Here is a 48766-nt window from a genome sequence, read left to right as displayed (position 1 = left end):
AATCATGAACTGACTTTCGGCTGAATTACACCGGCCGCTATTCACTCTCTACGTTCTTGAGCGTCAATGGCAAAAAGTTTGCAACAGATCCGCTTCCAATATTGAGCGGGATCGGCAGTAGTAAACACCCCGGAGTTGTAGAACAACCTGTACCGATTGTCTTATGCAGAGTTTAGCAGAATTGAGGCTAATCGCTCCACCTAGCAACCGCTCTGCAGAGTTTAGTGTGAAAAATGAAGCTGGTGAAGGCAAGAAGCCTAGCTATTCATTCGACCTGGCTTTCCTAACGGTACTTCCGGGAATGAGCCGAAATCCGACGTCCTTTGTGGACTTTGTCGGTTCACTGCTGATCTGTGCCAAAACCATCTCGGCGGCGATCTGGCCAATTCTGAGGTGAGGGACCGCGATTGATGTCAGCCGATAGGGTTGTATCGCCGAAATTGGTAGGTCGCCCCATCCTGCGATGCCGATGTCGCTGGGGACGCTCAGGCCGATTTTCTGAGCGTATTGCAGCCCGCCGATTGCCATATTGTCATTTTGATAAAATACGACTTCGACATCGCGATGGGCCGCGAGCAATTGTTCGGTGCCGTAAAACCCGGTGTAAAAACCTGGCGTGTCTTTAAGAAGAAGCTGTTTTTCAAGTCGCCCGTTTGCGTCTTCAATTGCTTTCGAGAATCCATTGAGTCGCGCGGTTGCTGCATTTGCCACATCATGAGATGTGCCGACATAGCCGAACTTTTGATACTCCATCCCGGCCAGATAACGGCCCATGCTGTAACCACTGTCAAAATGGTTCAGCCCAACGCACATATCCAAAGGGCTTGAGTTGAAGTCCCAGATTTCGACCAGGGGAATTCCAGCGCCGCGCAGCATCTGAATGGCTTTCTGGCTGTGGGAGCGGCCCGTGATGATCAGCCCAGCAGGCTGCCAGGACAGGACAGTTTCTATCCATTTTTCTTCGTGGTCGATTTCATGCTCGGTCAGTCCCAGCACGGTTTGATGGCCGAACGCACCAAGCTTGCGGTCGATGCCTTCCAGTACCTGGGCGAAGATTTCATTACCAAGTTCGGGAATGCTGACACCGACAAAAGTGGACTTCTTGTCGCCCGCAAAAACGGTCGCCAAGCGATTCGGCAGGTAGCCCAACCTATCCACTTCGGCCATAACCTTGGCACGCGTATTTTCCGAAAACCCGCCTTCATCGCGCAAGACTCGACTTGCGGTCATCTTGGAAACGCCCGCAGCCTTTGCCACTTCCGCGAGGCTCACCTTATTGTTTTTACTTAATTTATCGGGGTTACTGCTCATTTACGTTACGGGTAACTCTTTTTTGTTGACAATAGGCTGACCTGTGCGAATGCTAGCGTAACGTTACGGGTAACTCAATACGGTGTTGAGGAGCATTGGGGTTTCCTAGGTCAGGGAGGAGGCAGCTGTGCCTAGCACTGCGCAAAACAATTTATTCTTCGACGGGATAAAGAAGCATTTTGGAGGCACTTATGCGTTGCGCGACGTGTCGCTGAATGTCGAACGCGGTGAGATTGTCGCCCTGCTGGGTGAAAACGGGGCAGGCAAATCAACCCTCATCAAAATCCTTGGCGGCATACACAAGGCTGACGAAGGTCGGGTTCTGATCAATGGCGAACCCTACGAGCATCGCCCGGGCGGATTCGGCGAGCGCCAGTCAGTTGCCTTTATCCACCAGGACTTGGGCATGATCGAATGGATGACGGTGGCCGAAAACATCGCGCTGGCACTTGGCTATTCCCGGAAAAGCGGGCTGATCAACTGGAAGTCCGTCGACAGCTTTGCGCAGGAAGCCTTGGATAAGGTGGGATGTGAATTCGATCCGACCACGCGGGTGCAGGACTTATCACGCACCGAAAAATCTCTGGTCGCAATTGCGCGCGCGTTGGCTGTGGATTGCGACTATCTGGTTCTGGATGAGCCAACGGCGTCGCTGCCCGCAGATGAGGTTGAGAGATTGTTTGAGGCGCTGCGTCCTTTGAAGGAACAGGGCGTCGGCATGATCTATGTGTCTCACCGGCTGGATGAGATTTTTCAGATTGCCGACCGGGTGGCTGTTCTGCGAGACGGCGAGATGGTGGGTCTACGCAGCATTGACCATACGACGCCGGAAGAGCTGGTTTATATGATTGTCGGTCGCAAGACACGGCAGGTGATGAAGCCGGACGTCCCGCCGGGCGATACGCTGCTTGGGGTGTCCGGATTGAATATGGAAGCGGCGCATAATGTCAGCTTTCAACTGAAAACCAATGAGATCGTCGGTCTTGTAGGGCTACGCGGCGCTGGGCACGAGAACGTATCGCGTGCGCTGTTCGGGTCGGAAGGGTTTAGCGGCCGGATAACCCTACATGGTGAAACGCCTGATCTGAGCTCTCCGCAAACTGCTATGGCGTCCGGGATCGGTTTGGTGGCGCGTGACAGAACCGAAGAATCTGTCGCTATGTCCCTGACGATCCGTGAGAATACATTCCTCAATCCCGCGGCTATAGGGCGGTCGTTGCTGTCCTTCATGAGCCATCGGGTTGAAACGGAAAGTGCGGCGCGTATTGGTGCGGATGTGGCTCTGTCTCCAAACGATCAGAGCATGGCGATCGAAAGCCTTTCGGGTGGGAATCAGCAAAAGGTTGTCATCGGGCGTTGGCTTGAAACCAAACGCAAGCTTTTGATTTGTGAAGACCCGACAGCCGGAGTGGATGTTGGTGCCAAGGCAGAAATCTACGCCCTGCTGAACCGTGCCATGGAGGACGGAGTTGGCATCATTGTCGTCTCGACAGACTTTGAGGAAGTCGCGGCCATCTGTCATCGCGCCATTGTCTTCAGTCAGGGGCAGATCGTACGCGAGCTGACCGGCACTGAACTGACTACTGAAAACCTGATACAGGCTGCCTCGGCGTCGAACGCCGTGGCGAGTTAAGGAATACGACTATGCAATCGCTTGAATCCAACGCTCTGGAACCCACCAAGGCCGAGTTGAAAGGTGCATCGGTCAAAACACGAATCCTGCGGTTTCTGCCGGTTTATGGTCTGGTCCTGCTGACGGGCTTTCTGATCATCCTGTTTTCAATCCTTCTGCCTAACACGTTTCCAACGCTTCTGAACCTGCGGGCGATTATCTCGGACAAGGCTATCATAGCTTTGCTGTCATTGGGGGCGATGATCCCAATGGCCGCGGGTCGTATCGACCTGACGGTCGGGTACGGGATCGTGCTGTGGCATATTCTGGCGATCTCATTGCAGACAATCTATGGCATCCCGTGGCCTATCGCGGTGGCTATCGTCCTGTCGCTGGGTCTGCTGACGGGTTTCCTGAACGGATTGCTGGTCGAGGTTGCCAAGATCGACAGCTTCATCGCCACCTTGGGGACGGGTACGGTGCTATATGCGCTGGCGCTGTGGCACACAGGTGGGCGTCAGATGGTCGGGGCATTGCCTGACAGCTTTTATGCGATCAACGGCACCTTTGTCTTCGGCCTGCCAATCACCGGGTTCTATGTGCTGGCTATCACTGTCGTGATGTGGCTGATCCTGGAGTACACGCCGATTGGCCGGTATCTCTATGCGATAGGTGCAAACCAGCGCGCCGCGCAGCTGAACGGTATTCCGACGCGAAAATTCGTCATTGGTTCGTTCATGTCATCAGGACTGATCACCGCCTTTGCGGGCGTGTTGCTGGCGTCGAAACTGCGGATCGGGCAAGCCTCGGTCGGTCTTGAATTCCTGTTACCTGCTTTGGTCGGAGCCTTCCTTGGGTCCACGACCATCAAGCCGGGACGCGTGAATGTTTGGGGAACAGTCGTGGGTGTCGCGATCCTGGCTGTTGGTATCTCGGGCATTCAGCAATTCGGTGGATCCTTTTGGGTCGAGCCGATGTTCAACGGTGTCACGCTGCTGATCGCAATCGGTATTGCCGGTTACGCCCAGCGTCGCAAAGGCGCCAATAAGTAAACGGCATAAGGGAGGAGATTATGCTGAAACGGACTTTCATGGCAGTATCCGCTGCCGCGCTGCTCACCGGTTTGGGTGTGCCTGTCACTGCCGAGACGGCGTTCGACGGACCCACCAGTGGCCCTAAGGCTGCCGAAGGCAAATCCATCGTCGTCGTTGCCGGGGACCTTAAAAATGGCGGTATTCTCGGGGTGACCAATGGGGTCGAAGAGGCTGTTGGGACAATTGGCTGGTACGTGCGCGTGTTGGACGGTGCCGGTTCCATTCAGGGTCGGACCGGGGCGATTGGTCAAGCGCTGGCATTGCAGCCGGATGGGATCATCATCAACGGCTTTGACGCTGTTGAACAACAGGCTGCTCTGGAAGGTGTTGTCAGCGCAGGTATTCCGATGGTTGCGTGGCACTCGGGTCCCAAGATCGGCTGCGACGCACCGGGCGGTATCTTTGCAAATGTCTCAACTGACGCCATGACGGTATCCGAAGTGGCAGCCGAATGGGCGATGGAAGACGGTGGAGACGGCGTAGGCGCAATCATCTTCACCGACTCGACCTATCAGATCGCCATCGACAAGGCAGACCGGATCAAGGAAACCATCGAAGCTGCAGGCGGCACTGTGCTGGAATATGTCGACACCCCAATCGCCGATACTTCGGCGCGCATGGGGCCGCTGACCACCAGCCTGCTGCAGAAATATGGTGACCAGTGGACACATGCTCTGGCGATCAACGATCTGTATTTCGACTTCATGGGCCCGGCACTGGCAGCAGCGGGTATCTCATCCGAAGACGGCCCGCAGGCGGGGTCCGCCGGTGACGGGTCCGAGGCCGCGTTCCAGCGGATCCGCAGCGGGAACTATCAGACCATCACCGTAGCCGAGCCGCTGAATCTGCAGGGCTGGCAGTTGGTCGATGAGCTGAACCGCGCCATGCAGGGGGAGGCCTGTTCGGGCTATATCACATCGCCCGCGTTGGTGACCGAGGAAGGTCTGGCCATGCTGGGAGACACCAACCAGTTCGACCCGGACAGCCCGTATCGCGAAGCCTACGCGAAGCTCTGGGGCAAGTAACCAATTAGGCGGCCTTTGCCGGGTTCGGCCGGGGTCGCCACCTAAGACAGATGATACGGCAATAAGCGAGCTGAACGGTCCTTTGACCGCCATGGCGGAGCTTTGCGCAAAGGAGGAAACCATGAGCGATCAGCCATTGGTTCAAATGCAAGGAATAACCAAACGCTTTGGCGGGGTGACCGCGCTGCAGGATGTAGACCTGACAGCCTATGCGGGTGAGGTGCTCGCCATCGTTGGGGATAACGGGGCCGGCAAGTCCACCCTGATCAAAATCCTGACCGGGGTGTATCAACCGACTGAAGGTCATATCCTGATGGATGGAAAGCCGCTGGAAATGGCCAGTCACTCGGATGCGATCGCAAATGGGATCGACGCTGTATACCAGACGCTGGCCCTTGCCGATCATCTGTCACCAGCCGCCAACATGTTTCTGGGCAATGAGCTGACCAAAAATGTGCTTGGCATTCCGTTTCTGGATAACAAGCGCATGAAATCCGAGGCCGCGCGGGTTCTGGAGGAACGCCTCGGTGTCCGGCTGCGGTCAATGGATGTGATGACCGAGAGCCTCTCGGGCGGTCAGCGGCAGGCCGTTGCGATTTCCCGCGCGGTCTATCACGAAGACCTGCGCCTGCTGGTGATGGACGAACCGACGGCCGCTTTGGGCCCGCAGGAAACGGCGCGGACGCTGAAACTGATCAAGTCCCTGCGTGAGCAGGGGCTGGCGGTGATCCTGATTTCACACTCGTTGGATGACGTGTTCGAAGTGGCTGACCGGGTGCATGTGCAACGCCGGGGTCGCGCCGTTGGCGTCGTCAAAACTGCGGAAAGTTCCGTACAAGATGTCCTGGGCCTGATCGTCGGCGCCCAGGATGCGGCTGCGTGAAGGAGAACGACATGTCCGCAACCACCACAAATCCGGATCAGAGAACTATCATGGACCGGCTCGAGCCTTATCTGGCGTTCATTGGCCCCATGGTGATGATCCTGGCCATCCTTATCTTTATGGGCATCGCCGAACCGGCGCGATATTTCCGCCTTACCAACCTGAACCTGATCCTTTTGGATGCCGCGCTTTATATGCCGATGGCGATGGCGATGACTTTCGTCATTACGCAGCGCGGAATTGACCTGTCGATTGGCTCGATAGCGGCCCTGTCCGCGATCTTGATGGCCTTTCTGGTTAAGCAATATGGTTTCCCGGCTTGGGTGGCCGTACCTTTGGCCATTGTTCTTGGCGCGCTTATGGGGCTGATCAACGGCTTGGTTATCACCCGGTTCAAGGTGCCGGACCTGATTGGCACATTGGCTATGGACCTTGTTTATCGCGGTTTGGCGCTGGTGATAGCCAAAGGGCTGGTCTTGGCCCGTTTCCCCGAGCTGATCACCGAAATTGGCCGTGGCCAGATCCCCGGTTTCATTCCGGTTCCGGTCGTGCTGGGCCTGATCACCATGGCCATTGGTTATGTCGTGCTGACCCGCACCTATTTCGGGCGCTACACGATTGCCATCGGCTCGAACCCCGAAGCCAGTGAAATGACCGGAGTGGCCGTCGACCGCCACAAAATCTATGCCTATGTGCTGATGGGTGCCGCAGCGGCAATGGCGGGTGTCATGCTGACCGGTAAGCTGAACGCCATTCAGGCGACTTCGGCCCCGTATTTCAACCTGCATGTTATTGCGGCTGTTGTTGTCGGCGGGACCTCACTGTTTGGCGGGCGCGCTTCGATGCTGGGCTCTCTGGCCGGCGTGTTGCTGCTGTCGATGATGATCAACGCACTGGTGACCCTGCGCATTGAGTTTTTCTGGCAATCCGTCGCCTCCGGCGTGGTGATCGTCAGCTCGGTCGCGCTCTACACTTGGATGCAAAAGAAAGACCGTGACGGAGCCCGCAGCCTGCTGGATGGGCTGCGCACTAAAGAAGCGCAGAAACTGATCCGTTTCTCCGCCGCGCTGATCGGCGCAATGATCCTGTTGCTGGCCCTCGGGGCGGGACTGGCAACCGAGCCTGCGCCAAGCGGCTAAGGCAAAAAAATGGTGCGCCGGGAGGTAGGAGTCCCGACGCACCTGCAAGACCCCACAATGTTCGCGAAAGGGAGGACTTACCGTGAAACAATTGAACAAAGCACTTCTGACGACAAGCGTGTTTTGCTTATGTGCCGCCGCAGCCGTTGCGGATGGGCACGGAAAGCTGCCGCTAAAGGAACTGCCGGGTATCGAGGATCGGGACTATTGGGTTCCGGGAGAAGTCAACGCCGATGGCAAGTTGGAAGCCTTGCAAGCCACCACGGGGGCTGAGGCTGTCAAATATGCGGGCACGCAGGAAGCGCCGTTGCAGATCGCGCTGATCTATCCCTCTGCTGATACCTCGGACTTCTGGGCGCGCAACTACCTTGCGATGACCAAACGTTTGGACGAGCTGGGCATCGACTATGAGACAACAGAGTTCGCAAGCCGCCAAATCGAACACAGCTTACAATCGACCTATGCAAACCAGGTTGTGCAGGATTCCGACCTGTACGATTTTGTCATCTTCGGACCGTCAGAGCTTGCCATTCAGGCCGACAATATCGACAAAATGGCCGGCAATGACGGGTTCGCCACATTTGTCTGGGCGTTCCATACTCCGCCCAAGGATCTCAAAAACCAGCCGGACGCGTGGTTCGATTTCAGCTCGGCCGCCGGGGCGCTGACCATGTGCGACTATATGCTGGAACGTCTGGGCAGCGATGTGACCATGGCGATGAACCGCGGAATTCCGGGGATCACCGACGACCAACGCTCGGGCGATTTCAAAGCCTGCGTTGAAGAAAAGGGGAACTGGAACACCGTGTACGAGCACTATGGTGAGTACCAGCGCGAAGGCGGTTTCGAGGGCACCAGCCTGATCCTGCAAGCCTATCCCGAAGCAACGATCATCCACAACGCCAACACGGCGATGGCCATGGGATCGGTCGAGGCGCAGGTTGCTGTTGGCAAGGAAAAGGATGTCTTCTCAACCGGTTGGGGCGGCACGGGCCTCGAGCTGGATGCAATCCGTCGGGGTGAGCTGGATGCAACCCCAATGCGCATGGGTGATGACGTAGGCGCGGCTACCGCCGAAGCAATCAAGGCACATATGGAAGGCCGTCAGGACGAGCTGCCCTTTGTCTTCCTTGGCCGGATTACGGTCGCCCATGACCAGATGAGCCCCGAAGAACTGGATGCGCTGGAACAAGAAGCGTTCCGGTTCTCGGGCGTTGGCGCGCTGGAGCGTTGAACGGGCTGGGCGGGGCAATCCCGCCCGAACCCAACCGGTTCAAACTGAATTGGGGATTGACGATTGCCAGTGCGGTTAATAGTGATGTGACCGGTCACATAAGACAAAAAAATGATGTGGAAAGGGATCCAAGATGGCGCAATCCATGATGCTGATCGAAAAATGCAGCCATTGCGTAAGCTGGTACGATATTGAAACAGGGGCCCGACAGGGCCGCTTGGATCTGCCGGATTTTCCCCATGAATTCGTGGTCGATGACGACTTTCACTATGCCTATGTCGGTCACTACGGTGTTCAGAATTCAGGCATCGACGGCACCGATGGCCGCTCGGTCATAGTGATTGATATCCGCAAGCAGGAAATCGTTCACACCTATGATCTGGGCGAGCACGCCCGCCCGCATGGGATCGGTCTAGACGGACAGGGCCGGCTTTATGTGCTTTCGGAATGGACCGGACATTTGCTGGTCAAGGAAAACCCGCGCGCCTTCGATCAGGGCTGGGATCACATCACCCCCACCGGCGGTACCAAATGCCATCTGTTTGCCCTGACCAAAGACGGGCATACGGCCTATTCGATGAACCTGACCTCGGGCGATGTGACGGTGTTCAACCCCTATGATGTATCCGTTGTTCCGATTTCGATAAAAACCGGGCAAAAGCCCGAAGGGCGTTGCCTGCGCGAAGAGGCGAACACGCTTTACACGTCTCAGCGCATTTCCAACACGGTGGCTGTAATCAACACGGGCACTTTAGAAATCGAGCGCAGCTTTCCGACGCCGGATGACCCATGCCGCATCTACTATGATGCGAAACGAAACCGCCTGGTCACGATGAACCACTTCGGCGGCTCTTTCTCTGTCTTTGACGAGGCAACAGGGGAAATGCTGCACGAACAGAAAACACCTGCGAACCCGCTGGCGCTGTGTATCGATGACGAGGCCGCATTCGCCTATATCGCCATTGATTGCGAACAGGTGCAGCAGTTCAACCTCGACACGTTCGAGGTGGTGCAGACCTTTGATACAGGCAAGGAACCGGATGTGATGGTGATCCTGCCCGACGGATTTTCGAAATATTGGGAGAACGCGGCATGACCAAGCCTCGTATCGCTATCGTGCCCGGCGACCCGTCGGGGATTGGGCCGGAACTGATTGCCAAACTGCTGAATCAGGAGGGCGTGCATGAGGCCGCAGATATTGTTCTGGTGGGTGACAGTCACCTCTGGCAGCGCGGCGCGGAACAGGCCGAACTGGATGTGCCGCTAAACACAGTGGATGCGGTGGCAGATCAACCGGGTCTGTCGCATCTTGAACTCGATACGATCGCATCCGAAGACGTGAAGATCGCAGAGGTCACCGTTGAGGGCGGAACCGCATCCCTTCGCTGTCTCGACCAAGCAATGGATCTGGCGATGGCCGGGCAGGTCGACGGCATCCTGTTTGGACCGTTCAACAAGGCCGCGATGACAGCGGCAGGCCTGAACGCCGAGGATGAACACCGTTATATGGCGCGCTATATGGGCCATGATGGATACCACTCGGAACTCAATGTTCTGGACGAGTTGATGACAACACGTGTCACCTCTCACATCGGTCTCAAAGATGTCGCTGCCAATATCACCGAAGACGGAATATTGAAGGCGGTCAATCTGGCCAATGACACGCTGCGAAAGGCCGGGAAAGCCCGCCCCAACATAGCCGTGGCGGCGCTGAACCCCCATGCAGGAGACAATGGCAAGTTTGGCCGGGAAGAGATCGACATCCTGGAGCCCGCCGTGCGCAAAGCACAACAGAAACAGTTGAACGTGACAGGGCCATGGCCCTCGGACACGGTGTTTCTGAAGGCACGGCGGGGCGAGGTCGATGCGGTTGTGACCATGTATCACGACCAGGGCCAGATCGCGATCAAGCTGATGGGGTTTGAGCGCGGCGTGACTGTTGCAGGTGGGCTGCCGATACCGGTGGCAACCCCGGCCCATGGCACCGCTTTTGATATCGCCGGACAGAACAAAGCCAATCCGGGCGCAACACGGCAGGCGTTCGACCTGTTGGTGCGCATGGCCAAGACACATCGCGCAGAACGCAGCGCGGACTGAGGAGACCAAGATGACCAAAATCAAATCCGTGCGCACCCGCGTCTGGAACTGGACCGGGCCGACTGTGCCGCCCACCGGCAATTTCTGCACCAACGCCTCGGATGTCCTTTGGGACAAGGGCGATGCAATGTCATCGTTCCGTTTCCACCAGTGGCTGACATGCGAGATCGAGACCGAAGACGGCACCATCGGTATCGGCAACGCCGCCCTTGCGCCCACGGTGGTCAAGAAGGCGATTGATGACTGGTTTGCACCCATGGTCATCGGCGAGGACCCGTTCGACTATGCCTATCTGTGGGAAAAGATGTATCGCCGCAGTCACGCCTGGGGCCGCAAGGGTATTGGCATGACGGCGATCTCGGCCGTGGATCTGGCGATCTGGGATTTGATGGGCAAGCTGGCGGGTAAACCCGTCTTCAAGCTGCTGGGCGGTCGCACCAAGGAAAAGATTCCGGTCTATTACTCCAAGCTCTATTCAAGCCCGATCGAGGCGATGCAGGCCGAGGCGGAAGAGGCCAAGAAAAACAACTATCCCGGATACAAGATGCGCTTTGGCTGGGGGCCAAAGGACGGCATGGCGGGCATGCGTGAAAACCTCAAACGCGTCGAGGCGGTGCGTGAGGTGATCGGCTACGATGTGGACCTTATGCTGGAATGCTACCAGGGCTGGAACCTCGACTACACCAAGCGGATGCTACCAAAGCTGGTCCAGTATGAACCGCGTTGGTTGGAGGAACCGGTCATTGCTGATGACGTTGAAGGGTACCGCGAACTCAACGCGATGAACATCGTGCCGATCTCGGGGGGTGAGCACGAGTTTTCGGTCATCGGCTGCAAGGACCTGATCGAGAAAAAAGCCGTCAGTGTCCTTCAATATGACACCAATCGCGTCGGAGGCATCACGGCGGCGCAAAAGATCAACGCCATTGCTGAGGCTTTTCAGGTGCCGGTCATCCCGCATGCGGGCCAGATGCATAACTACCATCTGACCATGGCCAACGCGAACTGTATGATCAGCGAATACTTCCCTGTCTTCGATGTCGAGGTTGGAAATGAGCTGTTCTACTACATCTTCGAAGGCGATCCGGATGCCGTAGACGGAATGCTGGACCTGGATGACAACAAGCCCGGTCTGGGAATCGAGATCACCGACAAGCACCTGAAACATTTCGAGATAACGGAGTAAACCATGACTTACACCGGTATCTGGCCCGTCGCGCCGACGCCATTCAATAATGACGGCTCGCTCGATCTTGAGGGGATGAAGCGCGTTCTGGATTGTCTGATCGATCAGGGCGCGGACGGGATTTGCGTTCTGGCCAACTTCTCGGAACAATTCCTTATTTCAGACCAAGAACGTGCAATCCTGACGCGGCTTAGCCTTGAGCATGTCGCCGGTCGCGTGCCGATGATCGTGACGATCAGCCATTTCGCAACACAGATCGCGGTGGAGCGGGCGAAATTCGCCAAGGATCTGGGCGCAGACATCGTGATGATGATGCCGCCCTATCATGGGGCGCTTCTGAAAGGGAACGCTCAGCAGACATTCGAACAGTTTGCAGCCGTGGGAGAGGTTGGCATTCCGATCATGGTGCAGGACGCTCCACTTTCGGGGGTCGATCTGCCGGTGCCGCTGCTGGTGCGCATGGCGCAAGAGATTGACATGGTGAAACTGTTCAAAATCGAATGCCCGCGCGCCGCAAACAAGTTGCGCGCGCTGATTGCGGAAGGCGGCGATGCCATCGAAGCACCCTTTGATGGTGAGGAAGGCATCACTCTGTTGGCTGATCTGGATGCAGGGGCCACGGGGTCGATGACATCGGGCATGATCGTTGACCAGATCAAGCCAGTGATCACGCATCACCGTGCGGGTCGCATTGACGAGGCAACGGCTGCCTACGGGCGTGTGGCGATGGTGATCAACCATGAAAACCGCCAATGCGGCTGGCAATCCTGCAAAGCCGCGATGGTCGAAGGCGGAGTCATCCGGTCTGAATTCTGCCGCCACCCGATTGACACGCTGCAACCGGCTATTCGAGACCGTTTGATAGACCTTTTGAAACCGTTGGACCCAATGGTCCTGAAATGGGGAAAATAAGATGATCCTTGGGCAAAACCTGATCGACGGCAAATGGGTCGCATCAAACAATTTGCGCGCATCAGACGATCTAGACGGACAAAGCTTTGCACAGGCAACAGCCGTTCAGGTGGACGAGGCCTGCCGCGCTGCGCGCCGCGATTTTCGTACCTATTCGGGTAAATCCAGAGCTGAGCGTGCCGCGTTCCTACGTACGATTGCGAACCAAATGGACGTGTTGGGGGGTGAAATCACCCAGACCGGTATGGCCGAAACCGGCCTACCCGAAGCGCGCCTTGTAGGTGAGCGTGGGCGCACAACCGGACAACTACGCATGTTCGCCGAACTGATTGAAGAAACCGGCTATCTTGATATCCGCAAAGACGGCGCATTACCTGACAGGGCGCCACTCCCCCGTCCTGATTTGCGCCTGACGCACAAAGCCATCGGCCCTGTGGCCGTCTTTGGTGCGTCAAACTTCCCGCTCGCCTTCTCAACGGCGGGCGGGGATACGGCCTCGGCCTTGGCTGCAGGCTGTCCAGTCATCGTCAAAGGGCACAGCGCTCACGCCGGTACCGCCGAGTTGGTGGCACAGGCTATCGCAAAAGCGATAGAGATCTGCGCTATGCCCCCAGGTACGTTTCAAATTGTACAAGGTTCCGGCCGGGAGGTCGGCTCGGCCCTTGTTCAGCATCCTGAGATTCGGGCGGTTGGTTTCACTGGGTCTCTGGCCGGTGGACGTGCCCTTTATAATCTATGCCATGCGCGCCCGCAGCCCATCCCATTCTATGGTGAGCTGGGTTCGGTCAATCCAATGTTCTGCCTGCCTGCCGCGATGGCTGCGCGCGCTGCTGAGATCGGGGCAGGGTGGGCCGCGTCCCTGACAATGGGCGCGGGTCAATTCTGCACCAACCCCGGTGTCGCTGTCATGCTGGCCGGGCCTGAGTCTGATACGCTGGAATCGGCCTGTGTGGCCGCGCTGAATGATACGGCTGAACAGAAGATGCTGACAGACGGTATCCACGAGGCTTTCGAACAAGGCGTTCGCGAGTTCCGCGACCTGATGGTCGAGGTTACGTCTTGTGGGGCGGCAACCGGAAAACGAGCGGCCGTTCCGGCGCTGTTCAAGGTCAGCGCCAAGGAATGGATGGCAAATCCAAAGCTGCAGCACGAAGTCTTTGGGGCGGCGGGTATACTCGTTCGCTGTGACGACATTGACGAGTTGCGGGTGGTTGCTGAGTGCATTGAGGGTCAGCTGACCTTGACCTTGCACCTAGATGATGCAGACGCAGAACTTGCCAGCAACCTGATGCCGGTGCTGGAAGAAAAGGCAGGCCGTTTGCTTGCTAATGGTTTCCCCACGGGGGTCGAGGTGTGTTCCGCGATGATGCATGGCGGGCCTTATCCGGCAAGCACAGATGTTCGCGCCACGTCGGTTGGTACCCTGGGGATCGTTCGCTGGCTGCGGCCTGTAAGCTATCAGAATATGCCTGTGGTGCTTCTGCCCAGCGAATTGCAGGGCTGACGTTCTGAGATTGTGACCGGGAACAAGGTGGTCTAACTTCTGCCCAAAGGCGGTAGTTGCATGACGAACAAGATTCCTGGTCGCACACATGTCACCATGCGAGATGTCGCCAAAGCGGCAGGCGTTTCGCGGATGACGGTCAGTCGGGCACTGAAGAAAAACAGCCCTATTTCCAAAGAAACCCGAGACCATATCCTGCAAGTTGTTAAGCAGATGAATTATGTGCCTGACCAGATGGCGGGTTCTCTGACGACAAAGAAATCCGGCTTTGTGGCGGTGCTTTTGCCCTCTTTGAACAACTTGCACTTCGCGTTGACGGTTCAAAGCCTGACGGAAGAGCTGGAAAAGGTGGGTCTTCAACTGCTGCTGGGGCACACGGACTATTCGGCGGAGCGCGAAGAGCAGTTGGTTGAAACCATGTTGCGCCGCCGCCCTGAGGCGATCGTGTTATCTTATGATGGCCATACACAGCGCACGCTTGATTTGCTGGCCGACGTATCGGTGCCCATCGTGGAAATCTGGGAAAAACCGAAACATCCCATTGCGCACACGGTGGGTTTTTCGAACTCCAAAGCCGCTTATGACATGACGACGGCGCTGATTGAGCGCGGCTTCAAGAATATCGTTTTTCTTGGCGAGGGGCAGGATGACTGGACCCGAGGCGCGGCCCGCCGGGATGGTTTCGAGCAGGCCATGCGCAGTGCCGGTTTGAACGCCGACGCTCAGATCATGTTGGGTACACCGCCGCTTACTATCGAAAATGGTGCTGCGGCCGTTGACGTTATTCTCGAGCAATATCCACAGGTGGAATGCGTATTTTGCGTATCTGACATGGCGGCCTTTGGTGTTCAGAGCCGCCTTTTGCAAATTGGTAAATCCGTGCCAGAGGATATCTCTGTCGTTGGGTTCGGAAATTTTGAGGTCTCGCGGTTCAGTTCCCCTTCAATTTCCACCGTTGTTGTTGATCCGACCGAGATCGGGCGGCAAACCGGCAAGCTTATTTCGCGCCTTTTGGGCGACGAAGAAAGCCCAACAGATTCGCCTTGTCACTTAACGCTGACACCGCGCGTCGAGTTTCGCGAAAGCTGCAAGCCTATTTAGTTTTCTAAACCTTTGATAAGGATAAGTATAATTTACTATGTGACCGGTCACATAACTGATATTGTGACCGGTAACAAAGAGTGGAGGAACAATGCCCCGGATACGGTTGGAAGGCCTCGTGAAGCGGTACGGGGACTTTGAGGTTCTGCATGGAATTGACCTCGAGATGGAGGAGAATGAGTTCACGGTCTTTGTCGGGCCGTCCGGCTGCGGTAAGTCCACGACACTTCGCATGATCGCCGGGCTTGAGACGGTCTCGGACGGTGAGATTTTCATTGATGAAAAACCAGTCAGCCACCTTGAGCCCAAGGCTCGTGATCTGGCAATGGTGTTTCAGGACTATGCGCTCTATCCGCATCTCGACGCAGCGCGGAACATGTCCTTCGCATTGCGGCTGCAGAAAGTTCCAAAGGCCGAGATTGACAGGAAGGTGGGCGAGGTCGCTAAGATGCTGGGCCTCACCGACTACCTGCATCGCAAGCCGGGCGAGTTGTCAGGGGGACAACGCCAGCGAGTTGCGATGGGGCGCGCCCTGACGCGCGACAGCAGCACCTTTCTGTTCGACGAGCCGCTGTCCAATCTGGACGCCAAACTGCGCGGGCAGATGCGGGCTGAACTGGCGCTAATGCGTCAACAGGTACAGAAAAACATGATCTACGTCACCCACGATCAGATTGAGGCGATGACTCTCGCCGACAGGATCGTGGTGATGCATGGCGGGTACATTCAGCAGCAAGGCACACCGGAAGAACTGTATAAGCGCCCAGCCAACAAGTTTGTCGCCGGGTTCCTCGGATCGCCCCCAATGAACTTTCTGGATGCAACGGCCGAAAATCGAAGTGGCCAGTTATTTGTAACCGGGGCAGGCTTCGCCATCGGTCTCAGTCAGGAACGTCAGAAAACCCTGTCGAGCGCTGACCTGAGCGACGTCATCCTTGGTGTCCGACCTTCTGACCTTAGCTACAACCAGGATGCCCCGGAAGCCGCCAGTTTGGACCTGAAGGTTGTCGTGTCGGAATACATCGGCGCGCAGTCGGTTCTGATCTGCGACTGCGCAGGTCAGAAAGTCGAGGTCGAACTCAAATCAGACACGCCCATCGCTATGGGTGAAACTCTTCGGTTCGAAGTCAACGCAGGCGCAATTCATCTCTTTGATCGCGAGACGGAGGTCGCCCTGTAACAGCGGCCCAAGACCAGCATGGGAGGAGCAAATGCTGAACTTACTCAAACAAACCGGTGCGGGCGTCGCGGCCCTGACACTTACAGCCGGGTTGGCCATCGCCAATCCCTACGAACCCTACGAAGGCACAACTTTGGTTGTTAACTTCCCAGCCCATCCGCATTTTGATGCGGTCATGCAGGTGCTACCGAAATTCACGGAAGAAACCGGAATTCGCGTGGAAGTCGACCAGCTTCAATACCTGAAAATGCGCGAGAAGCAGACACTGGAACTGACCAAAAACAAAGGTGATTATGACCTGATCGCCTATGTGGTGTTTTCCAAGGCTGACTATGTCTATGCCGACCAGTTGGAAAACCTTGCGAAGTACTTCATGAATCCCGCGCTCGCAGATCCGGCCTATGACGCGGATGATCTGATTGATGGCTATGTCGGCAATATTGGTGTCGCGGGCGGCAGCAAAGGATATCTGCCGGGACCTACTGGGTCGCTGTTCGGCATCCCGTTCGGATCAGAGACATCAATCCTTGGGTACCGTAAAGACATCTTCGAAAAGCATGGGCTTGAGGTTCCTGAAACCTACGACGAGTTGCTGGAACTGGCGTGCAAAATACCCGAGCTGGAACCCGGCATGGGTGGCTTGGCATCGCGCGCGGCTTCGGGGCATCACGCATCGCACGCCTACCTGTTGCACTTGGCTCCGTTGGGCGGTCGCATCTTCGACGAGAACTGGAACCCGATTATGAACAACGCTGAAGGGGTCAAAGCCGCCGAAGCGTTGAAGACAATTGTCGATTGTGGTGCAGAGGGGGCCGAGACATTCGGCTTTGCCGAAGCAGGCGCATCTTTCCTGCAGGGCAACTCAGCGATGTTCCTCGACTCCACCGTCTTTGCCGGTCAGGTGAACAACCCCGAGAAATCAAAGGTTGTGGGCCAAATCGGCTGGGCTCCGCATCCTGAAGGCGCGCGCCGTGGCAGCCAGACCGGTGGGTTTGGCATTGGTATCCCGACAAACGCCCAGAACAAGGATGCTGCTTTTCTGCTGATGCAGTGGCTGACTTCGAAAGAGGCGGACAAGGCCATCGCGATTGCCGGAGGCAACCCGTCCCGGTTCTCGACGCACTCCGATCCGGATGTATTGGCCGAGCAGCCGCATCTTGAGGTGTTTGGCGAGGCGCTGAAACATGCTGATCCCGACTGGCGTCCGATCATCCCGGTGTGGGGTAAGATCAATGCTGATCTGGGGACAACGCTCAGCCAGGTTTTGACCGAAGATCTGGATATTCAAACAGCGCTGGATGGTGTGGCTGAACGCAGCAAAGCGATCATGGATGACGCTGGCTACTACACCTGGCAGCAATAGGTTCTCCCCCGGAGGTGGTGCCTGTGGTTTTGCTCGGGCGCTGCCTCCCAAGACGATACTCCAACAAGTCAAAGGGCCGCAGTCATGAGCGCTGTCGCACGGGCCAACCGGCTCACCCCATATCTATTTCTTGCGCCTGCAGCGATCGTGCTGGTCTTCGCGTTGCTTTATCCGATCGGGTACATGATCTACGCCAGTTTCCTCGACTGGAGCCCCAGCCAGCGCATTGGTCAGGCCGAGTTTGTTGGACTAAAGAACTACATAAATCTTCTACATGACAGTGCGTTCCACGAAAGCTTCTGGGTCACGATCAAGTTTGCCTTCATCGTGGTGACGCTGGAAATGGCTCTGGGCGTTGGTCTGGCTTTGTTGCTGGACCGGAACATTCGTGGGATGTCCATGCTGCGGACTGTTTTCATTCTTCCTATGATGATCGCCCCCACCGTGGTCGGCCTGATGTGGCGCTATATGTATCACCCGACGGTCGGCATCTTTAACCGCACGATTAAAAACCTGGGGTTTGACGAGGGTATTCCCTGGCTGTCGGACAGCACGTGGTCATTTATTGCTGTTGTAATTGCCGATGTCTGGCAGTGGACACCCTTTATTTTCATTCTCGCTCTGGCGGCCATGCAGTCACTGCCGCGGTCCGCATTGGAAGCTGCCGAGATCGACGGCGCAAGCGAGTGGCAGAAGATCACCATGATCAAGATACCGCTGATGATGCCGGTTTTGATCGTGACCCTGCTATTGCGGCTGATCGATGCGTTCAAAGTGCTCGAGGTCATTCTGGTTCTGACCAATGGCGGCCCCGGCCTGTCCACCGAGATCATCGCTTTGCGCATCTTCCGCACCGCTCAGGAGTTTCAGGAACTGGGTGAGGCTGCAGCGATGTCGAATGTCCTGTTGCTGATGCTGATGGGGCTGACCGTGGGGATGTTCATGTACACCAAGGTTCAAGAGGCGCGGGCCGCCAGAATGCGTGCCGCTGCCGAACAAACGGAAAGCTGAAGATCATGGCTATTCAGACCGAAAAACAAAACCCGGCTTTCTATGCTTTGCTGGCAGCGCTGGTTGTCATGTCAGCAGGGCCGATCCTTTTGATGCTGGCGACGTCCTTCAAAATGAATGTCGACATATATGATGAAAGCGTGTCGGCCTTTTTCTTCACACCAACGATCAGGAACTATGAAACGGTCTTGTGCGACGTGCTGTGGTACAACCCGGATCACGTGCAATACTGCGATCCAACCTTCGGGCGCGCTCTGCGCAATTCTCTGATCGTGGCGACAATCTCCACAGGTATTACCCTTCTGATTGGTTGTATGGCGGCATATGCGCTGGTCCGGTTTCGCTTTATGGGCCGTGGTACGGTTTCGGTGACAACACTGATGATGCGGATGGTTCCGCCAGCTGTGTTGCTGGTGCCGGTGTTTGGCATCTGGACGTTTCAGTACCACCTCGATCAATCCTATGCCGGGATCATTCTGGTCTACACAGCGATGAACCTGCCCTTTGTGATCTGGATATTACAGAGCTTCATCGTACAGGTTCCCATACAGTTGGAAGAAGCCGCGCGCATGGATGGTGCCAACCCGTTTCAGGTATTCTATCTGGTTGTTCTGCCAATCATCAAACCCGGCCTTGCGGCGGCGGCGATCTTCACCTTCCGCATCGCCTGGAACGAGTTCCTTTTGGCCAATGCTCTGCTTGGCAGATCGACACGGACCGTACCTGTCACCATCGTGAACTCGATCACTGAATATGACATTGACTGGGGTGTGATCATGGCCACGGGCATGTTGCTGGCCGTACCGCCTATCATTTTCACATTTGTGGCTTCGCGGCAGATCATCACCGGTATGACAGCGGGTGCGGTGAAGGGCTGATGATCGAGTGGCTGTTTTCACCTATCGATCCAACGCGAGGACATGAAGTCAATGTTCTCGTGTCCTGGCACGCGCGATCTATGGTGATCGCTTGGGGTGTGATCTGCCCAGCGGCGGTATTGGCTGCACGTTATTTCAAAATCATGCCGGGTCAGAACTGGCCGCACGAGCTCGACAATCGGTTCTGGTGGCTATGCCATTGGAAAGGGCAGACCTTTGCCTTTCTGTTGTCGCTCGTCGGTTTGGGGCTCATCCTCGCTAACACCGGAGAGCGCCCAGATGCTTGGCTGCATAGGGCATTGAGCTATACGGTTCTTGGGCTTGGAACAGCGCAGATTGTTTTGGGTGTTTTCCGAGGCAGCAAAGGGGGCCCCACGGCACCCGCAAGCGATGGCAGCTTATCCGGTGATCACTATGACATGACAGAGTGGCGGGTCGCGTTTGAGAACATTCACCGCGTGTTGGGATATCTTGCGCTGCTTCTGGCGGCACTCGCGATCCTCAGCGGCCTTTGGTCGTCAAACGCACCGCGCTGGATGTGGATTGTGATCAACGGATATTGGCTTGCTTTGATTGCAGTCGCCTTTTTCTTGCAACGCTCTGGCCGGGCCCATGATACATATCAGGCGATCTGGGGGCCGGACCCATCATTGCCAGGTAATAGAAGACCAAAAATGGGATGGGGTACTGTCCGGCCCGGCGACCAATTGGAATACCCCTCACGCGAAGGAGCAGAATAGTGTTTGGCGTTTTGGAAGGCACCGGGTTTGAGGTCATCGAAAAAGAGTTTGAAAGCTGTTTCATCGGGCATGCCCGCGTTGAAAGGCTTTGGACAGGTGCGCGCTGGACGGAAGGACCTGCCTGGTTTGCTGCTGGCCGCTATCTTGTGTGGTCTGATATTCCCAACAATCGGATGATGCGTTGGGATGATACGGATGATTCGGTGTCTGTGTTCCGTGAGCCAGCGAACAACTCAAATGGCCATACGGTTGATTGGCAGGGGCGTTTGGTTTCGTGCGAGCATTTGACCCGTCGGGTGACCCGCACAGAACATGATGGATCGATCACCGTTCTAGCAGATGCATGGGAAGGCAAGCGGCTCAATTCTCCGAATGACGTCGTTGTTAGATCAGATGGCTCAATCTGGTTCACCGATCCGTCTTACGGGATCATGATGGACTATGAAGGAGAGCGTGCCGAAAGCGAGATTGGTGCTTGTCATGTTTTTCGTGTCGATCCCGACACAAGAAAGGTGACAGCGGTCGCGACGGATTTTGTGAAACCAAACGGTCTGGCCTTTTCAAGTGACGGCGAGACGCTTTTTGTGGCCGATACCGGTGGTACGCATACACCGGGTGGTCCTGCGCATATCCGAAAGTTCTCGGTTAGCGATGATGGGAAAGCCCTCTCCGGAGGCAATGTTATTGCCGAATGTACAAACGGGTTTTTTGACGGGTTCCGGCTGGACCGCGATGGCCGCATTTGGAGCTCAGCCGCTGACGGCGTGCACTGCATAAATTCGCAAGGTGCCTTGATCGGGAAAGTGCATATTCCTGAGATTGTCTCGAATGTCTGCTTTGGTGGCGCGAAGCTCAATCGGCTCTTTGTAACGGCGACCAGCTCGCTCTATTCGGTTTTCCTGAATGTGAATGGAGGAAGGTAAACTCCGGCAAAGCAATGCTACGGTATTTGGTAGCCAAGTTTACGGTTCGAATGCTGAATTGCAATGGAAGTCTATTGAGTCGCAAATGGCAAATCTTGTGCGCTAATGAATAGTTGAGTGATTTAAAATCAAAGTCTTATCTGTCCTCGAATGGCAAAACTATGTGTCGCCCAACACCCTGTATGTGGCGACAAATAGTTTTGCCTTTTGCGACAGAACTTTTCCTTTGCGCCGCATAGCTTTGCCTTCTGCCAAATGGTTGTGTTGAGCATGTTTCCTCATAAAAACTGGTTTTGAGCGAAGCCCTTCAGGGCGCTCGTCTCCAAAACCTGCTCCCGGCGAGGGTTGGGGGGTTAGCAAGTGCAATACAATTCGACAGGGTGGTGCGGCCCACAGGAGTTCGCCGAGGACACGGCCCTATCTAATTGGATTGCGGGCGTGGGGGGGCGACGTCCCCTAGCTATGATGTTCTGCGGGTCGGGCGAAACCGGTCATTCGCTGCGAGAGCAAACAGGTCTTTACAAGTAATAGAAAGCTGCCATTCAAGTCAGAGTTCTACGCAGTCAATTAGCTGCGAGGGCGTGACAGTAAAATCCCTTGTTTCACTAACGGATCAGTTCCCATTTTACATTCAATGAAATGTTCATTTTTTGACAAAACTGTAGCAATTTCATCATCTCTAACCACAGACAGTTTGAACGTCGACAATACGATAGTAAGATCAGGACCGTTCTCTCCAGAAAGCGCTCAATGTGTCTCGGCTCAAACTCGAACATCTACAGACGTTTCTTGCTGTTGTACGCTTCGGCAGCGTCAGCAAGGCGGCGGAAGTGCTTAACCTGACGCAGCCTGCCGTGACTACGCGCATCAAGTCGCTGGAAGACGCCTTGGGGACGTCGTTGTTCGAACGTGAAAGCGCCGGGATGCGCCTGACCAAACGTGGGGATATGCTGGTCCACTATGCCGAGCAATTTCAGCACCTTTCCGATCTGGTCGAAGAGCACGTTGTGGACACGAGTGCCGTTGACAGGTTGATCCGCCTTGGCGTGTCCGAAACCATCGCACAAAGCTGGTTGCCCGAATTCGTCGGCGCGTTGCGCGCAAATTACCCCTCTCTCAAGATCGAGATCAGCGTCGACATTTCATTGAACCTACGGGATCAGTTGCTGGGGCGCGAAATTGACCTGGGTATCCTGCTCGGGCCGGTCTCAGATTACACGGTCGACAACGTTGTGTTGCCGGATGTGCCGCTGGCATGGTTTCAGGCTGCGGGTAAACCTGTTGGTCAAAACGTCGATCTGGCTGACATTCCTATCGCGACTTATGGCAAGAACACTCGGCCGTACCGGGAATTGAGGGCCGCTCTGTTCGAACGATTCGGTTCCGGAATCTCCCTGTTCCCGTCCTCCTCATTGTCATCTTGTTTTCGGATGGTTGAGGCTGGGCTATGCGTAGGCGCCCTACCGATCTCGTTGGCAAAAAAGCTGGTGCAAGAGGGAAAACTGGTCGAATTCAACCCGGGATGGGTTCCCGAACCCCTTCAATTTTCTGCGTCTTATCTGGGTGATCCACGCAACCATCTGCTTGAAGCTGCAGCGGGTATCGCCAAGGAAATAGCGCTTCAACAATCATAAAAATTTTTTATGTAGAAGCCAAAAATAATACAATTTGATTTTATGTCTCGGTCACACGAACGTATTCCAAATGAGGGAGGCGTCGTGATGAACGATCTGTTTGAGCCACTAAAATCTGCGCCAACAGAGGCTGTGCGCGCGCAGATCAGGTCACAGGCCTATCGCGGGCACACTGCCGGTTTGGGCGGAAATACCCTGCAGGCCAACCTGGCGATTTTGCCCGAACCTTACGCGTTGGATTTCATGCGCTACTGCCAGCGAAATCCAAAACCCTGTCCGATTGTTGGTGTTTCCGACACAGGTAATCCGAACATGGATACCTTGGGTAGTGATATCGATATCCGCACCGATACTCCGGCCTATTACATTTACCGCGATGGCATTCACACCGACACGGTTCATGATCTTGAGAACCTGTGGCGTGATGATTTTGTGGCTTTCGCATTGGGGTGCTCGTTTACCTTCGAACATGCATTGCAACAGGCCAAAGTACCGCTCTGGCACATCGAAAACGACCACACTGTGCCAATGTTCGCGACCAGCATCCAGACGATAAAATCCGGTCCGTTCGAGGGACCCATGGTCGTCAGTATGCGGGCGATCCCTAATGCAAGGGTCGACGAGGTTGTCGAAATCTCGCGCAAGTTTCCTTTGGCGCACGGCGGTCCGGTGCATTGGGGCGATCCTGCGATCATTGGGATCGCCAACATTAGCAGCCCCGATTGGGGTGATCCGGCTCCGGTCCCGGACGGAACCACGCCAATGTTCTGGGCTTGTGGCGTCACACCTCAGGCTGCGATCAAGAATGCCAAACCTTCAATCGCGATCACACACAAGCCGGGTCACATGCTGATCACCGACATCGCTGATGACGCCGAAACACCAATCTACCAATCAAGATGATGCAACAGGAGAGAAACCAGATGAAGAAACTCGCAACAACACTCGGCGTGCTCGCTGTTTCAGCAACCGCTGCAATCGCCGACGGTCCCGTGGTTCTGAATGCAGTTGGAACTTGGTCCAGCCTCACGAATTACCAGAAACACGAAGAGCCTTTCTTTAACCAGAGGCTCAACGAGGCATCAGGTGGAGAAATAGTCGGAAAGATCCAATCGCAATCCGGTTTGGGGCTAAAAGGCTTCGAGATCATGCGCATGGTCAAGAACGGCGTCTTTGACTTTGCATTCGGGTTGCCTGGCTACGTCGCAGCTGAAAATGCGATCTTCGAAGGTGCAGATTTGTCTACCCTGACACAGGATATCGACACTCAACGAAAGGTGGCCGATGCCTATTTCGACACACTGTCCGCGGCGTTCGAAGAAATCTACAATGCCAAGCTGTTGATGCTGTACCCGTTCCCAAGCCAAACCTTGTGGTGCAACGCCGAAGTGAACGGGATTGCCGATCTGGAAGGCAAGAAAATCCGTGTCTATTCGACGACCTTGGGTGATTTTGTAGAGGGCGTCGGGGGCACATCCGTGACCGTCGCCTTTTCCGAGGTTATCCCGGCACTGGAGAAAGGTGTCGTCGACTGTGCGATTACGGGGACGATGTCAGCCTATACAGCCAAGTGGAACCAGGTCGCCACCCACGCTTATACCTTGCGTGTCGGCTGGGGCCTGGCATTTGGGGCCATGAACCTGGACAAATGGAACAGCCTGCCGCCCGAACAACAGGCTCTTTTGGAAACCGAACTCGCAGTGCTGACGGACTCCATGTGGGCAGAGACTGCAACCGAAGATGATATTGCAATATCCTGCATCACTGGCGGCACATGTGAAATCGGAGAAGCCGGATCAATGACGCTCGTCGAACCCACGGCAGACGATCTCTCCGCGCGGGACAAGATCGCGACCGATGTCGTGCTGGCCCGTTGGGCGGAACGTTGCGGCACTGATTGCGCCGCAAATTGGAATGAAACCGTTGGCCCGATCCTTGGCCTGAAAGCCGAAGCCAAGTAGTCCGGCCTATCCAGTGGGGCGGTCAGACCCCCGCCGCCCCGCTACAAAACATCAGGTAATCAAAATGTTAGACAAGTTCTTAGGCGGCGCGCAAAGGCTGAGCCTTTGGATGACTTGGCTGGGTGGTACACTTATCGTGTTTTCGGCCTTCCTCATCACTCTCGAAGTTTTTCTGCGTAAAGTTTTCAACATCTCTCTTGGAGGAGCGGACGAAATCTCGGGCTATGCCTTCGGTGTGGCAACCGCGTTGGCGCTGTCTTTTGCGCTGTTTGAACGCGCACATATCCGAGTTGACGCCCTGCTTGGAGCAATTCCCAAAGCGCTGCACCCATTTATCAACCTGTTTGGCCTGGTGCTTTTGACAGGGTTTGCCTTGGTCATCGTTGTGATGGTGTGCGGAATGTTGGCCGATACGCTGGCTAACGGTTCCCGATCAATTACGCCGATGCGCGTTCCGCTGGCCATTCCCCAGATACCTTGGCTCTTGGGTTGGATGTTCTTTGTCGGCTCAGGCGTTCTGATCGCTCTGGCCGCGATCAGACAGTACTTCCGAGGCGATCTGGCCGCAGTACAGGACTTGATCGGCGTGAAATCCCTGGACGAACAAATAGAAGACGAGACGGTATAGACCGATGCTGATCAAGACACTTCTAATCCTTCTTGCCCTCATCGGTCTGGCAGTTCCTATCGCCGCTTCGTTGGGTTGGCTGGGCCTGATCCTGCAATGGACTGACAGCCCGATGCCGCTGCACCGCGCGATATCGGACATGGCATGGCAGACCAGCACGGACTTTCTGCTGGTGGCAATCCCGATGTTCGTAATGATGGGAGAAATCCTTTTGCGCGCTGGCATCACCGAACGGATGTACGACGGTATCGTGAAATGGCTTGGTTGGTTGCCAGGTGGGTTGATGCACTCCAACATCGGATCCTCGGCTCTGTTTGCGGCCACGTCTGGGTCATCCGTGGCCACTGCCGCCACCATCGGAACGGTGGCTGTGCCACAGATCAAAAAACGGGGTTACAACGAACGGCTGTTTCTTGGCACGGTGGCTGCAGGTGGAACGCTAGGCATTCTGATCCCGCCATCGATCAACCTGATCTTGTATGGGTTGTTGACCAATACATCGGTGCCAGAACTGTATCTGGCTGGCTTCCTGCCCGGATTTCTGCTGGCACTGCTGTTCATGGCAACCGTCGTTGTGGCATGCATGATCAGGCCGGAATGGGGCGGTGACCAGTTACGCCACAGCTGGGCAGAGCGGCTTGCCGCACTTCCCGCACTGATCCCCCCTCTTGGCATCTTCATGGTGGTCGTCGGCTCCATTTATGCGGGTCTGGCTACGCCAACCGAAGCCGCAGCTCTGGGGGTTGTTGCCTCGATGGCGCTTGCGGCGTTCAACGGCAAGATGTCGATGGAAACCATGCGTCACGCAATCGAAGGTACGATGCGCACGACCGCCATGATCATGCTGATCATCATCGCCGCTGTGTTCCTGAACTTTGTCCTTTCGATCATCGGCCTAACCCAGGCTCTGACCGATTTCGTCACGGGGCTGGGCTGGAGCCCCATGCAAACCATGTTGATGATCGTCGCGGTGCTGATCCTGATCGGCTGTTTCATGGAGACGCTGTCCATGCTGTTGACCATGGCGCCGCTGGTTACCCCGATCGTTGTGGCGCTGGGTTTTGATCCGGTGTGGTTTGGCATCTTGTTGATGGTACTTCTGGAAACCGCTCTGATCACGCCGCCCATTGGGATCAACCTTTATGTGGTGCAAGGGATCAGGAAAGCAGGACCGATGATGGATGTGATCCGCGGCGCATTGCCATTTGTTGTCACCATGTTCGTCATGCTCGGGCTTCTGCTGGTCTTCCCGAAGCTCGCAACCTGGTTGCCTTCACTAGTGTACTAAACCGTCAAGGCACCTTCCCCCTTCATGAAATTCAATGCCGGTTTGGCCGGCAAACAGAGGAGTTATGTCCATGTGGCAGTTTTGGGTTGATCGCGGTGGCACATTCACCGACATCGTTGCGCGCAAGCCGGACGGGAGTTTGCAGACACATAAATTGCTGTCCGAAAATCCCGAACGCTATGCTGACGCCGCCGTGCAAGGTGTGCGTGAAACGCTGGGTCTGAAAAGCGATCAGGATATCCCGAAAGGGTCAATTCGTGCGGTAAAGATGGGAACCACGGTTGCGACCAACGCGCTGCTGGAACGCAAAGGCGACCGAACTATACTGTTCATAACCAAGGGGCTGCGTGATCTTCTGCGGATCGGATACCAGAACCGACCGCGCCTGTTTGATCTGAATATTCAGTTGCCCGAACTTTTGTACGAAGACGTTGCCGAAGTCGAAGAACGCGTCGCGGCGGACGGCGAGGTCGTAACACCGCTGAATGTCGACAATACAAAAGCCGCACTAGAAAAGGCCTATTCGGAAGGCTACCGATCAGTCGCTGTAGCACTGATGCACAGCTTCCAGCATCCCAATCATGAAAAACAAATCGGTGAGCTGGCAAGTGCCGTTGGGTTCCCGCAAATCTCGCTCAGCCACGAAGTCAGCCCGCTGATCAAACTGGTGGGCCGCGGAGATACGGCGGTTGTAGACGCCTACCTGTCTCCCATTCTTCGTCGATATGTAGAGCAGGTAGCGACAGCCCTAGGTGCAGATGAGGGCGGCTGCGATCAACTGATGTTCATGCAATCCAACGGAGGATTGACCGATGCGGAACTGTTCCAAGGTCGTGATGCAATCTTGTCCGGCCCGGCGGGCGGTGTCGTTGGAATGGTACGCACCGCTGCCGATCATGGCTTTGACAAACTGATCGGTTTCGACATGGGCGGTACGTCTACGGACGTGTGTCACTATGCCGGTGAATATGAACGATCCTTTGAAACCGAGGTTGCCGGCGTCAGGATGCGCGCGCCGATGATGTCGATCCATACGGTTGCTGCAGGCGGCGGATCTATCCTGTCCTTTCGCGATGGCAGGATGCAGGTCGGGCCGGAAAGTGCCGGCGCCAACCCCGGACCTGCTGCGTATAGACGCGGCGGCCCGCTGACCGTCACCGACTGCAATGTTTTGCTTGGCAAACTGCAGCCCGAGCATTTCCCTTCGGTTTTCGGCCATGAAGGCAACAAACCGTTGGACAAGGAAATTGTGCGCAGAAAATTTGAAGCTCTGGCGGCGGAAATGGGCACGGATAAATCAGTTGAGGAACTTGCCCAGGGCTTCTTGCGGATCGCTGTTGAGAACATGGCGAACGCGATCAAAAAAATCAGTGTGCAACGCGGTTACGACGTTACCAAATATACCATGAATTGCTTTGGCGGTGCCGGGGGACAGCACGCCTGCCTGGTCGCCGACGCGTTGGGGATGGAACGGATTTTCATTCACCCTTATGCAGGCGTTTTGTCAGCTTTTGGTATGGGTTTGGCGGACATTACAGCGATCCGGGAACACCAGTTCCAGTCCTCTGTTCTGGATCCAGAGGCACAGAATATCTGCGATGCTCTGGCGAAGTCCGCCAGGGCTGAGGTTGCGGCTCAGGGCGTGGCAGAGGTAGATATCTCGATCTCAGCAACTGCCCATATCCGCCCCGCGGATGCGCAGCAAAGTCTGTCGGTGCCATTTTCGGACCCGGTTTCGATGCGCGACGCATTTGTCGTTGCGCACAAGCAGCGCTTTGGATTCGCGCCGGATACCAGCGATCTGATCATCGAAATGCTGGTGACAGAGGCTATTGGAAAGACGGGTGAGCAGGTCACCTTGCCCGATTGTGACGCAACCAATGCCGTTCGGATTCCGGTGACGCTTTATTGCAGCGGCCACCACCAACAGGTTCCCCTCATCGATCGGACGCAGCTTGGCATTGGTCAATCGATCAAAGGCCCGGCGATCTTGACCGAACCCACCGGAACAAATGTCGTCGAAGACGGCTGGACCGCTACCTGCCTGACCGGTGGCAACCTTGTCCTGACGCGTGAAACACCGCTGCAACGGATTGAGGCGGTTGGCACAAATGTCGATCCGGTCATGCTGGAAGTGTTTAACAACCTGTTCATGTCTATCGCCGAACAGATGGGGGCAACGCTCGCGAATACGGCGTATTCTGTGAATATCAAAGAACGGTACGACTTTTCCTGCGCGATATTTGACCAAAACGGTGATCTGGTCGCCAACGCACCGCATGTGCCCGTGCACTTGGGCTCGATGTCGGAAAGTGTTCGTACGATCCTACGTCAAAACAAGGGCAAAATCCGTCCTGGCGATGTGTTCATGATGAACAACCCCTATAATGGCGGCACCCACCTTCCCGACGTTACCGTCATAACCCCGGTTTTTGACGAAGCAGGTGGTAATATTGTGTTCACCGTCGCCTCGCGCGGCCATCACGCTGATATCGGAGGTAAAACTCCTGGGTCGGCTCCACCCGATAGTCGCCACATAGAAGAAGAAGGCGTGTTGATCGACAATTTCTTGCTGGTCGATCAGGGTGAGTTGCAAGACGATGTGGCGCGCGATCTGTTGGCGTCGGGGCGTTACCCATGTCGCAATGTCGATCAGAACATGGCGGATCTTGCTGCACAGATTGCGGCGAATGAAACCGGAGCAGCCGAACTGCGCAAAATATCGGAACAGTTTGGTCTGCCGACGGTCCACGCTTACATGAGGCATGTGCAGGACAACGCTGAGGAAAGCGTGCGACAGGTTCTCGACGTCTTGCGAGATTGCAGCTTTTCCTACCCATTGGACGGAGGCGCAAACATCGAAGTTGCAATTTCGGTAGACAGGGCGTCTCGATCCGCCACCATCGATTTTTCGGGCACATCCGACCAATCGCCGCTCAACTACAATGCGCCACTGGCGATTTGCCGTGCCGTTATCTTGTACGTGTTCCGAACGTTGGTCGGCAGCGATATCCCGATGAACGAAGGTTGTATGAAACCTCTGAATCTGATTGTTCCCGCGGGAACGATGATCAATCCCAACGCGCCCGCGGCTGTCATTTCCGGCAATACGGAAGTCGCGCAAGCCATTGCGGACACCCTTTATGGCGCACTTGGGGTTGTTGCAGGCAGCCAGGGCACGATGAACAACTTTGTCTACGGCAATGCCACCTATCAAAATTACGAAACCATCTGCGGAGGGACCGGAGCTGGCAAGGGCTTTGACGGTACGAGCGCAGTACACAGCCACATGACAAACACCCGTATGACGGACCCGGAGGTACTGGAAAGCCGGTTCCCGGTGCGGTTGGAGGAGTTTTCGATCCGCTCTGGTTCGGGCGGGAACGGTGAGTTTCAAGGTGGCGATGGTATCCGCAGGCGGTTGCGGTTCTTGGAAGAAACAACCGTGACCGTCCTTTCGTCCCACCGGGATACCCATCCACACGGTGCCTCTGGCGGCGCCCCGGGCGCGACGGGACAGAACGCAATTGTCCGTTGCAGTGGGTTGATCCAAGAGCTTAGCGGTAACGACCAGTCAGTACTGTTTCCGGGAGATGTTTTCGTAATGGAGACGCCAGGCGGAGGTGGCTTCGGCCAACCAGACAAAATGGTATGATTTGGAGATACATGATGAAATAGGGATTGTTGTGGCAAAAGGGTGCTCTTGACTTGCTCGGGATGTGGCGAAAACGCTTTTTTTGACAGGAAAAACAGTTGAGGTCAGCTTCATCCAGAGACGCTGGCCCTCTGCCAATCGGCTATTGCTAGTGTTATGAACGACTGCTTGATGGATTCGGTTTTGAAGCGTCGAATTGGTGTTTGAAATGCCGCTCTGGGCCACCCTCGTAGACGGCCCGAATTTACGATATTTCGATGGCCTCGGTGATTGCCAGCGCGTCCTCAAGTTCGACGCCCAGGTATCGGTCTGTGCCGTCCATCTTGGTGTGTCCAAGCAGTAGCTTAACCGCGCGCAAGTTGCCGGTCTTTTTTGCAGATATGGGTCATCTTTGTTCGTCTCATCGAATGCGTGCCATATGCGCTCGCCTCCAGACCGATCAATGTCACGCAATCTCGCACGATCCGCGCATACTGGCGTGTCGAGATGTGAAGACGCTCATGGAAGCGGCTCGGCCAAAGGTACTCAGAGCCGACCATGAGTTCATCCTCCATCCACTTCTCGACCGAGGCTCTGGTACCTTCGGATGCTTCAAAGCGCCCCGGTTTTTGCGTTTTGCTTTGCAACACGGAAGCCCGTTCTTTGATCTGGCCAGATGCCATAATGTCTGCGACTTTCATCTTCACCAAGTCACAGCCGCCCAGCTTGCTGTCGATCGCCATGTTGAACAGTGCGAGGTCGCGATGGTTTTCTGACAATTCAAGTCGGACACGGATTGCCCAGACTTGCTTTGGGTTCAGCGGCCGTATTTGCCCGGCGTTGCGGCCCTTGTTCCATGCAGGACGAAGTGCGCGAATGGCTGGTAGGTTTGGTGTTTCCATGACTGATCCTCCGATCTGCCATGCCCTCCAAAGCGACAACCCGACGATGACGAGGTACCATATCACGCGATTGCTGCACTGCCTTCGAGGTCTGCAATGAGCCCAATCTGACAAATGCTGCGTCGCGCACGAGTGACGTCGATGCTCTGATTGCTGCCATTGGCCTGCACACGGCGGCCCATGGCTGACCTTCATCTACAGGTGGCGATGCTGCGTTGCAGCAGGTCGGAACGACCATTGGCTGCTTTCAATTCGTTCTCGGTCAATCGATGTCGAGCAACACAGGCACCCGCATTAAAGCCGTTGATAGCGGTACATTGAATCCAGACTCATTGAAAACCAGCAGTACTGTAACGCCGAATCTGCGAGCAGCTTGCTAGCAATACCCGTGAGGCCGTCTCTCCAACCCACGCCGGCCTCAATATTCGGTCTATCAATTCCCCTGGTTCCGAGCTTCAAGCCGTTCCAGATTTACAACCGTCGAAAGCATCAGACGATCATGGCTCCAATCCTGAGTTTGACGCACCGAGGCTGACCCAATGGCAAGCACAACAACCAGAGAAAGCGTCAATCCAATGAAAATCGCCGACAATTGTGTGGTCGCCACGGGCGCATCGGTCAGGGCAATCACACGCTGACGCAATACATGTTTTGCTTTCTGTCCGTTCACCAAAGCCACATGAAGAATACGAGGGCTCTTCAGCTTCACCGAACGTGTGCAGTATTCTAGCAAGCAGGCGGTATAGTCGGTCGCGTCAATGCCTTTGCGCGAGACGACGGACTGATCGCAGGCTAGCTCGCGAAGCCGGTCGAACTGATGCTTCATGGCCAAATAGGCCGGGTTCCAGAACAGCAGCGGGCGCAAAAGCTCGAAGCCCAATTCCCATTCCACGTCCAATGCGCGGATATGCTGGAATTCATGTGCCAGAGCAAAGCGAAGATCGCGCGGCGAGTTCAGCAGATGGCTGGGCAAAACGACGTGGCGGCGACGAAGGCCGCGCACTGCAAATGGCACGGTGACGCGGTCCGAGATACGGATATCCACCTTAGAGGATTGCCGCCACAGAAAGCTGGATCTTACGGCGTTGCGAATTGCAAGCGCGTTGCGGACAACCCGAATTGCCAGAACAGCCGATAGAAAAACCAGCGCAATCAACGCGCAAGTCACGAAGACAGAGCCGCCAGACAAGACATAGTCGAGCCAGCGTTCGCGCGTATTCAAAAGGGTTTCGAACTGCGCAGCCGGCATGGCGATTTCGCCGCGCAGATAGGCCGCCACCGCAATATCCCCCAGCGCGACAACACGTCCAGGCCATACCTGAGCGACAAAACCCGAAACACTCATCGCCAGAACTGGGCTGAGCATAACGCCGATGCAAAGTATCTTGAGCGAACGAAGCTGAGCAACAAAGCCGTACCGCATGGGCGTCACCGCAAGGGCCCCGCGCACGACCAGCCAGATCAGCGCCGAAAATCCAAGCACAACGTTGAACTCGAGAAATGCGTCGAGAACCGGTTTAACCGCTGTCATTTTGCAGTCTCCTCTCTACCAGTGCTCGAATCTCCTCTAGATCATCTTCTGTCAGCCCTTCATCGTCGACCAGCCTTGCAACCAGTGTTGCGGGCGTGTCGTCAAAAAGGGTCCGGGACAAATTCTGCAACGACCGCGACTGATACCTGTCCTTCTCTAGAAGGGGTCTGTAGATCAGCGACTTGCCGTTCTTCTCGCTTTCGACGAACCCTTTTTCATCAAGGATCCGCAGAATCGTGGCGCCTGACGTGTAGGCCAGATTGCGATCAGGTGGCAGGCGATCAAGGACTTCACGGACCGAACCCTGACCAAGCGCCCAGAGTTCGTTCATGAACTCAAGTTCCACTTCGGTCAGTAGATTTGTTGTTTTTTTCTTTCGCATCGATCTCGGTGTCGCCATTTTTTAGTATGCCTGACAGACAAGCATCCTTTCGTTGTTTCGCAAAGCCTAAACTTTCCAGAAGACGAAGACGCCCCAACCGATGGACAGGAAAAGAGGTGTCCAAACCGGTTGACCCACCAATCCAAGCCAAGCGAGGAAGATATAGGCCGATCCGAGAAGCGTAATGAACAGACGGTCACCCAGCGTTGTCGTTAGCCCGAGTACGCCACGTCGTTCGATCCCGTCGCGGAATTTGAACCCTTCCAGTGCACCGATCAAAGCAATGGCCGAGAAGATGCCGACAAACAGCGCCAGTGTGGCCGGTGTCCAGGCCATCCAGAAATCGGGCCACAGCGGATCAGTCCACGAAAAGCCCTTTTCCTCTTGCTGGCCGACGCTGCCCCAGCCGGCCTGCTGAGCCGCAGCCATGGAAGGCAGAAATGGAAGGGAGAGAATAAGTTTACGCATATCGAACCTCACACTCGGCCCATCGCGAAACCACGCGCGATGTAGTTGCGGACAAACCAGATGACGATTGCGCCGGGGATGATGGTCAGGGTTCCTGCGGCCGCCAGCAAGCCCAACTCATACCCCGCGCTAGAGGCGGTGCGGGTCATCACGGCGGCGATGGGTTTGGCCTCGACTGCGGTCAGTGTTTTAGCCAGTAGCATCTCAACCCACGAGAACATAAAGCAGAAAAAGGCTGCGACGCCGACGCCTGCCTTGATGTTCGGCAGGAAGATCGTCACGAAAAAGCGCGGAAAGGAATAGCCATCAACATAAGCGGTTTCGTCCAACTCTTTCGGGATGCCGCGCATGAAGCCTTCCAGAATCCACACCGCCAGAGGCACATTGAACAGCGTGTGCGCCAGCGCCACGGCCAGATAGGTGTCAAACAGGTGGATCGACGAATAAAGCTGGAAGAACGGCAGGGCGAACACGGCGGCCGGGGCCATCCGGTTGGTCAGCAGCCAAAAGAAAAGTTGCTTGTCGCCCAGGAACCGATAGCGCGAGAACGCGTAGGCCGCAGGCAGCGCCACACAGACCGAGAGAACCGTGTTGATCGTTACGTAGATGATCGAGTTGATATAACCCCAGTACCATGTCGGGTCGGTGAAGATGGTGATGTAGTTCTCCAGCGTGAAGGTCTGCGGGAACAAGGAAAAGCCCGACAGGATCTCGTTCGTGGTCTTGAAGGACATCGCCACCAGCCAATAGATGGGCAGCATCAGGAACGCGATATAGAGGATCGGGATAAGAGACCGCTTCTTCATTGCGCGTCATCCTTTGTCATCAGAGTGTAGAAGACCCAGCTGACCAGCAGCGTGATGGCGAAATAGATCAGGCTCATCGCGGCCGCAGGGCCTAGGTCAAACTGTCCAAGCGCGATCTTCACAAGGTCGATCGACAGTAAGGTGGTTGAGTTTCCGGGACCGCCGCCCGTCAGAACGAAGGGCTCGGTATAGATATTGAAACTGTCCATAAAGCGCAGCAGAACGGCAATGGTCAGGACGGTCTTCATCTTCGGCAGCTGGATGTAGCGGAACACCGACCACGGGCTGGCCCCGTCTATTTTGGCGGCCTGGTAATAGGCATCCGGGATCGACACGAGGCCCGCATAGCACAGCAGCACCACCAGCGACGTCCAGTGCCAGACATCCATGACAATAACCGTTATCCAGGCCGATAGCGGCTGTTGTGTCATGTCATAGTTGATACCCAGAACGTCATTCAGAAAATATCCCATCAGGCCGATTTTCGGCAGCGTAAAGATATTCCACATCGAGCCGACCACGTTCCAGGGGATCAGCATCGGCAACGCCATCAGCACCAGACAAACCGGCACCCAAAACCCTTTGCGCGGCATGGAAAGGGCAACAATGATGCCCAAGGGCACCTCGATCAGCAGTATCAGGAAGGTGAACAGGAACTGCCGACCGAGGGCCGCTTGGAACCGGTCAGAACGCAGGATTTGTTCGAACCAGCCCAGACCTTCCCAAAAGAACTGATTGTTGCCAAAGGTTTCCTGTACCGAGTAGTTGACCACCGTCATCATCGGCACCAGAGCGTTGAACGCGACCAGCGCCAGCACCGGCAGGACAAAGAACCATGCTTTTTGGTTTTCTGTTCTCATTGCGCCCGCTCCTCGGTTGCGATCCAGCCGTCACGGTAGACGCGGGATTGTTCAGGTTTGAATTGCAGGAAAACCTCGGATCCGGGTTTTGGCACCTGATGGTCGGTGACGGCCTTTAAGGCGGTGTTGCCGACCATGGCGCTGACCACATAGTGGCGACCGATGTCCGAAACTTTGGTCACATGTGCTGGAATGCCGGTGTCGCCAAAGCCCACATATTCCGGGCGAATACCCAGATCGGTGCGACCTCCGTCGCCGTGGGTGGGGCCTTCCAACATCACCTCATGGCCCTCGAATACCGCGCGGTCGCCTTTGGCTTCGCAGGGTAGAACATTCATGCCGGGCGAGCCGATGAAATGGCCGACAAACGTGTGCTGAGGCCGCTCGAACAATTCAACTGGCGTACCGATCTGCACCACTTCGCCTTCCTGCATTACGACCACTTCGTCGGCGAAGGTCAGAGCCTCGGTCTGATCGTGGGTTACGTAGATCATCGTGGCTTTGACGCGCTGGTGTAGTTCCTTCAGCTTGGACCGCAGCTTCCATTTCAGATGCGGGTCGATCACGGTTAGCGGCTCGTCAAACATCACTGCGTTCACGTCATCACGGACCAGACCGCGCCCCATCGAGATTTTCTGCTTGTTGTCCGGGCTCAGGCCACTGGCGCGGGTGTTCAGCATGTCGGTGACGTCCAGCATCTCGGCGATCTCATCGACACGGCGCTTGATTGTTGCCGGATCAACGCCTCGGTTTTTCAGCGGAAAGGCCAGGTTTTCGCTCACAGTCATCGTGTCGTAGATCACCGGAAACTGGAATACCTGCGCAATGTTGCGCTGATCGGGTGGCAAGGCGGTCACGTCTTGATCATCAAATAAGATCTGCCCCTCAGACGGCGTCAGCAGGCCCGAGATGATATTCAACAAGGTGGATTTGCCGCAACCCGAAGGCCCCAGCAGCGCATAGGCCCCGCCATCGCGCCAAGTGACGTCGATTTCCTTCAACGCGTAATCCTCAGGCCCTTTTGGGTTAGGCATGTAGCTGTGTCGCAGGTTCGAAAGTTTGATCTGTGCCATGTCAGGCCACCCTTTTGCCGTCTTGGCCGAAATACCGGCAATGGGCCGGGTTCATATAGAAACTGTGATCCTCGCCCACCTGATAGAGGTGGACACCTGAAGCAAGTGACACCCAAGCATCATCCCCATGCTGGAAATGTGCGCTGGAATCCGAGCCTGACAGCTCGGTAACGATCACGCGGCCCGTTAATTCCACATCTGCATCCGACGTTCGGAAAGGTGTCACGCGATGCGGCCGCACGGCGACCATGTAATCCCCATCCGCAATGCCCGAGACCGCCCATCCGCCGCCGCCTGCCAACTGGGCCTGTGCGTCCGAGATGGTTATGCGACCCACATTGATCGGTGGGTCAGAGAACACGCGCGCGGCGGCGATGTTTTCTGGGTTTCGATAGATATCAGCGGTCGGGCCAAATTGAGTGACGCGGCCGTCCTCCATCAGTGCTGTGTAGCCCCCCAGCAAAAGCGCCTCTTCCGGTTCCGATGTCGCGTATACCACGACTGCGCCACGTCCTGCGAATAGGTCGGGCAATTGCTCGCGGAGTTCTTCGCGCAGTTTGTAGTCTAGGTTTGCCAACGGTTCGTCGAGGAAAACCGCGCGGCTTTCCTTGGCAATCGCACGAGCCAGCGCGGTGCGTTGTTGTTGCCCACCCGACAACTCGTGTGGGCGGCGGTGTAACATCGGGCGCAGTTGAAGCAGATCGGCGGCTTCTTCCACGCGGCCCTCGATCTCGGACTTTGCCATGCCCGCAACGCGCAACGGAGAGGCGATGTTGTCGAACACGGTCATATGCGGGTAGTTCACAAAGAACTGATGCACCAGGCTGATCTGCCGCTTCTGCGTGTTCAGTTTGGTGACGTCCTGACCGTCCATCAAGACCTTGCCCGAGGCGATCGGGTCCAGCCCGGCCATCATCTTGATCAGAGAGGTCTTGCCTGATCCTGTAGCGCCCAGCAGCACGTTGAAATGGCCGGTCTGCAGCTTCAGGTCGGTGGGCTTGATATGGATGACGTTGCCGACCCTTTTGGTCGCGTCTTGAAGTTCGATCATGTCCGTGGGTTCCGGTCCTTCAGTGCGGTGCACTGTGGTCGTGGGGGATGCCTAAAGCGGCATCCCCGGTGGCTAGGGCTTACTGAGACTGCCAGCGCTTGACCAGTTCGTCATAGTTGACGGTCTGGCCTTGCGGCTTTTCGTTCTCCAACTTGGCCTTGGGCGAGCCCGCTTTTTCCAGCCAGAAGGCAGGGTCCTGCGGGTCGTTCAGGCGCGGGCCACAGCCACCGTAGACACCGGCGCTTTCATCCGCGGCCTGCATCCGGGCCATGGTGATGTCCATTTCCTCGGCCAGACGGTCCATCGCCTCTTGCGGGGTAAAGGCGCCCGAGTTCACGTCACCGATCTGCTGCCACCAGATCTGGGCCAGCTTCGGATAATCCGGCACGTTGATGCCGGTCGGCGACCATGCCACACGATCGGGCGAGCGGTAGAACTCTACCAGACCACCGAGCTTGGGTGCGCGTTCGGTGAACGATTCATGGTTGACCGAGCTGTCGCGGATGAAGGTCAGTCCCACGTGGGACTTCTTCACGTCAACAGTTTTGGACGTCACGAACTGGGCATAAAGCCAGGCAGCCTGAGCACGATCCTCGGGGGTCGACTTCAGGAAGGTCCAGGAACCCACGTCCTGATAACCAACCTTCTGGCCTTCCTCCCAATACGGGCCGTGCGGGCTAGGCGCCATCCGCCACAGCGGCGTGCCTTCGTCATCCACAGTGTTGTTGCCTTCGGACTTCGGCTTTACCATGTCTGCGGTAAAGGCGGTGTACCAGAAGATCTGCTGGGCCACGTTGCCCTGGCTGAGTGCCGGCAGCGACTGGTAGAAGTCATAGGACGCAGCCCCCGGAGGCGCATATGCCCGCAGCCACTCATCCCACTTGCGGATCGCGTAGACCGCAGCCGGACCATTTGCAGCACCACCACGCGACACGGACGCACCGACAGGGTTACAGGTGCCCGCTTCCATGCGGATGCCCCATTCGTCGACGGGTACACCGTTCGGCTCGCCTACGTCACCGGCACCAGCCATCGACAGCCAGGCGTCAGTCATGCGCCATCCGAGGTCAGGCGCGCGCTTACCATAGTCCATGTGGCCATAGATCGCGACGCCATCGACTTCTTTCACGTCATTGGTGAAGAATTCAGCAATGTCCTCATAGGCCGACCAGTTGACCGGAACGCCCAGATCATAGCCGTATTTTTCTTTGAACGCGACCTTGTTGTCCTCGTCATCGAACCAATCCTTGCGGAACCAGTAGAGGTTGGCGAACTGCTGGTCTGGAAGCTGGTACAACTTACCGTCTGGGCCGGTGGTGAACTGAATGCCCATGAAGTCATCCAGATCCAGCGTCGGCGAAGTTGTCGCTGCCCAGTCGCCTTCGATCATATCTGTCAGCGGATAGGCCAGCTGAAGGCGCGAATGTGTTCCGATCAGGTCGCTGTCGTTGACATAGCCGTCATACAGGTTCCGTCCGGTTTGTAGCTGAGTCTGAACAGCCTGAACCACTTCACCTTCGCCGAGAATCTGGTGATTGACCTTGATCCCTGTGATTTCCTCGAACGCCTTTGTCAAAACCTCGGATTCATAAGAATGCGTCGGGATACCCTCGGACAGGACATTGATTTCCATGCCTGAGTACGGTTGTGCAGCTTCGATGAACCACTTCATTTCGGACAACTGTTCGTCCTTCGACAAGGTCGATGGCTGGAATTCGTCGTCAATCCAACGTTGTGCTGCGGCTTCGTCGGCCCAAGCAGGACCGTGCCCCGCAATGACGGCCGCTGCCGCCACTGCGGAAAGTAGATGTCTCCGCATCTGTCTCCTCCCAAGATTAAGTGATCCGGCGCGGACCGGATGGCATTCAGCATCGGTGATATTTGGCGCGGCTGTCAAACTAAAATTTTAGTAATAACGCTTTGCCTTGATAAGTGCATGATAATACACATAATTTTTATTGTCGAAATACGTAAGATTGAAACTTGGTTCAATCAACTCGTATCCGTAGGTGCCGAAAGCATCGCAAAAACAAATTTTTGAGCTGGTATAACACCCGCTGCTCAAATGCGAACAGGGTGAAATACAAGGCTGACGTCTGCCAACTTCAAAGTCCAACTAGCCTGCTTGCAATTGCAACGAAAGATTATCATCCCGCTTGACCTGCAAGGGGCAGCTTTCGCGATCCGCCAGCAACTGCCGTTCGAGCGCCCGTAGCGAACCGACGCTTTGTCCGCGATCTTTGAGTTCATGGTCCCTTAGATTTTGCGGTCGCAGCGAAAGTCCGGTCTGACGGGCCGCAGCGCAACTAAGGCGAGCACCGACCGATGACCGGTAAGGGCCGTTCTCACCCAAGCGAGCATTACAATTCATGCACGTGCTGCGCCTCCGAGTTCGGTGGTGAGCCCATTTTGCTCAAGCGACGCCGTACAGCGGATGTGTGGTTGTCTATGCGCGGCTGCACTTAGCGTATAGCCCAGTCGTGAGATCAAAGTGTGAGGTCCCAGGTTTCTTGCACGCTCTCACTGCCAAAGTGATATCCGGAAATGCGCTCGGTCAAAGTGAATCCGAATCTAGCGTAGAGCGCGCGTGCGACTACCTGTGTCTCGTGGGTCATTAACGTCATGCGTTTGAACCCTGATGCACGCGCGTGATTCAGACAGATCGTCATTAAACGCTTGCCCAAGCCCATTCCGCGGGCCTCGGGTTCCAGAAAGAACAATCGCAGTTTCGCGACGCCGGGTTCTTCTGTATTCATGCAAAAAATTGATCCAAGCCGCGTCTCGCCGCTATGAGCAATAAAGGCGCGGTTTCCATCAATGCCTTGGATCGGCAAAAAAGCCGCAAGGATCTGCATGACGAGCATCTCCATGCGGTAATCAAATTTATAATCTGTGTAATAGGTCTCGGCGTGCCGATTGACGACCCATCCGGCGTCGCCTGGGGTTAAATCGCGAAATTCGACTGGACCCGGCAGGTCAAATGATCTCACCGCCTGCTCCAAAGCCCGGGCGACGCGCCCTGCATCTGCCCCATCCAATCGCTTGTGGACCTCAAGCGCCATCCGGTCGACAAGCTCGCTAAACTTCTGGTGCCCAGATTCAGTAAGATGAAGTTCCTTTTGCCGTGCATCATGTTCAGAAGGTTTTCTTAGAATCCATCCGGATCGCTCAAAGTTCTTCAAGATACGACTGACATAGCCTTCGTCGAGGTCCAGGGCATTGGCGATCAACCGGGCAGTTGAGCCATTTTGCACTCCGATCTCATAGAAAACCCGCAGTTCTGTGAGGTTCATTCCACTACCGCCGTAGTCGGGTGAGAACAAACCCATTCTCTGTGTGTAGAACCGATTGAAGGCGCGAATTGTCGAGATGTGATCCATTCTGCAATTCCATTTACTTGATAAATTCAAGCAAAATAGAATTACTTGATTATGTCAAGTAAAAGCGCAATACCGTAGTGCCAGCGCAATTTCTGTGTCCCCGAGAGTACAATGGTTAAGCTCGTGTGAAGGCCAAGTTCAAAACTAGTGCTGGCCGCAACCGGCATTCATTCGGTGTCGGCTCAGTCCCGCTCAGCCCACCAAGGCATGTACAAGTAGACTGATTTTGGCCCGCCGAACCGCCGCATGACCGCTGTGAGCCCCAAGGCTACCGAAGAACCGCCAATTGATCATGATCGCTTTTGTGTAGCATCATGTCGTTTATAGTCATTTCTGAGGGCAGACCAATGGTTCACACTGAAGTTTTTGACACGCAGCTAACTGAACTATTTGAATGGCGTCGCGACTTTCACGCACATCCGGAAATCACATTCGACGTTCATAGAACCGCCGGTTTGGTTGCTGAGCGTTTGCATGAGATGGGTGTCGACGAAGTTTATACTGGTATTGGGAAAACAGGCGTCGTTGCCGTGATAAAAGGCGAAAGTACGGCAAGTAACAAAGTGATTGGCTTACGCGCGGACATGGACGCATTGCCCATGCAGGAGCAGACAAATCTCCCTTACGCGTCAAAAATAGAAGGCCGAATGCATGCCTGCGGGCATGATGGGCACACAACGATGCTGCTGGGCGCTGCGCGCTATCTGAGCGAGACCCGTAATTTCAATGGAACTGCGGTTTTAATTTTCCAACCTGCGGAAGAGGCGGAAGGCGGTGGCCTCGCCATGGTTCAGGATGGTCTGATGAATCGTTTTGGTATTCAAAGCGTTTTTGCGCTTCATACGTCTCCTGGTCTGCCCATCGGCCATTTCTCTACTCGCCCGGGAGGCATAATGGGGTCTGCGGACCTATTTGAAGTGCAAATAACTGGAAAAGGCTGCCATGCAGCTTTTCCACACGAGGGTCACGACCCGGCCATTGCCGTTGCTCAGATCATCCAAGGTTTCCAGACGATTGTGTCGCGTTCAATAAATGCGTCGGCACAACACGTCGTTTCAATCACGCAAATCCACATGGGGAATGCAGATAACATCATCGCTGAGACAGCGGAGATCAGAGGGACCGTGCGCAGCCTATCCAGCAAGGCACGTGCTTTGGGCAAACAAAGGATGTACGACATTTGCGCGGGTGTAGCGTCCATGACGGGTACGGATATCGATTTCAATTACATTGACGATTTGCCGGTGACGGAAAACGACCCGAAACAAACCGACATTGCTATTGATGCAGCCTCCAAACTGGTGGGCTCCGAGTCAGTTGACGGCAACCGAACGCCAACCATGGGTGGAGAGGATTTTTCTTTCATGCTTGAGCAACGTCCGGGCAATTTCATGTTTATCGGCAACGGAGATAGCGCGGCATTGCACAACCCAGCCTTCGATTTCAATGATGACGCACTCGCTTATGGCTGCGCGTACTTTGCTACAATTGTTGAGCAACAGTTAGCGATCTGACCCGCACGGAAGTCCGATTGCCGGAATTGACATTGGTGCCGCCGCCGCGAATTGAAGCTTTGTCCGCGATCTGTGAATTCGTTAAGCGACTGATTTTTCTCGCGCGGCGAACGGCAGCAATGTGGGCCGCGGTTGCAGAAATCCAACGAAGTGCTCAAAGTCTGCTATGGGCCGTTTGGAAATATCGTAGAGAACAGGGCAGGGACTTGTGCTGCTGTTGTACTGAGGTCGGCAAAGAGCCCAATGTGTCGAATGCTGCGCATTGCTCGAATGTCCGAAAAGTAGAACAGTCCAGATAGTGAACAGACGTCGCCATGAAGTAATGGGCTCCAGAACAGCAATTTTTGCAATCTTTTCAGGACCTGCAAGCCTCAATCAAGGCATTGGAAGCTTCACCGGAGTAGACCACCCGTCTTTGACTCGGACTAGAATAGATGATCTCAAAAACTTTATGGTAATAGATTCGTGGGGAAATCGCCGTGTTCTACGTCCCGGAAACAGCCCAACCTGGCTTGAGCCGAACGGCTCTTGGCGTCTGTGCCTTTTGCGCGATGGTGAATAGAAATCCGGCCTATCGCGATGTCTTTTACGATCCTTTTTCAGAGCGGCTGTTTGCTGAAGGGGCGGTCGATGGTCAGCGCATTCTAGACAGATTGACCGACTGGCCATCCGTGCTCACTTTCGCAGATGAAAATGGTATAGCTCGGCGACTTGTCGCCCACGTTTTGTGGCGCAAGACTTTCATGCAGAGCCTGGCCGAACAAGCTGTGGCCAACGGCGCTCAACAAATCGTAGTCCTTGGTTCCGGGCTTGACACAATTGGGCTGCGCTTGTCCGGCAGGTATAGCCAAGTCCCTGTTTTCGAAGTTGATCGACCTGAAACGATAGCCGCCAAACGCGTGCTGATTTCCCGCAATTTCGGTGTTCCGCCTAATATCCGATATACCGCAGTGGATTTTGCCCGGGAAACGACGCTGAATAAACTTTTGAAACTCGGCTACGACCACAGCGCCGGCACCGTATTCATCGCCGAAGTCTCGCTGGAATATGTTCCGCCTGCTGAGGTCGCAAAGGTCTATCAGATGGTTAGGTCCAACCGGTCGCCTGCGACCCGATTCCTGACGAGTTATGCGTCCACGGCCAGTGCCTCCCATTCGATGGGCGAAAGAGACGGCATCGGAATTGCCGTTGCGGGGGCGGGAGAGCCGTTCCTGTTCAATGTTACTCCCGACGAGGTATCCGGCTTTGCTTCTGAGCAGGGCTTTTCGGTACTCGACCACCTTTTTGGTAGTGCGCGTATCGGCGACTACATTGCAGCGCTCGGCCTAAGCGCCGAGATGATGGACTTTCCCATGAAACAACTTGATGCCTCTTCGTTTTCTCTTTGTCAGTTGAAGCCTGATTGAGCTCTGCGAAACAGCGAATTGTGATGGCGTATTTCATCAAGTATTGGATAGCTGTTTCATTCCGTTGGTACCACGAAATAGGCACTGCGGACATTTAAAGTGGTGCAAAGAACGGCCGCAATGCTCGCTGACTGTGAGTTCGACCGGCCCCCGTTTTTGCGCTCGCGGCGAATGTCTCCTCTGACGGGCCGCGTCGCAGCAACGGTGACCAAGGTCGAATGGCAGGAACGGGCCGCGCCGCCCCGATAAATTCGGCCTAATCCAAGTTACGCCAGACTTCTCGCATCCAACGCAACTCTTCAGCTACTCCGGTCTGAATTCTTCGTAGCACAGCATGCAGACGCTTCGGCATTGGGCGTTGCTGAGGCCATAGCAAGTTGATCGGGCGCTCTGGGTTGCCGCTATTAATTACTTTGACCAAGGTTCCGTCACGCAGATCGCTGGCGACCTGGTAGCCGAAGAAAGCCGCAAATCCTAAACCCGCGCGACATGCAGTACGAGCAAGAGCAACGCTGTCGCTTACAAATGCGGGATTGGGGCGAACAATGAAAGGTTCCCCACTGCGTTCATTGAACTTCCATGCCAAACCAAAACGTCTTTTGGCGATATCGACACCGACGCATGGTAAGTCAGCCAGTTCATGAGGATCAGCGGGCTTACCAACCTTTGCAATCAGCGATGGCGCTGCGCAGACGAAGGATGGCATGCTCCCAATCCTGCGCGCGATCATTCCGCTGTCCTCCAATTCGCCAATTCGGACGGCGACGTCATACCCCCCGCGAACCAAATCTAGCGGTTGATCAGTTAGGTCGACCTTTAAATGAAGTTCGCAGAGTTCTGATTGCAGAGCTAAAAGCGTTGGTGCCAACACCAGGTTTCCGAACTCTACTGGGGCCGTCAGCTTTATTTGCCCTTTGGGGCTCGCCCGTTGCTCACGAACCCGTTCTTCCGCCGCCTCAATTTCCCCCAAAATACGTTTGCAATCGTGAAAGTACTGCTCTCCCTCGGGCGTTAGGGCCGAGCGCCGCGTGGTGCGGGTCAGGAGTTGCACATCCAGCGCTTTCTCCAGATCCCCGAGGCTCCTGACAACTGATGATTGCGATCGTCCGAGTCGTCGCGCCGCCTCGGTCTGAGAGCCATGTTCGACGATCGCGACAAATGTTCGGATCGAGGTCAGTCTGTCCAATTGTTCCTCATTTCAAATAACAGTTACCCAAAATCAGCATAATTTGACGTGTCGATTTTCTCTACCCTGTCTTTCATAGACAAGGAGATATGCCATGAAACGCTGTATTCTGACCGGATCGCTTGCCCTTTACCTGCTGAGCTCCACTGTCTTGGCGCAAAACAGCGATCAACGTTTAGGCCAAATCGACTTTCCTGTGAGCTGCAATGATGCCGCGCAAGATGAGGTGACCGAGGGCACCTTGTTGTTGCACCACATGATGTACCGAATGGCCGAGTCGCATTTTGAAGCCGCCGCTGCGGCGGATCCGTCCTGCGCAATGGCTCAGTGGGGCATTGCAATGAGCAATTTTCATCCTCTTTGGCCGGGTATTCAATCGCCGCAAGAACGGGAAAATGGCCTAGCGGCGATAGCAAAGGCTGCCGGTCTCGATGCCCCCACATCTTTGGAAAAGGCTTACTTAGCTGCGGTCTCAAGCTTCTATGATGCTGAGCTTAAGGCCTATCCCGAACGCAAAGCTGCCTGGGCGGAGAAACAACGCAAACTTTACGTTGATTTTCCGGACAACTCTGACGCCGCAGCCTTCGCGGCTTTGGCAATGCTGGCTGTCGCGCCCCCATCGGACCAGACCTTTGCGCTTCAACGCGAAGCCGGGTCTCTCTTGGAGGACCTTCACGAAACCGTGCCTCAGCACCCTGGTGCATTGCATTACTTGATTCATGCATATGACCACCCGCCGCTTGCCGAAACGGCTCTTCCATACGTGCAATCATACCTCGAACTCGCGCCTGAGAACCCACATGCACTGCACATGCCGTCGCACATAATGACGCGGCTTGGCCGATGGAAAGAAGCCGCAGACCTCAATCGACGTTCCGCTGCCGCGGTTCTGGCCCAGCCTATGATTGGTGGAACGGTGTCCAACCACTATCCCCATGCGCTCGATTACCTCACCTATGCGTTATTGCAAATGGGCGAGTTTGAATCAGCGGCTGAGACTGTCGATACATTGCTTGGCACGCCCAAAATGCATGACGTTTTCGGCACGGCCTATGCTGTTGCCGCCGCACCTGCGCGCCTCGTGCTTGAGCAGCAGGATTGGGATGCTGCAGCTGCGCTCCCGGACATACCATATGAAGGACTCGAATGGGGACGCTACCCGCATGCACTTGCGATTGTGGCCTTTGCACAGGGTCTTGGATCTGCACGCAATGGCGACGCAGACGGTGCAAAGGCCGCGCTCGACCGCCTCGCCGAACTGAGCGGGATCATGACCGAGCGCAAAATGGGGTACTGGGAAACGTTGACCAAAGCACAAAGCGGTGCAATCGAAGCGTGGTTGGCCTATGAAGCAGGTAGCACTGACGCTGCGCTTAAAATGATGGAGGAGTCTGCCGAAATCGAGGACTCCGTCGGAAAAGCGCCAGTCACACCCAGCCATGTTCTTCCGGTAGGCGAGCAATTGGGTGACATGTTGAGGCTACTCGGGGACTCTGAAGCCGCGATCAAGGCCTATAGTGCCGCTTTGGCGATTTCTCCTAACCGTCGCAGATCGCTTGCGGGGATTTCTGAGACATCAGGCGAGTGAAGCGATCTTGTCTATCACCTAGAAGGAGCTTCTTCTTCGCCGCATGCTGAACGTCTGCTTTGACGGGATTTTGCCGTGTATCAGCCCCAAACTGAGGAAACTGCCGCAAACTATGTGCACAGTCGAGATGTTATCGGCTAGTTCAATTCGAATTCGGATCGCCCAGACATGCTTTGGCTTCAGCGGTCGTTTTTGGCCAACGATACGTCCTTTGTTCCAACTTGGACGAAGCGCGAATGGCAGGAAAGTTTGGGGTTTCTATGGCTGATCCTCCGATCCACCATGCACAACCACAACGACAACCCGATGTTGACGAGGCACCACATCAGAAGATTGCTGCGCTGCCTCCGAGGTCCGCAGAGAGCCCAAAATAACTGATGCTGCGCTCTGTATAAGCGTCAGCTTTGGGTCGGGCTCTAGGTTTGTTGCGTAGTGGATTCTTCGAGACGCGCCTTGAGACGGACAACAACCTTTTGCGCTGTCGCAATATCATCTGGCGACAGGCCTTCCGAGAGTTCATTCACCCATGGGATTTGCCTCGCAATTGCGGCTTCGTACAACTCCTGCCCCATTTGGGTCAGTACAACTAGGTGTGCCCGCTTGTGGTGTGGGTTCGGCTGAATCTCCACTATGCCTTCTTTGCTCATTTCATTGATGATGCGTTGAACGCCCTGCCGGTGAACGCCCATCGTCCGTGCATGCCAGGCAACGGATTCCGGTCGATCAGAATAGGCGATGGCGCCAAGGATCTGCCATCGGGCACTTGTCAGACCAAGTTCTGATACGAGGCGATCACCGGCAAGCTGCAATCGACCGTTCAGCCGAAACACATCCAGTATCAGCGTTGTCACGGCTTCTCCTGCTTCGGTCCTTTGCTCGTTAGGCATATCGACTCCTCATTTCATTTGACAACATATTGTCATTGTGCTTGATGTCTCCCAAATATGACAACATGACACCAAAATGAAGCTACTTTCAAGGAGTACCGCAATGGTTAGTTTCAAACCGCTCGACCCTGAGTTTCCCATTGAACGGCAATTGGGCATCGACGCTGGACCCGTCGTTCTCGTCAATCTCTTCACAGTCGATCCCGTTGACCAAGACGCCCTCGTTGAAGCCTGGAAGAGCGATGCCCAATGGATGAAAATGCAGCCGGGTTACATCAGCACCCAACTGCACAAAGCCGTTGGTGACGGCAGCATGTATATGAACTACGCGATCTGGGACTCTGTTGCGGACTTCCGCGCGGCGTTTTCAAACCCCGAGTTTCAGCAGCAGCTCAGCCACTATCCCTCAAGCGCTGTGACAGCACCCCACCTGTTCGAAAAGGTTGCGGTGCCGAATTGCTGCACAGCCTGACGAAATCCTTTCCAAAAGGCAATTTAAGTGAACCGCAATGAAAACAAAGATTCACGCCATAGCGGGCGGCATCGGCTTTGTGATGATCCTCCTCTTCTGGACATCAACGGCCACCAGCGAACTCTTTGCGAGCCATGAAACAGTCGCTACTGTCAAAGCGTTGATCTTGAAAGGCATGTTCATCCTCATCCCGGTAATGGCCATCGCTGGCGGATCGGGCATGGCAATTGGCCGGAAACGCAAAGACGCGCTTACGAAAGCCAAGAAAACCCGAATGCCTATCATTGCGTTGAATGGTTTTCTGATCCTCGTACCGGCCGCCTGGTTTCTGGCCGGTAAGGCTGCCGCTGGCGAACTCGACAGCACCTTTTACATGGTTCAGGTGGTTGAGTTGATCGCCGGGGCAGCGAACCTGATCATGATGGGTTTGAATATTCGTGATGGCTTGCGAATGACCGGGAAAATTCGGCGCCCCGCCTGATGGCGCGAAATGCCCCCTTTTGGCGGATATTGTCCGGCATTTGGCGGGAATTGTCCTGTGAATCTGAGGCTCCGGCAGTCATCTTGGTTTCAGCAACGAAATCCCAGAGGGTTGAGATGGCGCAGTTTTTTCAGAATCCAGAGCACTACAAGGTGAGCCTTGCTGTGCAAAGCTGTCTTGAGGTTCGTCACACTCTGACCCGGACCGTTTGCGCGGAGATATCGTCGTGAACACGGTGAGCAATGGAACTGTTATGTGTGTCGCCGCATCTGCGCTGTCGCGCGGCGTGTCGATTGCGGAAGTTCAGAACGCCGCTGGGATCTCCTGCAATGTGCTGATGAACCCAGAGGGGATCTGTTGCAAACTTTTTGCCATTGACGCTCAAGAACGTAGAGAGTGAATAGCGGCCGGTGTAATTCAGCCGAAAGTCAGTTCATGATT

General features: G+C 55.5%; 41 protein-coding genes and 2 pseudogenes. 29 read left to right on the top strand and 14 right to left on the bottom strand.

Annotated elements, in window-relative coordinates; all coding sequences use genetic code 11:
- Positions 1–261 precede the first annotated feature (261 nt).
- Complete coding sequence (locus ACR0NN_RS24130; RefSeq protein WP_170727830.1) at positions 262–1311, bottom strand: LacI family DNA-binding transcriptional regulator; 1050 nt, start codon at positions 1309–1311, stop codon at positions 262–264.
- A gap of 127 nt (positions 1312–1438) precedes the next feature.
- Between ACR0NN_RS24130 and ACR0NN_RS24125 the strand changes: the two genes are divergently transcribed.
- The 24 genes from ACR0NN_RS24125 to ACR0NN_RS24010 all read left to right on the top strand — a co-directional run bounded on the left by ACR0NN_RS24125 (position 1439) and on the right by ACR0NN_RS24010 (position 30359).
- The gene (locus tag ACR0NN_RS24125; RefSeq protein WP_170727832.1) at positions 1439–2944 is read left to right on the top strand and encodes a sugar ABC transporter ATP-binding protein; all 1506 of its coding nucleotides are present in this window, start codon (positions 1439–1441) and stop codon (positions 2942–2944) included.
- A gap of 11 nt (positions 2945–2955) precedes the next feature.
- Complete coding sequence (locus tag ACR0NN_RS24120; protein WP_170727835.1) at positions 2956–3975, top strand: ABC transporter permease; 1020 nt, start codon at positions 2956–2958, stop codon at positions 3973–3975.
- A 20-nt stretch (positions 3976–3995) separates the two neighbouring features.
- Positions 3996–5042 (top strand): substrate-binding domain-containing protein, encoded by a 1047-nt coding sequence (locus ACR0NN_RS24115; protein ID WP_480685744.1) that lies wholly within the window; start codon positions 3996–3998, stop codon positions 5040–5042.
- A gap of 121 nt (positions 5043–5163) precedes the next feature.
- A complete protein-coding gene (locus tag ACR0NN_RS24110) occupies positions 5164–5925 on the top strand; it encodes an ATP-binding cassette domain-containing protein (protein WP_480685743.1) in 762 nt (253 codons plus the stop codon).
- 11 nt (positions 5926–5936) lie between these two features.
- On the top strand, positions 5937–7064 hold the full coding sequence (locus tag ACR0NN_RS24105) for an ABC transporter permease (protein WP_170727844.1): 1128 nt from the start codon (positions 5937–5939) through the stop codon (positions 7062–7064).
- A gap of 82 nt (positions 7065–7146) precedes the next feature.
- Positions 7147–8298 (top strand): substrate-binding domain-containing protein, encoded by a 1152-nt coding sequence (locus ACR0NN_RS24100; protein ID WP_170727846.1) that lies wholly within the window; start codon positions 7147–7149, stop codon positions 8296–8298.
- Positions 8299–8431: 133 nt separating this feature from the next.
- Complete coding sequence (locus ACR0NN_RS24095) at positions 8432–9394, top strand: YncE family protein (protein ID WP_170727848.1); 963 nt, start codon at positions 8432–8434, stop codon at positions 9392–9394.
- Positions 9391–10395: a 4-hydroxythreonine-4-phosphate dehydrogenase PdxA gene (locus ACR0NN_RS24090; protein ID WP_170727853.1), complete on the top strand. Its 1005-nt coding sequence runs from the start codon at positions 9391–9393 to the stop codon at positions 10393–10395. The genes ACR0NN_RS24095 and ACR0NN_RS24090 overlap by 4 nt, the downstream gene beginning before the upstream one ends.
- A gap of 10 nt (positions 10396–10405) precedes the next feature.
- A complete protein-coding gene (locus ACR0NN_RS24085) occupies positions 10406–11581 on the top strand; it encodes an L-rhamnonate dehydratase (RefSeq protein ID WP_170727856.1) in 1176 nt (391 codons plus the stop codon).
- A gap of 3 nt (positions 11582–11584) precedes the next feature.
- Complete coding sequence (locus ACR0NN_RS24080) at positions 11585–12493, top strand: dihydrodipicolinate synthase family protein (protein WP_170727858.1); 909 nt, start codon at positions 11585–11587, stop codon at positions 12491–12493.
- A 1-nt stretch (position 12494) separates the two neighbouring features.
- A complete protein-coding gene (locus ACR0NN_RS24075; RefSeq protein ID WP_170727862.1) occupies positions 12495–13997 on the top strand; it encodes an aldehyde dehydrogenase (NADP(+)) in 1503 nt (500 codons plus the stop codon).
- A 60-nt stretch (positions 13998–14057) separates the two neighbouring features.
- Entirely contained in the window at positions 14058–15098 is a 1041-nt protein-coding gene (locus tag ACR0NN_RS24070; RefSeq protein ID WP_170727864.1) for a LacI family DNA-binding transcriptional regulator, read from the top strand.
- Between the two features lie 91 nt (positions 15099–15189).
- Positions 15190–16278 carry an ABC transporter ATP-binding protein gene (locus ACR0NN_RS24065; RefSeq protein WP_480685738.1) on the top strand — a complete coding sequence of 363 codons (1089 nt, stop codon included), beginning with the start codon at positions 15190–15192 and terminating at the stop codon, positions 16276–16278.
- A gap of 31 nt (positions 16279–16309) precedes the next feature.
- Complete coding sequence (locus ACR0NN_RS24060; protein ID WP_170727868.1) at positions 16310–17641, top strand: ABC transporter substrate-binding protein; 1332 nt, start codon at positions 16310–16312, stop codon at positions 17639–17641.
- An 84-nt stretch (positions 17642–17725) separates the two neighbouring features.
- Entirely contained in the window at positions 17726–18652 is a 927-nt protein-coding gene (locus ACR0NN_RS24055) for a carbohydrate ABC transporter permease (protein ID WP_170727871.1), read from the top strand.
- Positions 18653–18657: 5 nt separating this feature from the next.
- On the top strand, positions 18658–19530 hold the full coding sequence (locus ACR0NN_RS24050) for a carbohydrate ABC transporter permease (protein WP_170727874.1): 873 nt from the start codon (positions 18658–18660) through the stop codon (positions 19528–19530).
- Positions 19530–20270, top strand: coding sequence for a cytochrome b561 domain-containing protein (locus tag ACR0NN_RS24045; RefSeq protein WP_170727877.1), 741 nt, complete (start codon positions 19530–19532; stop codon positions 20268–20270). Before ACR0NN_RS24050 ends, ACR0NN_RS24045 begins: the two co-directional genes overlap by 1 nt.
- Positions 20270–21193, top strand: a complete 924-nt coding sequence (locus tag ACR0NN_RS24040) for an SMP-30/gluconolactonase/LRE family protein (RefSeq protein WP_170727879.1) — start codon at positions 20270–20272, stop codon at positions 21191–21193. The genes ACR0NN_RS24045 and ACR0NN_RS24040 overlap by 1 nt, the downstream gene beginning before the upstream one ends.
- 752 nt (positions 21194–21945) lie before the next feature.
- Positions 21946–22827 carry a LysR family transcriptional regulator gene (locus ACR0NN_RS24035; protein ID WP_170727882.1) on the top strand — a complete coding sequence of 294 codons (882 nt, stop codon included), beginning with the start codon at positions 21946–21948 and terminating at the stop codon, positions 22825–22827.
- An 87-nt stretch (positions 22828–22914) separates the two neighbouring features.
- Positions 22915–23730: a putative hydro-lyase gene (locus ACR0NN_RS24030; RefSeq protein WP_170727884.1), complete on the top strand. Its 816-nt coding sequence runs from the start codon at positions 22915–22917 to the stop codon at positions 23728–23730.
- Between the two features lie 20 nt (positions 23731–23750).
- Entirely contained in the window at positions 23751–24788 is a 1038-nt protein-coding gene (locus tag ACR0NN_RS24025) for a TRAP transporter substrate-binding protein (protein ID WP_170727886.1), read from the top strand.
- A 64-nt stretch (positions 24789–24852) separates the two neighbouring features.
- Positions 24853–25416 (top strand): TRAP transporter small permease subunit, encoded by a 564-nt coding sequence (locus ACR0NN_RS24020; protein ID WP_480685734.1) that lies wholly within the window; start codon positions 24853–24855, stop codon positions 25414–25416.
- 4 nt (positions 25417–25420) lie between these two features.
- Positions 25421–26704, top strand: a complete 1284-nt coding sequence (locus ACR0NN_RS24015) for a TRAP transporter large permease (protein ID WP_010441863.1) — start codon at positions 25421–25423, stop codon at positions 26702–26704.
- Positions 26705–26774: 70 nt separating this feature from the next.
- Positions 26775–30359 (top strand): hydantoinase B/oxoprolinase family protein, encoded by a 3585-nt coding sequence (locus ACR0NN_RS24010; protein ID WP_170727889.1) that lies wholly within the window; start codon positions 26775–26777, stop codon positions 30357–30359.
- Positions 30360–30603: 244 nt separating this feature from the next.
- Here ACR0NN_RS24010 and ACR0NN_RS24005 read toward each other — a convergent pair.
- The 10 genes and pseudogenes from ACR0NN_RS24005 to ACR0NN_RS23960 all read right to left on the bottom strand — a co-directional run bounded on the left by ACR0NN_RS24005 (position 30604) and on the right by ACR0NN_RS23960 (position 40704).
- Positions 30604–31240: pseudogene (locus ACR0NN_RS24005) on the bottom strand (tyrosine-type recombinase/integrase).
- 433 nt (positions 31241–31673) lie between these two features.
- Positions 31674–32771 carry a M56 family metallopeptidase gene (locus tag ACR0NN_RS24000; protein WP_170727894.1) on the bottom strand — a complete coding sequence of 366 codons (1098 nt, stop codon included), beginning with the start codon at positions 32769–32771 and terminating at the stop codon, positions 31674–31676.
- Positions 32758–33153: a BlaI/MecI/CopY family transcriptional regulator gene (locus ACR0NN_RS23995; protein WP_136443804.1), complete on the bottom strand. Its 396-nt coding sequence runs from the start codon at positions 33151–33153 to the stop codon at positions 32758–32760. Before ACR0NN_RS23995 ends, ACR0NN_RS24000 begins: the two co-directional genes overlap by 14 nt.
- 66 nt (positions 33154–33219) lie before the next feature.
- Positions 33220–33621 (bottom strand): DUF2160 domain-containing protein, encoded by a 402-nt coding sequence (locus tag ACR0NN_RS23990; RefSeq protein ID WP_170727895.1) that lies wholly within the window; start codon positions 33619–33621, stop codon positions 33220–33222.
- A gap of 8 nt (positions 33622–33629) precedes the next feature.
- The gene (locus ACR0NN_RS23985) at positions 33630–34427 is read right to left on the bottom strand and encodes a carbohydrate ABC transporter permease (protein ID WP_058280831.1); all 798 of its coding nucleotides are present in this window, start codon (positions 34425–34427) and stop codon (positions 33630–33632) included.
- Positions 34424–35287 (bottom strand): carbohydrate ABC transporter permease, encoded by an 864-nt coding sequence (locus ACR0NN_RS23980; protein WP_170670891.1) that lies wholly within the window; start codon positions 35285–35287, stop codon positions 34424–34426. Before ACR0NN_RS23980 ends, ACR0NN_RS23985 begins: the two co-directional genes overlap by 4 nt.
- Positions 35284–36360: an ABC transporter ATP-binding protein gene (locus ACR0NN_RS23975; protein ID WP_170727896.1), complete on the bottom strand. Its 1077-nt coding sequence runs from the start codon at positions 36358–36360 to the stop codon at positions 35284–35286. The genes ACR0NN_RS23980 and ACR0NN_RS23975 overlap by 4 nt, the downstream gene beginning before the upstream one ends.
- A gap of 1 nt (position 36361) precedes the next feature.
- Positions 36362–37411 (bottom strand): ABC transporter ATP-binding protein, encoded by a 1050-nt coding sequence (locus tag ACR0NN_RS23970; protein ID WP_170727897.1) that lies wholly within the window; start codon positions 37409–37411, stop codon positions 36362–36364.
- A gap of 79 nt (positions 37412–37490) precedes the next feature.
- The gene (locus ACR0NN_RS23965) at positions 37491–39230 is read right to left on the bottom strand and encodes an ABC transporter substrate-binding protein (protein ID WP_170727898.1); all 1740 of its coding nucleotides are present in this window, start codon (positions 39228–39230) and stop codon (positions 37491–37493) included.
- Positions 39231–39897: 667 nt separating this feature from the next.
- On the bottom strand, positions 39898–40704 hold the full coding sequence (locus ACR0NN_RS23960) for a GNAT family N-acetyltransferase (protein ID WP_480685746.1): 807 nt from the start codon (positions 40702–40704) through the stop codon (positions 39898–39900).
- Positions 40705–41138: 434 nt separating this feature from the next.
- Between ACR0NN_RS23960 and ACR0NN_RS23955 the strand changes: the two genes are divergently transcribed.
- On the top strand, positions 41139–42305 hold the full coding sequence (locus ACR0NN_RS23955; RefSeq protein WP_480685730.1) for a M20 aminoacylase family protein: 1167 nt from the start codon (positions 41139–41141) through the stop codon (positions 42303–42305).
- A gap of 479 nt (positions 42306–42784) precedes the next feature.
- The gene (locus ACR0NN_RS23950) at positions 42785–43711 is read left to right on the top strand and encodes an SAM-dependent methyltransferase (protein ID WP_170727901.1); all 927 of its coding nucleotides are present in this window, start codon (positions 42785–42787) and stop codon (positions 43709–43711) included.
- A gap of 256 nt (positions 43712–43967) precedes the next feature.
- Here the strand turns inward: ACR0NN_RS23950 and ACR0NN_RS23945 are convergent, their stop codons facing one another.
- Positions 43968–44897: a LysR family transcriptional regulator gene (locus tag ACR0NN_RS23945; protein ID WP_170727902.1), complete on the bottom strand. Its 930-nt coding sequence runs from the start codon at positions 44895–44897 to the stop codon at positions 43968–43970.
- A gap of 94 nt (positions 44898–44991) precedes the next feature.
- Here ACR0NN_RS23945 and ACR0NN_RS23940 point away from each other — a divergent pair, with 94 nt between their 5' ends.
- Positions 44992–46485, top strand: a complete 1494-nt coding sequence (locus tag ACR0NN_RS23940) for a tetratricopeptide repeat protein (protein ID WP_170727903.1) — start codon at positions 44992–44994, stop codon at positions 46483–46485.
- A 129-nt stretch (positions 46486–46614) separates the two neighbouring features.
- Here ACR0NN_RS23940 and ACR0NN_RS23935 read toward each other — a convergent pair.
- Both ACR0NN_RS23935 and ACR0NN_RS23930 read right to left on the bottom strand, forming a co-directional pair.
- A pseudogene (locus tag ACR0NN_RS23935) lies at positions 46615–46747 on the bottom strand (integrase); the annotation flags it as partial.
- Positions 46748–46901: 154 nt separating this feature from the next.
- Positions 46902–47372, bottom strand: coding sequence for a MarR family transcriptional regulator (locus tag ACR0NN_RS23930; RefSeq protein WP_170727904.1), 471 nt, complete (start codon positions 47370–47372; stop codon positions 46902–46904).
- 103 nt (positions 47373–47475) lie between these two features.
- Here ACR0NN_RS23930 and ACR0NN_RS23925 point away from each other — a divergent pair, with 103 nt between their 5' ends.
- Both ACR0NN_RS23925 and ACR0NN_RS23920 read left to right on the top strand, forming a co-directional pair.
- Positions 47476–47844: an antibiotic biosynthesis monooxygenase family protein gene (locus tag ACR0NN_RS23925; RefSeq protein WP_170727905.1), complete on the top strand. Its 369-nt coding sequence runs from the start codon at positions 47476–47478 to the stop codon at positions 47842–47844.
- A 37-nt stretch (positions 47845–47881) separates the two neighbouring features.
- Complete coding sequence (locus tag ACR0NN_RS23920; RefSeq protein ID WP_170727906.1) at positions 47882–48325, top strand: hypothetical protein; 444 nt, start codon at positions 47882–47884, stop codon at positions 48323–48325.
- The last annotated feature ends 441 nt before the right edge of the window (positions 48326–48766 follow it).

Source organism: Ruegeria sp. BA2 (assembly GCF_056539605.1).
The sequence above is the reverse complement of the archived record's forward strand: the minus strand, read 5'-3'. Positions and strand labels throughout refer to the sequence as shown.

What these genes read in the sequence shown, in the direction of transcription:
- ACR0NN_RS24130 (WP_170727830.1), bottom strand. Translation starts at nt 1,311, where the DNA reads ATGAGCAGTAACCCCGATAAATTAAGTAAAAACAATAAGGTGAGCCTC.
- ACR0NN_RS24120 (WP_170727835.1), top strand. Translation starts at nt 2,956, where the DNA reads ATGCAATCGCTTGAATCCAACGCTCTGGAACCCACCAAGGCCGAGTTG.
- ACR0NN_RS24115 (WP_480685744.1), top strand. Translation starts at nt 3,996, where the DNA reads ATGCTGAAACGGACTTTCATGGCAGTATCCGCTGCCGCGCTGCTCACC.
- ACR0NN_RS24110 (WP_480685743.1), top strand. Translation starts at nt 5,164, where the DNA reads ATGAGCGATCAGCCATTGGTTCAAATGCAAGGAATAACCAAACGCTTT.
- ACR0NN_RS24105 (WP_170727844.1), top strand. Translation starts at nt 5,937, where the DNA reads ATGTCCGCAACCACCACAAATCCGGATCAGAGAACTATCATGGACCGG.
- ACR0NN_RS24095 (WP_170727848.1), top strand. Translation starts at nt 8,432, where the DNA reads ATGGCGCAATCCATGATGCTGATCGAAAAATGCAGCCATTGCGTAAGC.
- ACR0NN_RS24090 (WP_170727853.1), top strand. Translation starts at nt 9,391, where the DNA reads ATGACCAAGCCTCGTATCGCTATCGTGCCCGGCGACCCGTCGGGGATT.
- ACR0NN_RS24085 (WP_170727856.1), top strand. Translation starts at nt 10,406, where the DNA reads ATGACCAAAATCAAATCCGTGCGCACCCGCGTCTGGAACTGGACCGGG.
- ACR0NN_RS24080 (WP_170727858.1), top strand. Translation starts at nt 11,585, where the DNA reads ATGACTTACACCGGTATCTGGCCCGTCGCGCCGACGCCATTCAATAAT.
- ACR0NN_RS24075 (WP_170727862.1), top strand. Translation starts at nt 12,495, where the DNA reads ATGATCCTTGGGCAAAACCTGATCGACGGCAAATGGGTCGCATCAAAC.
- ACR0NN_RS24070 (WP_170727864.1), top strand. Translation starts at nt 14,058, where the DNA reads ATGACGAACAAGATTCCTGGTCGCACACATGTCACCATGCGAGATGTC.
- ACR0NN_RS24065 (WP_480685738.1), top strand. Translation starts at nt 15,190, where the DNA reads ATGCCCCGGATACGGTTGGAAGGCCTCGTGAAGCGGTACGGGGACTTT.
- ACR0NN_RS24060 (WP_170727868.1), top strand. Translation starts at nt 16,310, where the DNA reads ATGCTGAACTTACTCAAACAAACCGGTGCGGGCGTCGCGGCCCTGACA.
- ACR0NN_RS24055 (WP_170727871.1), top strand. Translation starts at nt 17,726, where the DNA reads ATGAGCGCTGTCGCACGGGCCAACCGGCTCACCCCATATCTATTTCTT.
- ACR0NN_RS24050 (WP_170727874.1), top strand. Translation starts at nt 18,658, where the DNA reads ATGGCTATTCAGACCGAAAAACAAAACCCGGCTTTCTATGCTTTGCTG.
- ACR0NN_RS24045 (WP_170727877.1), top strand. Translation starts at nt 19,530, where the DNA reads ATGATCGAGTGGCTGTTTTCACCTATCGATCCAACGCGAGGACATGAA.
- ACR0NN_RS24030 (WP_170727884.1), top strand. Translation starts at nt 22,915, where the DNA reads ATGAACGATCTGTTTGAGCCACTAAAATCTGCGCCAACAGAGGCTGTG.
- ACR0NN_RS24025 (WP_170727886.1), top strand. Translation starts at nt 23,751, where the DNA reads ATGAAGAAACTCGCAACAACACTCGGCGTGCTCGCTGTTTCAGCAACC.
- ACR0NN_RS24020 (WP_480685734.1), top strand. Translation starts at nt 24,853, where the DNA reads ATGTTAGACAAGTTCTTAGGCGGCGCGCAAAGGCTGAGCCTTTGGATG.
- ACR0NN_RS24015 (WP_010441863.1), top strand. Translation starts at nt 25,421, where the DNA reads ATGCTGATCAAGACACTTCTAATCCTTCTTGCCCTCATCGGTCTGGCA.
- ACR0NN_RS24010 (WP_170727889.1), top strand. Translation starts at nt 26,775, where the DNA reads ATGTGGCAGTTTTGGGTTGATCGCGGTGGCACATTCACCGACATCGTT.
- ACR0NN_RS24000 (WP_170727894.1), bottom strand. Translation starts at nt 32,771, where the DNA reads ATGACAGCGGTTAAACCGGTTCTCGACGCATTTCTCGAGTTCAACGTT.
- ACR0NN_RS23995 (WP_136443804.1), bottom strand. Translation starts at nt 33,153, where the DNA reads ATGCGAAAGAAAAAAACAACAAATCTACTGACCGAAGTGGAACTTGAG.
- ACR0NN_RS23990 (WP_170727895.1), bottom strand. Translation starts at nt 33,621, where the DNA reads ATGCGTAAACTTATTCTCTCCCTTCCATTTCTGCCTTCCATGGCTGCG.
- ACR0NN_RS23985 (WP_058280831.1), bottom strand. Translation starts at nt 34,427, where the DNA reads ATGAAGAAGCGGTCTCTTATCCCGATCCTCTATATCGCGTTCCTGATG.
- ACR0NN_RS23980 (WP_170670891.1), bottom strand. Translation starts at nt 35,287, where the DNA reads ATGAGAACAGAAAACCAAAAAGCATGGTTCTTTGTCCTGCCGGTGCTG.
- ACR0NN_RS23975 (WP_170727896.1), bottom strand. Translation starts at nt 36,360, where the DNA reads ATGGCACAGATCAAACTTTCGAACCTGCGACACAGCTACATGCCTAAC.
- ACR0NN_RS23970 (WP_170727897.1), bottom strand. Translation starts at nt 37,411, where the DNA reads ATGATCGAACTTCAAGACGCGACCAAAAGGGTCGGCAACGTCATCCAT.
- ACR0NN_RS23965 (WP_170727898.1), bottom strand. Translation starts at nt 39,230, where the DNA reads ATGCGGAGACATCTACTTTCCGCAGTGGCGGCAGCGGCCGTCATTGCG.
- ACR0NN_RS23960 (WP_480685746.1), bottom strand. Translation starts at nt 40,704, where the DNA reads ATGAACCTCACAGAACTGCGGGTTTTCTATGAGATCGGAGTGCAAAAT.
- ACR0NN_RS23955 (WP_480685730.1), top strand. Translation starts at nt 41,139, where the DNA reads ATGGTTCACACTGAAGTTTTTGACACGCAGCTAACTGAACTATTTGAA.
- ACR0NN_RS23940 (WP_170727903.1), top strand. Translation starts at nt 44,992, where the DNA reads ATGAAACGCTGTATTCTGACCGGATCGCTTGCCCTTTACCTGCTGAGC.
- ACR0NN_RS23930 (WP_170727904.1), bottom strand. Translation starts at nt 47,372, where the DNA reads ATGCCTAACGAGCAAAGGACCGAAGCAGGAGAAGCCGTGACAACGCTG.
- ACR0NN_RS23925 (WP_170727905.1), top strand. Translation starts at nt 47,476, where the DNA reads ATGGTTAGTTTCAAACCGCTCGACCCTGAGTTTCCCATTGAACGGCAA.
- ACR0NN_RS23920 (WP_170727906.1), top strand. Translation starts at nt 47,882, where the DNA reads ATGAAAACAAAGATTCACGCCATAGCGGGCGGCATCGGCTTTGTGATG.